The sequence below is a fragment of the Bacillus sp. KH172YL63 genome (genome assembly GCF_011398925.1).
Classification (GTDB): domain Bacteria; phylum Bacillota; class Bacilli; order Bacillales; family Bacillaceae_B; genus Rossellomorea.
On sequence record NZ_AP022842.1, the window covers coordinates 2428708 to 2484826 of the forward strand.

Below are 56119 nucleotides of genomic sequence, written 5' to 3' on the forward strand. Positions count from 1 at the left end.
AAGCTCCATTTGCCATGACCACGCCTGCCAGTGGCAGAATGCATTCCCGATTGATGAGCAAACTGATGAATTGAGTGACGTCCATGGATGCCTTCATCCACTCAAGTGTGTTCGTCATGATGGTGAAATAATTGGTGGATAAAATTGAGAGAATCATAAATAGGATGGAATTACAAACAAAGTACAATTTTTTGTCCATAAAGATGACGACATATACCATTAAGATGAATATGGTTAAAAAGAATGGAAGCGACATAACTTTCTCCTTAAACGTTTCCCCTATTATTCCCCACGTCCGCTCAATGCATAACCGCGAAACACACACATTTAAATGTTTGAAGAAAATTACAGGGGGAATAAAAAGAAGAAAGATTAAAGGAGGAATATGGATGAAACAAGAACATATCAACCCAACTTACGGCCAGGAAGAAATCAAGGAAATCTTCGTTGACGGCCTCCAGAGGGATCTCACCCCCGAAGAAGAAACGCTGATATCGGGCTGGACAGAATCACTTGATAAAAGCGGACGGTCTACAATTATCAATCTTTTAAAAGAATTACTAAATAAACATAAAAGACACGACTAGAGACAATCTGTGAGCGTCTATATAAAAAGGCAAGCCCTTTAATCAGGCTTGCCTTTTGTGCTTCTATATGGATGCTTAAAGTTCACTCGTAATATCGAGAAGTTTATCAATGTCTACACGGTAAATCGGCCTTTTGAAGTCTTCTTGTCCCAGTTCGACGGTATCTTCTAGTACTTCATCAATATTCATACTTTTAAATACCTCCCCATGTTGAAGTTACATACCATATTGTTCGCAGACATTTTGATTTTAATGGGGGTCGTTTCAAAGTGGAAGAAATTTGTATCCTCTCTTCTCCTGTGTTACGGTTAACGAACGATTGATTCTGTATCATCGTATGAATAGCTCTCTGCTAAAGGAGGCATTAAGATGAAGAGATATTCCATGCTTCATGTACCAAAGGACAATAGATATAGAGAGCGTCCCGCTGTCACTGTCCATGTACTGCCGATCCATCAGGAATACATGGCAATCGGGAAATCGCTGCAGAGCAACGGAAAAGCTTCCAACAACAATGAAAAACTAGCCGCATATTATGCGTACCTGGATACATTGAAATAAAAGTAAGGGATGGGACCCAAGCGGAAGGCGCTCTGCCTTCACTTGGATCAATCCATTTTTAAAACACAAAAATCCGAATGTATTCGATTTTCCAAAAAGAATCTCGAATAACCGTTCGGATTTTCTTTTATCTCCAGAGCCGTTGTCAGGGAATCACAAACTTTGATTCTATCAATAGCTATGAGTGTAATGTTTCTAAATGAAAAGACGTCAACTCCCTCAAATCCAGTTCTTTCTTGTCAAGAAACATCTTGAACCGCTGATATTCATTGATTGCAAGGAGATAGTCTGTCTTATCGATAACCCCCTTCTGATAAGCTTCCTCCAGTTCCTCTTCATCTTTTTCAATCCATGTTCCATCCGGCAAAACAATGAGATCAAGAAATAAATCATCCATCCACGGTCCTTTTTCTTCACAATAACCATTTTCCTTTGTGATATCGATATACCATTGAATGATCGAGCTGTCACCGTCCATCATCGTGGTGATCGAATAATGCTGATCAGCAGGGAAAAATTGAAGCCAAGAATAGCCTTTATCCGCGATACAAATGGAGGTACCATCATAATTTACTGAAAGGGGCTCTGTCACTTCATCAAATGTGATCAGCGACAGATATCCTTCCAACTCCTTATCGGGTGTGTACCCGGTGACGCCATGTTGTTTAAGGATCCTGCTCCACCCCTCCCGGAGACCGTATTTCCTTTTTAACATGGGGGTTTCCCATCTCTCTGTTTCATGTAATCAGATAGCATCGCCCGATGACTTCCCACCATCTTTTCCGGCCATTCTCCTAAAGGGAAAAACGCAAGCTCTATGGATTCTGATTCATCTGCCTTCCATTCACCGAAATAGTCAAATGTGTAATAAGCTGTTGTGACAACGTAAAATTCGTCACCATTTTCTGCCTTAATATATTGATCAGCTCCTGAATAAACATTTAGCAGATGAAGCTGTCCCAATTCAAGACTTGTCTCCTCCTTCACTTCTCTCCTTGCCGTCTCTTCCGTCGACTCAGCAAGCTCCATTAATCCTCCCGGAAGCCCCCAGGTTCCAAGGGGGGACCTTCTCTGCTGCAGAAGTACTTCATTCTTTTCATTGATGATCATAACGACAGCACCGACCAGGATGAGTGGACGGTGCCCCACTGCTTTCCTCAATTCTTCTATGTATCCCATCTATCCCCATCCTCTTCAACAGAAATATAATCAATCATTCATATAATGACAAACCTCAAACCCGTTCCCATCCGGATCCCAAAACTCAAAGTAAGTCACTTCACCTTCCATTTTCACTTCACTGGCCTCTACACCCTTTTTTACAAGTTTCAGCCTCGTTTCCTCTAATGCATCAGAAAACAGAATTGGCTTGACGGAGGAAGGCCGGACTTCCCCCTCTTGAAGGGTAAGGGTCGTTTCCCCAGTCCCTAACTTGAACACTTTGTACGTCCCGGAGTCGAACACTTGCTTGAGTTCGAGCTTTTCTTCATACCAATGACGGGAACGTTCCAGGGAAGTCACCGTCATGTGGACAGTATCTATTTTCCCAAACATGTAACCCCTCCCTTAATTTTTTAAAAGTGTCAGATGCCCCACTCTCTCCTTCGCTTCAGACTTCTCCATCGGCGGAAGGGCAACGACAGTCAGGGATCCTTCCTTGATTTCAGTCAATCCACTGTCGTGAATACTAAAATAGCCTTCTCTTTCTAATTTCATTAACTCTTCCGTTTTCCCCTTCAAAACAATTTTTTTCATCCCGGTTTGAACCCACTCTATGAAATCTGGCTGCCTTTCTTGAAATGGAGAATCTTTTGACATCATTGTCAACGTACTGAGTGTTGCCGCGTGTGCGACTTGGGCAGCAGTTTTCCCCTTTGACATCGGTAAATCTTTATTGACGATAAAATACTGAACGAGATCTTTTTTATTCATGTTTGACCTTCCTTTCTTTTGCAGTGAGAATACTCTTTCTTTTATCCTATCACGGATAGATTGGATTGCCCGTTATTTTCTTCTCAACTTAACCGTTTTGTTATCCAAGTATATAATTTTCACTTTTTCCCCCATGTTGAAATCAAGATACTCCTCACAATCCATCATAAAGGTGCGGCCATTATCAAAAGTCATGGCACACGAAGCTTCCCTGTTCCGAGGGTCGATCACCCGGCCGGTGCCAATCCCTTCTGCTCCCCGTTTACCAGGATAATATTTCTCTTCGATCTTGACCCATTCTTCTTTTGGGCTCCTTAGTACATGAAAGCAAATGAGCAGGATTAACGTCAAAATCAATACACAAAGGATCAAGATTTTCACCCCTACTTTTTCCATTCTCTTCCCCTTCCCTAAATTTTCTGCAACAGAACATGATATGCTGCCACCATCCAAGACATGACTTGCAATTCGACCAGAAAGGTCCTACAATAGAAACTAACGACCGTTAGTTAGTGAAGGGGTGGGGATCAAAAGATGAAATCAAATAAAAAGCAGTTGATAAAAGAAGTTGCAATGGATTTATTTGGCCAAAAAGGATATGAAGATACTTCACTTTCCGACATAGCATCAAGTGTAGGTATGAAAAAGCCCTCCCTTTACAATCATTTTGAAAGTAAAGATGAGTTATTCATAGAAGTACTCGCGGAGTTAGTGGAAAGCGAAGTAAGAGCTTATCAGAGAGCAGCAGAAGAAATGAATCCTGAAGAACCACTTCTGAACGTCAAAAAACTGTTTGACCTCTTTTGTCTGCGCCTCATGACAACGAAAGAAGCACTCCTCTGGAAAAGGGTCACATTTTTTCCACCTCCACAGTTCAAGGAACAGATACAGGAGAAATTCATGCACTTTGAAAAGGTCACTTCCTCCCTGTTATCCTCCATGTACAAAGAAGGATTGAAGCAGCATTACTTTAACGGAATAGATGAGAATGAATTTATTGCATCTTTTTTATGTTTGGTAGACGGTGTGTTTTTGGAGCATCATTATTACAGTGAAGAGATTTTCCAACAACGGATTGGATCTGCTTGGAAAGTTTATGAATTAGGGATCACTAGTCACAAAGGAGAGTAGGCAACATGGGTTGGATTTATGTAATAGCAGGCGGGGTCCTCGAGATCGGCTGGGCGACAGGATTATCTTTGTCTGAAGGATTTACGAAGCCTGTGCCAAGCGTGATCACGGCTTTTCTTATTATCATCAGTTTTTATTTCTTCTCTCAGTCTATGAGATTATTGCCAATCGGGACTGCTTATGCCGTTTTCACCGGAATAGGCGCTGCAGGTACGGCGGTTGCCGGAATGTTCTTTATGGATGAAGGAATCAGTTCATTGAAGATTGCCTTCATATCTTTACTTCTGTTCAGTGTGATCGGATTAAAGATGGGCGATAAAGAAGAACAAGAAGATGGGGGTGGAAATTGATGGCGTGGTTATTCCTTATCTTTGCCGGGTTCTCTGAAGTGATCATGGTCACGTTCATGAAACTTTCAGAAGGTTACAAGAAGCTCCTCCCTTCTGCCCTCAGCTTTGGGGCAGGTGCACTCAGTTTCTATTTCCTATCACTTTCTTTGCTCGATATCCCGATCAGTACCGGATATGGCATCTGGACGGGCATTGGATCCAGCGGAGCAGTACTGATGGGGATGATATTTTTCAAGGAAAGAAAGGATCCGAAAAGGCTTTTCTTCATTTCTTGCATTGTTGTCAGTATTATAGGATTGAAGTTGGTATCATAACGAGGCATGCATTGAATAAAAAGATTCGAACCCCTTCGATTCTAACAAATCGAAGGGGTTCGAATCCTTTCTTGTCCACGTTAGTTGATGATTCCGTTTCCGACGATTTCAAGTTCGACTTTCGGCGTGATGGTGATGGTTGGGTACTCTTTTTCCCAATCCATGCTTTCCCATTCTTTCGGATGGAACGCGATGAATTCTCTTCCAATGCCGAATATATCGGAATTCGCTTCTTGTATTTTTTTGATCATTTTGACAGCGTCTGCTTTGAGATGCTTGGCAATTTTTTCTTCAAGCTTTTTCACTTTTCCTTTATCTGCAAGTTCATCTTGAGGAAACTCCACAACAGATATCCCCGTTTTTAAATGCAGTTCTACTTCAATATCTCCTGGTGTTGAAGAAATTACCGTCATTTTAGTCTTTGGGTCTACCATATTATAAGTAATGTAATTTTCAATTTTCACCTTTTTATTATGATCCACTTTGGTGACATACCTTGCTATTTTAGCCTTTTGATTCATTAAGATCAGTAACAGTGTAGAATCTGGGATCGAAAGAGTGCCGGTCATAGATCGTTTGTGGAATAATGCCGTACCACTGAGAATAAGCTCTTCATCCCTTATTTTAAATAGCGGAACGAAGAAATCCCTTCCTTCATCAAACATCAACGTGCAGACTGATTGAAGGTTTACCTTTGGGATACCTGTAAAAGATTCGGCAGATCCAATGATTTCAATCAGGTATTCTGAAATTAAAATATTCTTCTGTGAGATTAACTTAAGGGCGTTTCCTGCTTCTCCTTCAGTAACCGCTAATTTAGAGGAAATGGAACTGTTTGGATCACGGTAGAAAATATCAAGGAAATCGTATACATCTTTTTTTGCCAGCTCTTCTCCCAGAAGGAAAATCCGGTTTTTTGATGGTTCAAAAGTGCCTGAAATTTTTCTGTCCATGTGCATTCGCACGTCACGAACCGTTCTTCCATCCGCTTCGACCATTGTATTGGTTGGTGTTCCGTCTTTGAAATCCCGTATGATGGCCGTTCCGTGAATATTCTCGTCAGGTGAAAAATCAAAAGCAGCCGAAAACACTAGCCGGCCGTTTTTCAGCAATCTTTGATCCCAGCACCCGGTCAATAAAATTAGAATGAACAACATGATGATGAACCTCTTAATTTGTTTCATGACTGCTTCTCTCTTTCATGTTTTCTAAATAGTAAAGATATCCCAAGTAACATGACTGGTATGATTAATACAAACACGTAGGACATAAATATGACCATTTTATTATAGATTTCCAATTGGTCGTTTTTCACAATCAATGCAATCACCAGTGCAATAACGCCGAAAATGAATGGCAGAACGGTGCGTTTGATTTTCTTATACTTCCGTAAAAAGAATGAGCTGCCTTCTGTAGATAGAAACAAATAACTTGTCAACGACGTGATGACATTCACGATCCAAAGGGACAAAAAGACGAGATCAATCCGTTCAACAATTTGTAAGTACAATGATTTCACAAAATATAAAACTGGCTGTGGGACAATTTCAATTTCGACAGGACTAAACGTTACGATACTTACAATTGTCATAAATACATAAACCATTGTCACACAAAAATTAGCAATCGTTACATGGATGAGGATCGATTTCCCTCCTATTTGTTGAAAATGAGGGTACAATATGAGCAATAGTTCGAACCCAAGCATCGAGAAGTAAGCTTCTTTAGCCCCCTCGAGTATGTTCACTCCTCCTGATTGCGCCATCGGAAAGAGGTATCTATAATCTACAGGATAGGTTACCAGGACAACAACCGATATAATTAACAGCAAGAAGATCAAACTAGTTACAACCACGTAAATATTACTTATCCCCAGTACATCTTCTTTTGCCAAATACACGGCAGTCGCAACCAATAAAAACATGAGAATCCATTTCGGTGTGAATATTAACACCCACACCTTAATTATTTTTGTTGAATACATCAGAACCAAAGCTGTAACGAGTAACCCATAGAAAATATACCCGACATTCAGAAAAGATCCGAAAATCCTACCTGTCAATATTTGATTATATTCAAATATTGACTTTGTAGGGAAACGTCTAGCCAATATCCAAAGAATGATAATGACACCCTGCACCACTAGGCCAGCAACCAGGACGGAAATCCAGGCATCCTGCTTCGATTTTAGGTAAACATTAAATGGCAACCCCAAGATGCCTACACCAATTTGAGTTTGTATGATAAAAAATGTTAACTGAACCCCACTAAGTTTAGTTTGATTAATCATTCTTTTTCCATCCCCGCGGATTGGTCGTCTTCCAATTATAGAGTGCTTTTAAATCCTTCGGGCGCTGCTTCATGAACCAAATTGGTACCCTAATCACAGTATCTTTCAATGCCTTCACATCCAATGGTGCAATCGGATATAAATAATAGTGACCGAGGGATTTCAATTTGGACATATGAATAAGCGTCAACATCAAACCGATTACGATCCCAAAGAATCCGAATAATGATGCCATTACCATCAATGGGAAACCTAATATACGCAACGTGGTGCTCAATTCATTCGACGGAATGACGAAGGAGGAAATGGCTGTAATCGCTACGACAATTACCATCGTATTTGATACGAAGTTCGCTTCAACTACTGCACTTCCAATTACCAGACCTCCCACCACACCAATGGTTTGAGCGACAGGATTAGGCAATCTTATCGCTGCCTCACGCAATAATTCCAGGGTGAATTGCATGATGACCGCTTCAATCAGGGGAGGAAATGGCAAGTACTCAAGTGAACTCTTGATGGAAAAGATGATTTCAACAGGGATCACCTCATAGTTGTAGCTGATCACGGCTATATAAAAAGCCGGAAGACACAATGTGGTAATAAAGCTTACCAGCCGGACCATCCTTAGGAATGAAGAAATAAAAAACCTGGAATTATAATCTTCCGAAGTTTGAAAGAAACTGAAAAACGAAACCGGTAGAATCAAGGCAGTTGGACTCCCTTCCATCAACAAAGCTATCCTGCCCTCCATAAGATTTGCCACTACTCTATCTGGACGTTCGGTGTTCAAAAATTGGGGAAATGGTGAAAAAGAATTGTCTTCAAGGAATTCTTCAAAATAGCCTGGAGACTGGATAGTGTCAGCCTTTATTGTTTTGATCCTGTCTTCAATCGTTTTCAACAGGGCAGGATCGGTCAGCGTAGATATGCTGACAAGGGCATATTTCGTCTTGGTCATTTCACCAACGTGTGAATATTTCACCGTAACCTTCCGATTGATAATTCTTTCCCTGATAAATTGCACATTCTCCTTAATATTCTCACTGAACCCCTGATGAGATCCTCTAATAACCTTTTCATTCATCGGTTCAATCCGATGATTAGACTGGTCTTTAGGGGCAGCAATCAAATACATACGTTCGTCTTTTTCTTGTATTAACAGACATTTACCGTCTACCAGTGAATCCAGGGCTAATGTAAGGTCATCAGTTTCAGTCACTTTCGCACCGATGACCACGTCCCAGATTTCCCCATACGGTTGTTCTTGTATCGGTTTGATGACATTCGATTGAATGCTGGTTACATCAACTGTGGAATCAATGAAAACAAGATTCATTACTTGCTGATTGAAGACCATTTCACGGATGGACAGGTCATCAGTCAAAAAAAGCCCTTCTCGGATAAATGCAACCTTCTCCTCTATATCCATCGGAGCAGTATCCAGTTTGCCGGCTCCTTCTTCTTTTGTTTGAAGTAATTTACGTGCTGTCCGCTTCTTAAATGACCTTCTCATCAAAACACCTTCTGATAAAGTTTCTTACCATGTATCGTGTCCACTAATGGAAGAGTTATACAGAAACGCCGCCCTCTCCCTTAACCAGCGAGAGAAAGAAATGATTCAACTCCCCTATAGCCGTCCTTTTACGGGCAGGAAGGGATGTCAAATGAACTTCCCTCAATGATAGGGTGGTTTCAATATATTCATTCAGCCGCAGAAATCGATGCATCGACCTTTTCTTATTCAATACCTCGACCAGTTGGAATAATTCAATTTTTGATGCATCATCTTTCAAAACCTCACTCCCTACCGTCAGCACATTGTTTGGAGGAAACACCTCTTTTTGTAAGATCCACTCATACGCCAAAAGCGGTCGAAGAGTCATGATCATCCTTTTCACATCCTTTTCTCTGCTTTCAGAAAAGGCAGCATCATTCCTTTTAGCCATGGAAGCATAGTGATGTGCACATGTGAATTGTGAGTAATAGTTGGGGATCAGTTTTCTTAATTCATCCATTTCCCGCTTCTCCAGGTACACATTTTCAGGCGTCAACCATTCCATGAGCGAAGGATTGGAACGGTGAAACAGCTTTAAAGCCTTTTGAATGTCCCAACCGACCATGTCGATCTGATCAAAGGGCTTTACCTCTATCACATCATGGTCCGATTCTAGTGACAGGTAGTGATCCATTTCCCGAATATAGATGAACCGGACATCATAATCACTTTCTGGATTATCATATCCCCACGCCCGGCTTCCCGCTTCAACGGCATATAATATCGTGATTCCATATTCCCTTTCCATTCCCTTTAGTGCTTCCATTATGATATTCTTCACAAATTTATCTCCCTTTGGTTTATATATTAGTAGGGTAATCCTTCCTTTTTTTGATATACTTATTCACGTAGATTAGTCGAAAAACAGAGGTGAACAGATTGTCCAGACAAAAAATGTATTCATTGAGCTTACAAATTTTAATTCTTCTTACCATCATTTATGTTTCAACGAAGATTTCATTCTTATTTGAACCGATTGTCGTTTTTGCATCAACGTTATTCTTTCCGATAATCATTTCAGGATTTCTTTATTTTCTATTAAATCCGATCGTCAACCTCCTCGAGAAGGCAAGGCTTCCGAGAACCGTTGCCATCATTGTACTTTACGGGGCGATTGTCGGTGTGATGGTGTTGTTGATCGGTAATATTGCGCCGATCATTACCCGACAGGTAACAGCATTATTTAATGCATTGCCAGAATATGCACGGCAAACGAGGAACTTTATTGAGTATCTTTCAGAAACACAGCAGTTCAAATGGATGATGAACCAGGATTACGTGGCGATGAAAGATATTGAAAAGCAGCTGGTCGATTTCGCCAATACGCTGCCAGATAATATCACCGGCGCCTTAAAAGGGTTATTGAGTCTCCTGACCAGTCTCACCATCCTGATTGTAACCGTTCCTTTCCTGCTTTTCTTCATGTTCAAGGATGGTCATAAACTCCCGAGGGCGATTTCAAAGTTCCTGCCACCAGCGTACCGGGAAGAAGGCATCAATACACTGAAAGATACAAGCGGGACACTTGCAGCATACATACAGGGTCAGTTGACCGTAGCCTCATTCGTCGGTACCCTTACCTTTATCGGATATTTGATCATCGGTCTCCCTTATGCACTTGTCATGGCACTGATAGGGGCAGTCACCAATATCATACCCTTTATCGGACCATTTATCGGAGCAGCCCCTGCGATCATCGTTGCATTGTTCGATTCTCCTACCAAGGCCATACTGGTTGTAGTCGTCGTGACCATCGCTCAGCAAATCGAAGGGAATCTCCTTTCTCCCCTCATCCTTGGGAAACGGTTGGACACACATCCTGCAACGATCATCATTCTATTGCTTGTAGCAGGGAATCTGGCAGGGATACTCGGCATGATCCTCGCCGTGCCTTTCTATGCCGTAACAAAAACAGTTGTCTTGAATGCAGTGAAATTCATCAAGTTACGCAGATCAAAAATTCAAGAATAAACAATAAGACAACCGGGAAATCCCGGTTGTCTTATTTGCAGAATGAAAAATCCTTTTCTTTACATTTCTTTAAACATAATAACATGGGGTCCGATCGGTTCAATGACAAAAACCTCACCTGACTGGATCAAGCCCAGTTTCTCATAATACGGACGGGCAGAAGTCCTTGCATTACACCACCATAACCTGCATCCCCGTTCTTTCAGCACCTTTTCACTTTTCTCAATGAGCTGCTGACCGATCCCCTTCCCCCTGTAGGCAGGGAGTGTAGCCATTCCCCTTAACCGGTAGGGATTCTCCTCATCTCGGCCCTTCATGACTTCCTTATAAAATGAAGCGATAGACACCAGTATTTCCCCATCGTAAGCACCGATATGAAAGGTTTCCTCACCATGGTCCCCCTCATATTCACATGCTTCCAACGCTTGATTCGGTCTTAATATTTGTTGTCTGATTGAATAGGTATCCCTTGCTGAAATCATCGAGTATTGAATCATTCTCCCACTCCCCCTATGTATTCCCCTTCATCATACCATTTCCCCGAAAAAAAGAAGCAAATCTTCTGTGAGATCTGCTTCCCTGATGAATCATTTCTTTTTAAATAGTTTGTCGGATGCACTCTTGACCGCTTTACTGGCGGTATCAACCGTTTTCCCCACAACTTTGTGACCTGTCTCGCTCACATTTTTGACAAATTCCGCTGACGTATCAGACACTTTACCGACGAGTCCACCTTTACCGCTGACACTTTTGACCACTTCGTTTGCAGTGTCCGCCGTTTTATTCAACAGCTCACTTGCCTGCTTTGAAGTCTTCTTTACAAGATCCCCTGCTCCATTCTTCTTGTCTTCACTCATGGTGCAATACCCTCCTCAAAAGAGATTCACCACTATCCTTATGAGACCGAATGAGAAAGTATGCCCACAGGGATGTTTCTTCTTATTTCTTTAAATAGTATGAGACCAAAGGCGTTTCCTGAATTTCACCCTCTACTTTTTCTACCGAATACGCTCGGGCATGTTCCCTGGAACTTACAACTCTGCTGAGTTTATCATCGATAAAATGCAAAGCGGCTCCATCGTCTGCAGCATAACCTCCGCATAAATCCCCCTTCATGATAAAGGATTGATATTGAGGCCTGCGATCTTCCTCACCGTCATAATGTGGAGAGTGGCTCCCCTTTATAAAACCAAGCCCTTTAATCGTTTCCAATCCTTCACCATATGAATCAGTGGTCCCTTCTTCGAACCAGCAAAGCGACCCTGCACTTAATCCTGCAAGAACGATGCCTGACTCCCAGGCTTTCTTTAAAATGCCATCTATCCCCCATTCCTTCCAAAGGGCTAGCATATTCTTCGTGTTGCCGCCCCCGACGTAGATAATGTCCTGACCAAGGAGAAACCCTTCATACTCTTTTGTGTGCGGCTTGAACACAGAAAAATGGGAAGGCTCACAAGCTAGTGTCGAAAATGCTTTATAGAATCGGTCGATATAGCTTTCGGCATCTCCGCTTGCGGTTGCGAGAAAGCATATTTTCGGGTTTGAGACCTGTACCTGCTCAAGGATGTATTCGTCCAGTAACAGATTGTCAGGCTCCATCGAGAAGCCTCCCCCACCCATTGCAATGATTTGTTTCATAGAATACCCCCTGCAATAATCAGAAAATAGCGATATCTTCTATCCTACCAAATCATTCATGAAAGTGGTCGGTTTTTTACCATTTATTTTTAAATGCTGGATGTTGATAAATAGAGCGAGTCAACAAAACACCCATTCATCTCCTAAATAGTTCTGGTCAAAGGAGGACAGTTAGACTAATTTCATTGCAAAATACCCCACAGCAATAGACAGTGTTAAGGGACTTTACAGTGTTGATATATAAAAAAGGTGGGAATGAGCATGCTCATTCCCACCTCCACGCGCTTTGAAACCGTAGGGCCAATGATTTTAAAGGGTGTTAATCGTTAAATGTTCGAATCTGATTCCTTCTTATCCTTCCTCCGCGTTTCACGTTGGAATGACAAAATCATGCCATAAGTCATGACAATGAGTATGACGCCGAGTGGCAAAGCAGTGATGATGGTCGCTGCCTGCAGACCGCTCACCCCGCCAGTTCCCATCAGGATGGCTGCGATTGCTGCCAGGACGATCCCCCAGCTGAATTTCACGAAGAACGGAGGATTCAGGCTGCCATTTGACGTTTGCATTCCAAGTACAAATGTTGCAGAGTCTGCGGATGTAACAAAGAATGTAATGATCAGGAACAGTGAAATGACCGAGAGCACACCGCTCAGCGGCATTTGATCATATACATAAAATAGAGCCGTTTCCAGGCTTTGTCCTGCTACATCAATTCCCTGTACAAAGTCAAAATACAATCCAGTCCCGCCGAACACGCCAAACCATAGGGAACAGACGATGGTAGGGACGATGATGACCGCTATGATGAATTCCCGGACGGTACGACCTTTTGACACCCTTGCAATGAACGTTCCGACAAACGGTGTCCAAGAGATCCACCATGCCCAATAGAAGATCGTCCAGTCCTTCACCCATTGATTATCTTCCACGTTAAATGGGGAGAACCGCAGTCCCATGCTTGGAAGATTCTGCACATAGCTGCCGAACGTTGTTAAAAACAGTTCCAGCACAAATTGTGAAGGTCCGACGATGATGAATGTGATGAAAAGTAAGACTGCAAGGATCATATTGGCGTTACTTAAATATTTAATCCCCTTCGACAACCCGGTGGAAGCAGAAGTTATGTAAAGGACCGTGGCAATTCCCATGATGATGAGCTGTACTTTGAAATCAATCGGGATATCCAACAGATAGTTCAGTCCGCTATTGATTTGCTGTGCACCGATTCCAAGGGAAATGGCTACTCCAAAGATTGTCGCAAACACTGCAATGATGTCGACAAAATATCCGATAGGACCATTGGAACGCTCACCGAGGACAGGATATAAAGTGGCACTCATCAGGCCAGGCATACCCTTCCTGAATTTATAGTAAGCAAGAGCGAGCGCAACAACTGCATAAATCGCCCATGCATGGAAACCCCAGTGTAGATATGTATAACGCAAACCTATTTTGGCAGAATCGATCGTGTTCCCTTCACCAAATGGAGGTGACGCATAGTGGGATACAGGTTCAGATACGCCGTAGAATAATAAACCGATCCCCATCCCTGCACTGAAGAGCATCGCAAACCATGTGAGCGTGGAATATTCAGGTCGATCGGTATCCTTCCCTAAACGGATTTTTCCGTATTTACTAAATGCAAAGAAAATGGCGATGATGAAAAAGAATGTTGCTGAAAACTGATAGAACCATCCAAACTTATCCAGAAGCAATCCTTGGGTACTGGACATGACTTCCATCATGCCCTCCGGGAACATGACTCCCCATAAAACAAAGATCACTCCGATAGAAATTGAAATCCAAAACATCGGTGTAAAATTCTTCAAATAATTTCCTCCTTATTTAATTGTGTCGGTTTAATGTGAAAGAAGTAATGAGGTAGTGAATAAATGCATGAATTATTATTACCCTCTTTTGCAACGCTTTAAACTGGTAAGTTAGTGGAAAGAAAAAGGGACAGGTTTTTGGCCTGTCCCCCTACATATCATTCAATTGCCCCAAAGCAAAATCATCAGCAGAAACACTTACCCAACTATCAAACATAAGCAAATTGATTCAATTTCACGAAAAAACCTCCACAACCATTCTAGCTTATTGTAGGCTAGTAAAAAAGGGTTAAGGGGAAGTTCTATGAAATTCACGAAAAAGCACACCACAATCATACTGCTCCTGGCAATGCTTATTAGCGGCTGCAGTATGCCTGCATCACAAGAATCGAAACCAGACAAACAATTAGATACAACCGCTTCTATGCTTTCAGTAAAAGAAGCCATCCAACAGCAGGACAATAGGATTCAATCTGTATCCGGGTATATTGTGGGGCAGCCGGTTTCAGAATCAAATGTCTTAACAAAGAACTTTTCTGCAGATTACTCGATCGCCATTGCCGATCATCCGAAGGAACATGATCCACAGCATATGCTGTATGTTCAGATACCCGCCGACTTTCGATATCGTTTCGGCTTAAAAAGCTCCCCTGAAAGATTAGGCGAAAAAATATCCATTTCAGGGAATTTGACTGACTATTACGCCCATCCAGGAATGAAAGGGCTCACCGACATGTCCAGCAGCACACCAAAGGCATCCACCATAAAGGAAGACCCCAAGGAAGTGCAGGCATATTATCAGTCAGCCACGGGGAAAGATGGACAGGAATTGAAAAAGGCACTTCACATGATCATTGACGAACACACCGAGCTTTCCTACAAAGATGTGTGGGATGCCCTTCGCACCACTGACGAAGATCCATCCAACCCCGATCATGTCATCCTCTTCTACTCACGCCGTTCTCAGTTCAAATATGCCAACGGCGGAGAAGTGGATGACTGGAACCGGGAGCATATCTGGGCAAAATCCCACGGAGACTTCGGAGCACGTCAAGGAGCAGGGACCGACCTCCATCACATTCGCCCTGCCGACGTAACCATCAATTCTTCAAGGAGCAATCTGGACTTTGACATTGGTGGTTCCACACACCCTGAAGCACCTGGTACCCGCTATGATAAAGACTCATGGGAAGCACCGGATGAAGTGAAAGGGGATATTGCGAGGATGCTTTTTTATATGAGCGTAAGGTACGAAGGTGACGACGGAGAAGTTGATCTTGAATTGAACGAACGGGTCGAAAATAACAGCCTGCCTTTCCACGGAAAGAAGAGTATCCTCCTTCAGTGGCATCAGGAGGACCCTGTTGATGCATCAGAAAAAAGAAGAAACAATATTATTTTTGAACAGTATCAAGGTAATCGGAATCCGTTTATCGATCATCCCGAATGGGTCACGCTTATCTGGAAATAGTGGAGATGACTCCTTCAGAAAAAAATATAATATGAACGTATGATATTTTCATTTCCGGGCACATTATAGTAGACGGAGGTGATAAATCATGACAAACAATAACAACAAAAAACCACAACAGCAAAAAAATGAAGCAGAATTCGCTCAAGAGCAAAGTGCTGCAGAAAGAGCCAAAAAAGCTTCTGCCAGACAACAAAACCAACAAAACAAGTAATCAAACATAGTCATGTAAAAGAATACTTACAAAAAAGACTAGTCGCTCGACTAGTCTTTTTCTATGAGGTCCGTCCCTCACGTGAAAACCTCCCCGGAATACTCCAAAGAGGTTAGTACATATGATATTCTGTTTGCCACAGTTTGTGATTAATATGATGCCCTTGTCTGTTGACTAAGGTCAGGATTTTATTTTCTTCTTGAAAGGTTTGTATGCAATCAGGATAGCAAGTACTGCGGATACCACGCTTACAAAGGTACCGATGAGTGGCGATCCCTTGTATCCAGTGCTTTCATAGAAATATGTCAATAGAAAGCCGATGATAAGACTCAACAGCAGGCTGATTCCCAAGAACACGCCGATAAAAATAAAAAATTTCTTTCCGTTTTTCCACAAAATGCACGCACTCCAATATATCAGGTATAGTATTCATACTTTACCATAATTCAACCGGCAAGGCGATCAATCTCACTCTATCCGCTGCACTTCGAATGATCCCGGCCGTTATACCCCATCGTCCAACACATCCCAGAAATAAAAAAACCGGGTACGTCAGCTGACGCACCCGGTTTGAAATTATACGGTTGAATTACTTTTGAACGTTTGCCGCTTGTGGTCCACGAGCGCCTTCAACGATTTCAAATGTAACGTCTTGACCTTCTTCTAATGATTTGTAACCTTCACCTTGGATAGCAGAGAAGTGTACGAATACATCGTCTTGACCTTCTACTTCGATGAAACCGAAACCTTTTTCAGCGTTGAACCATTTAACTTTACCTTGTAACATAAAACATGTACCTCCTAGTGCAGTTGCACATTAAAAATTTATATTCCTGCTCTGTTAACATTCAGGTTGAAGGACATTCAATCTTGCGTATTAACCGAACAAAAATAACTATCTTTACTATAACAGATGGGATGGCAAAACTCAAGAAATGAATGGGTCTATTTGTAAATTATGAGTCCAAAGATTCAGTCGTTTCCTTACGGTTTTCTTTTGCGTAAAGTTTTTTTATCATGCGGATCTGGCCCCTGTGATTGATTTCATCTTCGAACACATGGAACCATTTAAAGTAATTATTTCCCTTATGACCATACCACCAGTCGCACTCTTCAAATAACCATGATTCATCCAGCTGTTTGAATTGGGCAATTGTCTGCTCTCTGGTGGATTGTAACTGATCCAAATAAAACTGCACGCCATTCCCGTGAATGACCTCTGCCGCTTTACTCCCGAGACTTAATGCAGGCTCAAGGGTCATTGCATACTCTTCTATTTCCATTTCACTTAAGTTCTCGAATGTCAGCACTTGATAAATCTTTTCTACAGCGTCAGCATGGGCAAGCAGCATCCCGATTGAATTCGCTTCATCGTGACACCGGTAATCAAGCATGTCGACCGACAGATTCTCTACTTCCTGAATGGTGGTGAATCTTGCATATTCCATCATGGACAGCAAGATGGAGAAATCCTTTTGCATGCCATTTTTCTCTTTGATTAAAAAAAGTGTGTCCATTTCCAATTTTCATCTCCCTTTTCACATGTCTCTCACTATATTAGATAAAAATTGGAAAATACCTTTATTCAATACATGAAATAATCACCTATCTACCCGCAGATTCTTTAACAGGTCTCTGATTTCTTTCAGCAGTTCTTCCTTCGGATCTGGCTTTGCCGGTTCTTTTACTTCTTCTTTACGCTCTATTTTTTTGTATGCCCGGACGATGAAGAAGATGACGATTGCAATCAGGAAAAAGTCCACTACATTTTGGATGAATACCCCATACGTAATGACCGCTTCCCCTACAGAGAATGACAATTCTTTGAAATCCACTCCACCAAGCATGATACCGATAAGCGGCATGACGATATCATCTACAAGTGATTTCACTATTTTCCCGAAGGCTGCGCCAATGATGACCGCGACTGCAAGATCAATGACATTGCCTTTCACGGCGAATTTTTTGAATTCATTCCACATATCCATACTCCTTTGAAAGATGTTTTGTTTTTCGCTATTACACTTCCCACTTTTATACAAATTTATCTAGTCGTTTCCTTCCCCTTCTGCTACACTTATTCCATTAATGGAAGTACAAAAGGGGAGATTACATGCTTTATCCAATCAGAATACGTGCCGGAGCAGTCATTGTAGAAAACGGAAAATTATTATTGGCAGAATTCAATGATGAAAATGGTCTTCATTACAACCTTCCCGCGGGTGGAGTGGAGGAAGGGGAATCAATCCGTGAAGCAGTGGTCAGGGAAGTGCTTGAAGAAACAGGTGCTGATGTCAGTGTGGGTGAACTTGCGTTTTCATATGAATATGCCCCCCATTTAAATGCGAAAATGTATGGCGACACCCATACTCTTTCATTATTTTTCTCTTGTGAGCGCAGAAGTCACGAACTTCTTACACCGAGCTCTCCCGATCCAACCCAGACCGGCATTAAATGGGTGGCTTTATCCGATCTTCATACCATAGTCCTTTACCCTAAGATCCAAGACAGGATCATCAGATATGTGAACGAAGGTTTCAGAGAAGACTTTATAGAAGAAGCAGATCTTGCAAAGAGCTAAGCACTGCTTTCAGAACAAGCATACGATTGTGAACCGTCTTGTGTTACGATTGGAGAAAAGACACAGGAGGTATATCTACGATGTTTACTAAGATTCCTAAAGAACAGAAAGACGAAATGATAGGAATGATCCAAAGCTTCTATTATGAACAAACCGGGGATGAAATCGGGGATCTTGGAGCCGAGAACTGGTATGATTTCTTCATGAAGAAAATCGGTCCTTTTATATATAATAAAGGTGTCTCAGATTCTAAAGATGTGCTGATGGATAAGATGCTTCTTTTGGAAGATGATCTTTATGCGTTAAAAAGACCCATTAACAGACGGTAAACGAAAAAGGAGCAGGGCGAATCCGTCCTACTCCTTTTTCACTTTATGAAGGACTTTATCATCGATACGACCGTTATCATTCACGATTTCAACCGTAACGGCTTCTTTGTCCTTATTTTTTATCGCTGAAACCAGCTCATCCAGCCGGTCCGTTTTTTTGATCTCTACTCTTTTCTCTGCCTTGTGTTCCTCAGGTTGTTCTGAAGCCTTTCGACTCTTCATCTCTTCATCGACAAAAATCAAATCAGTACCCAACGCTTCTCTCATCTCTTTACCCTGTATGAAAAAGCGTACCTGGAATGGTGTGTCCGGCTCTAGTGCTTCATCTGTCAACCGGGCGGAAAACGTCATCGTTTCTGCTTCCTCATTGATGATGATTCCACCGTCTACAATCATATCCGCGGCATTTCGATTGCATCCGCTGAGTAGAGCAGCTAAGATGGCAGCGATCACAATGGTTTTTAACCCTTTCACCTGATGTGCCTCCCTTGATAGTATGTGCTCTATTATCTTACCAAATGATGTTCATAGAAAGCCAGAAACAAGTATGAAGAAGTTTATTGCATTGGGCTGGAGGCAAATTCGTAGTTAGGCGGAGGCATTCTTTTTTGGGGGACAACATGCTCTGGAAAATCATATTTAAGAAGAACAAGGAGGTGGCTGGATCTTCCATGCAATGGAGTACATTACATAGTCTATATATCACTACTTTACTCTATACGAGCGTGTGATCTTACCACCTGTAGATGCATTGTAGATTAACGGGATCGACTCATTTATCATTCTTAGTACTACGACTTCTTGAGATGTTTGTTACATACAGCTTTCAGGATGAACAATTTTTCCTGGACACTTAACATTCTCCAACATTTAGCACGAATGATCATGATTTTTCCCCTCTCCTTTTTCACATCATCTTTCATTACCTCTCTTTACCTCCATTTAATCGTTTGCAAACCATTCAATATGTTACAAATTGACAGATGATCATGCTTGCTCCGACAGATTCTCTTAGCGAATCGAGGGGGGAATGAGAACATTTGTCAATTTGTATGGTGATTTGTAGAATTTCTTTTTCATTTTTTTATCATTTGTTTGTTTAGATTTTCAGAAAGGGAGCATTTAAGCCGATACTACAGTGTTTAGAAAATAGATAACAAGGTAAATTGGCAAACCAGAATGCTTAGATTTTCCAGTGGGTTGGTGTCATTAACTAGTTTGATCAAACAATCGAGATGTGGTTGATTGCAGCGAGGGGTGCTCGCTTTCCGCGGGGCTGGCGGTGAGCATCTTCCGCTCCAGTCAACTTGTCTAAAATTAACGTTAAACAAATGGTGAATAAAAAACAGCACGCTCAACCTACATCGACAATATCTATTGTCAGCGTCGGCTGTAGGTGCTATATTGTGGCTCAACGCAAATCACTGTTCCTGGCTACCTGCACTTTGAATGTACGTAGACAGGGTCTTGTAGTTCTGCTGAGGTCAACCTCATGTTGTCCTCTACATTTTTGATGATTTCATGATATATAAAATCATGAAATGAGTTTCACAAAATGATGAAGGACGCGTGCGGTCAATCCCCAGATGACTTTGTCTCCATAGTAGAAGAAGTGTTCCTTCATATTTCTCGCCTGCCAATTATAGTTCTCCCCTCCAGGGATATGGTTATAAGGGAAACTTTCTTCAGGTTCCATCTTGAATTGGATATTGTACAGGTCAGGCTCCCTTTCCTTGAAAAAGGCGAGGGGCACAGTAAATATCTCTTCCACTTCTTCTTCATTGGGTAGTAAAGCTTCCAGCCTGGTATGCAGTGTTCCGACAAACGGATAGATGATGGTCCCGAATGGAGAGACAATATAATCTAAAGGATGCAGATCACTGATGGTGCTCCGATCTATCCCCAGTTCTTCAGACGTTTCCCGGACCGCGGCTGCCCTTTCATCTGCATCCCCCGGGTCAAGCCTGCCACCTGGGAAACAGATTTCCCCCGGCTGTCTCCGCATGTTAAGTGAGCGGACCTCGAAGAGTACATGAACTTCATCTTTCACCTGGATGAGAGGGAGTAGAATAGCATATTCGGAAAATGCTTCACTTCCCAACACTTTAGGTGACCTGTCCTGAAGCGGACGCAATAATTCGTTCAAATCCATTCCATTTCCCCCTTCCTATTATGCTAGTCTATGATTTTCTTTATTATAGTATGAACCGGAAACAGGACCAAGCGTTAAGTTTCAACCTCTACATGATCACGCTATGATATACTGATCGTGTCTTCAGCATTTGGAAGACCGATCACTTTAATATGGAAGGGATGATTTCATGTTTGGAAAAGTGGCTTCAGATGTTTTAGGTTTAAGCGATATTGGCAGCGTAATAAAGCCCGTCGATTATGAAAAGGCGGATTCTGATGATTATATTATGCATGAAGATGGTGAGAGAATTTATTTCTTGATCAAATCCAAATCCGATGAATACTGCTTTACGAATAAAGCGCTCATCCATCTGGATGGAACGAGTGCCGCAAGTAAGAAGCGGGTGCTCCGCCGCATGGAATTTCACAAATACCAGATCTCGAATGTCCTTCTAGAAACCGCCGGTACTGTGGATCTTGATGTTGAGATAAAGTTTAAAATCAATTCAGAAATCTATTCTATAGACGTTCATAAGAAGCATTTATCAGAAGTAAAGGATTTATATAAATCGCTTCTCAAAATTGGAGAAATCACTGCAGACAATCTGATCTATTCAGGGTATGCCACTGAAAGCCTTCAACTTGCTTCCTCGACGCTGGGTCAAGTAAAGGCAGATGATATAGACGTGGTGAAACAGTTTAAAGAAGTCAACCAGTATGCTTTTGACTGGCTGTCTGAGAAGAAAAAAGAGTTCTCACCAAAAGATTTCGGTTTCGTGTTTGAAACATTCATCCAACAATAATATATTAGGAGACATACCTGTCCCCAATACGTAAAATAAGTGGTTTTCGATATCATGAAGGTCAACACAGTGGTGCACGGCTTTCCCTGTAGAAAACATTAAAAATCCGAATGAATGGGTTCTTCACAAAGGAAGGCGACTCATCATTCGGAGTTTTGCTTATTTACATTGCTTTCTGCTATTCAGCACCTTCCCATTCCTTCTTTCCATCATCTTCTAGAATCCCAAGCGTCACATCGGCAATATCCGGATCTGCCATTAATTTATCCTGAATGTGAAGCTTGATATCATCCGCTTCAGACAGTGGCAGCCCTTTCTCCAATTCAAGATAAGATTCAACATGATAATAGCGTCCCTCCTGAAGGATCCTCAGTCTATTAATATCAACGACCGCCTTATGCCCGAAGATGATCTGGGCAACCCGATCCTCCACTTCTTTCGGGGCGGCGACGCCAATCAAGCCGACCATATTATCATATCCGACCCTGAAGGCAACCCCCACCATCAGGATCCCAATAATGATTGTGACGATTCCATCAAGGAGCTGAACATCTGAGAAATAAGACACCAATACAGCGATCAGTGCCAGGAGCGCTCCTGTTACTGCAACAATATCTTCATAAAAGACAAGTCTGGTCGGGGGAGCGGCCCTTTTCACATTTTTAAAAGCACCTGTAAAAATGCCCCATCCCCTGCTTTCTTCCCGGGCCTCTTCCCCGATTTCTTTCATCACTTTAAAGAGGATCACGCCATCGATCAGGATATTCAATACAAGCACCGATACATTCAGCCAGATCCCTTTGACTTCAGCTGGATGCTTCAGTAAATGGATCCCTTCCCTGATCGTTTCATATGCCATGATCGACACGACGATGACTGCGATCATACAGAAAAGGTTGATCACCCGCCCGAATCCAGTCGGGAATTTTTCTGTCGGTTTCTTTTCGGAAAGGACGCTGCCAATAAAGACAAAACCTTGATTGACTGCATCCGCCAACGAATGCATGCTAGATGCAAACATCGCGCCGCTTCCGCTGATAAAGTAGGCGCCCCCTTTTGCGATCGCCAATATGCCATTTCCGACCATGGCAAAGAATGAAGACTTATTCCCTTTTTTCAGCAAAGAAAAAAATGATTCATCGCTCATTTCACATCCCCCTAACATCGAATTTACCCCATAGGCTTTAGTATTCCTTTTGAGTGAACTTTCATAAGTCAATTGACGAACCTTTTAAGCTTTTCTATACTTGTAAAATGTATAGATGATTGATTGAGAATCTACAAAGGTCAGGAGAAATGATATGGACTTTACCATACAGCACCTTTCCTTTTATCTGATTCAGGTAGAAGGAAAAGGAGAAGAAGCCGACAAGCGGCACAAACACTTTCAGACATTGACAGGCTCCGAATATGAAGAGAGTCCCCTCAAAAGCTTTTTGGACGGAGAGTTGACGAAAATCGTGAAACGGAAAGTCGACCGTCATTCAAAGTCAGAGTCTGCGCCTACGAAAATCGGACGATTCGTAGTGGAACCAGGTCACGAACTGACATCCAACCCGAATTATAATTTATTCCACCGCACCCGATATGCCGAGGGAAAGGAAGATTTCCGCGAGGCATGCGACCAGATCGTTCAAATGTATTTAGAGACGAGCGCCATCCGTGGCGGAGCATTTCTTGTGGCAACGGCCAAACTGACAAAATTCTTCGATGACCCGTTCGTATTCATCATGAAATGTGACTTCGAACAAAAGGTTGCCACTATCACAGACGAAGCGACACTCATACATAATGTTGAAATGGCGATTACCACAAAGAACATGAAATCCATCCAATACCCATACATGCCAGAAGAAGGAATGATGGACTCAGCAGAAATCAAAATACATCAGGCTTCACATGCAAGATACTTTGAAGATTTTCTTAAATGGGTGGAATATGAGAAGTCCATGCCGGAAATCGTCAAAACCCAAGTGTATGGCATGGTCAAGGAACATATTTCAGAAACATATGCTGAAGAAAGTGATGAACGTGTCGAGTTCGAAGAAGCCGTTGAAGAATGGGCGATCAGTCCGAAACGGGAACTTCAGGAACGCTTCACCACAGAACAGGTTGTCGAAGCCACCTCTCAAATCGTCGAGCAGTCCCCTGAGGTGGAACTGAAGGTAAAGCTTGACCACGTCTCGGTCAAAGCCCTCCTTTCAGACTTCGGTGACAGCATTCATCTTGCCAAGGTCAATGGCCGCTACGTCCTGATGATTGAGAGTGAATCGGTCATGTTTGAAAAAGGATTTTCCCCATTGGAATTCCTGAAGCCTGATGAACTGCATGATGTGATACAGCGGATACAGGGGAAGGAATAGAGCAAGAATCACTGTAACAGGTGAAGGATGACAAGCTGTTTCGGATAACCATCAAATAGGATTCGCTGTTGACCAATGCACAGACCAATCAGGTTCGTGGGCTTGGTCAGCAGCTTTATTGTATAATACCGCAGAATGTGTTGTGAAACAGCCATCACTCTATTCGTAAAAAACATGCTCACATCTCCAACCATCCGTTATCGTCAGGATGCCGTGTGAATAATACGGGAGCTTTCGTTTGTCGGTAGGGGATCCGGGATTGAACAAGAATACACCCTTTGTATACCGTGAATAAGGGATGTGTGAATGACCAAAAATGATTACATTTACGTCTTCGTCATCAAATGCTTCAAGAGCCCTTCCTTCGGTCGTTTTTCCTTTTCCGTCTCCATGAACGAGACCAATCTTCACACCATTGACCTCGATGATTCTTTTTTGTGGCAAAAGGGATTGAAGGTCCTGACTATCCACATTTCCTGCCACTGCCACAAGTTCCCCGTAGGATTGAAACGCTTCATAAATGTCTACCGTATTAAAATCACCTCCATGTATGATGAGATCACATGTTTTCAGGTCGTTCACTAATGGCTCCGGCAGGCCCTTTCCTTTTTTCGGCATATGGGTGTCTGACACAACGACGATTTTCATTGCAATCTCCTTTCCTATTTGATGATACTTTCATTCAGCTTTGCTCTCTCCAACTCGATGACATCCACGTCAACCCGCTTGAAGAGGGGTCCCGTATGCTCGATGTTCACTTTCAACGGAAGGGCTATTTCAGACCAGGCAGGTTTTTCAGAAATGTTCAGCTGTGTTGTCAAAGCGTTTGCAGTGAAAGGCAAAAACGGTGTCAGGACATTTCTGAGATTGCAGATGATATACAAAAACTCTTTCAGAATGTCTTTTGCTTCCTCCCTGTTCTCTTTGATTACATTCCACGGTTCCTTCTTATCGAAACGCTTATTTGACCAGCGAATGAAAGAAAATATTTCTTCAAGCCCCTGTCTAGAATTTCCGTCTTCAATTAATTGTCCTGTCACTTTATATAATGCGGTCAGCCGATCCATTACATCCTCTTCAACCTGTGGGACAGTCACAGCGGGACCGAATTCTTTCACATAGAATTTCAATGAGCGTTGAACGAGGTTCCCGAGTGCACCCAGCAGTTCACTGTTGTGACTGTAGATGAATTCTCTCCATGAAAAATCCCCATCCCTTTTCTCCGGGGCATTCATTGTAAGGAAATAACGGACAGAATCCGGCTGGTATGAGGACAATAAATCTTTCACCCACACAGCCCAATTTGCGCTCGTTGAAATTTTCCGTTTTTCCAAGGTCATATATTCACTTGAAATGATATGATCAGGCAGCTTCTTTTGATTGATCCCTATGAGGACGGCGGGCCATATGAGTGTGTGGAACGGAATATTGTCCTTTCCATGCACATAATAGGATGTTGCATTTTCATCCCAGTATCCCCTCCAGTCCTTCCTTTGTTGTTCTGCCCATTTCTTCGACCCGCTGAGATAACCGCATACCGCTTCTAACCATACATACACTTTCTTATTACCGAAACCTTCGATCGGGACTTCTACTCCATGATCCAGATCCCTCGTAACCGCCCGGTCTTGAAGACCTTCCGACAGATAACGCTTCGTGAGCTGCTGTGCATTTTCTCTCCAAGTGTTTGACTGTTCTTGTAGGTACGTTTCCAACCGGTCCTGTAATCGAGACAGGGCAAAATACAAATGCGTAGTGGTCTTCAACACCGGTTCTTGACCGCAGAGTTTGCATGTTTTCTCCAACAGCTCTGCAGGCTCCAGCACCTTTGAACATTGATCACACTGATCTCCCCTTGCCCTCGCACCGCACCCGGGACAAATTCCTTCAACTAAACGATCAGGGAGAAATCGACTGTCCCTTTCACAATAGGTTTGCTCCACTTCTTTTTCATATAACCAGCCCTGTTGATAAAGCTCCTGTAAGATGTGCTGGACCACTGCGTGATGGAATTCCCCGTCTGTACGACCGTATTCATCAAAACTGAAACCCAATGCGAGGAAGGAGTCATGAAATTCCTGATGATACCGGTCTGCCACTTCCTTCACCGTGATGCCTTCCTGCCTTGCCCTGATCCCGATCGGTGTGCCGTTGCAATCACTTCCTGATACATAAAGCACATCCTCACCCTTCAAACGATAATATCGTGCGATAATATCCCCCGGCAATAACGATGCGATATGCCCTACATGCAGCGATCCGTTCGCATAGGGCCATGCCCCGCCAATAAAAATTTTCATCCCATACTCCTCCTTTACATAATAAAAAGCCCCCGTCCTAAAGATATCCATCGATATCTAAGGACGAGGACTTGACCTCGTGTTACCACCTTAATTCGCCGCCTGCTCACACAGGTTTGCCTCAACAAGTACGTGGCTGTGTCGCCATTATACCGTGGCAATGATAACGGATGCCCATACCCGTCCTACCCTACACCCTAACGGTTCGAATAGAATGCTCCGAGACCATATTCCATATCGGTTTTCCCTGCTTCTTTTCAGCTGCCGAAGCTCTCTGTTAAGGGCCGTCCTCAATGTACTCTTCTCATCAACGCAAATAGTTTTTTCTTATATTATTCTATTTTCCAAAAAAATGCAACCGCTATTTTCAGGTTTCATTTCAGCTTAATAGTGGAAGAGTGAAAACATGGCATGCGTGTTCACTTTAAGTGGATACATGGGGATGATCCCACTATGTATACTCCCCTGGTCACGTATGTACGGACGAAATTACAATCATTCCTTATTCTATAAAGAGGTGACTTCCTAATGTTTTCCCTTCAGAAACAATTCAAACGGCCAGATGGTATATTAGGCTGGGTGATCGGTAAAGTAATGGAGATTGATAATCGAAAAATCAACAACTGGTCCCTCAGGCAGTTGGGGATCAAAAATGGCGAACGGGTATTGGAGATAGGATATGGACCTGGTTATTGCATCCACAGGATCACCAGCACATTCCCTGACACAAAAGTGGACGGAGTCGATATATCTGAAACGATGAAAGAAAGTGCCGAGAGTAAGAACCAGCACGCCATTGACCATGGAAGAGTCAGACTGTTCATACATGATATCAGTAAATTCCAATTGGACGATGTCGAGTATGACCGGATCTTTTCCGTCAACAATTATCCTCTTTGGAGTGACAAGAATAAAGCGCTCGCCCATTTGCACAATATGTTGAAACCAGGCGGCACCCTCATCATTACTGTCCAGCCAAGAGGGGATGAAGAAAGGGACAGCCGGGCAAAAGGCTATGGTGAAGAAATATTAAAAGCACTACAGGAATCCGGTTTCAAGAACATCACGATTTCCTATAAAGATGTCCGCCCTGCGCTGACCGTGTGTGTGAAGTGCACCAAATAATGAAGAACCTTCCTGAACGCTCGTTAGATCAGCAGGAAGGTTCTTTTTGCAGGGCAAACCATCATCTCAATTCACCGGCTTTTCTAGCAACCGGAAATCTATTTCACTCCTGGAAACATGAAGTCTTGCTCTTATCCCATTGGGAAGGATGAACATCGGATCGGTATGACCGAAATCCATGTCTGTAACGATCGGAATGTCATATCCTTCTGTCACTCTTTTCAGCATCTCTCCCAGCTGGTTGTCCTGAAAGCCTACATTCTCATGAAAACGGCCAATTACCAGGCCGTTGATTTTGCCGTAAATACCCATATGCCGAAGCTGGGTCAGGTACCGATCAATGGATGACGGCGTTTCGTCGGGGTCATCCTCAATACACAGGATCGCTCCCTCCAAATCAGGAAAATACGGTGTGGCTGAAAGAAGCAGCATCGTCCCTACATTGGCCGCAACGATGTTTCCTTCACCCATCCCTGCTCTCACTGCCTGAGGGCCTTTATTATCCAGCTGCTCCCTTGCACGATTGTCTTCTTCATCCCACCACAAGTGTTCCATGACATGGGATGCAGACGGCATATAAACCACCTTTTCCCCTTCCATGAGTGTTCGAATGATATGCTCCTTTGTATAAGGGATAAGCCCGCCCCATTCACCGTATTGGGGAAGGACGGCCGGGCCCAGATAGGTCGTCATGCCGGTCATGCGGTGTATGGCCAGATGAAGGGCAGTGATGTCACTGTACCCGAGGAGAATCTTAGGATGATTCCTGATGAAATTGTAGTCGAGATGTTCAAGAAGCTGATGGGAACATGTTCCACCAATCGTCGTGATGATTGCCTTCACTTCTTCGTCCGCAAAAAGTCCATGAAGATCATCCACCCTTTCCTCCACAGTACCCGCCATATACTCATTGATTTTCAACGTATTTGGTGCTGTCTTCACCTTAAATCCAAGGCTTTTCAGTTCTTCTATTCCTCTATTCAGTCTCTTCGGACAATGACCGGCGACCGGGGAAGAAGGAGAACAGATGCCGATGATGTCACCTTCTTGTAATCTTGCAGGTATGATCATATCTAATGCCTCTCTGTCATTATGTATTATATTGTCAGATTAATAGAAAAAGTTGTAAATTTCAACCTGAAATACACATAAAAAGCCGGCCCCATTGGACCGGCTCTGTTTTTCACTCTTCCGTATCGCTTTCTTCGGTGTTGCTTTCTTCATCCATGTTTTCTTCCGTACCCGTATCCTCTTCCGTGTCACTGCTGCATCCGGCTGCAAATGTTACTACTGATAGAGCTGTCATCAACATTAATAACCACTTTTTCATGTTTTTCATTTTGATAGCCTCCTGTTATGATGCTTTTGTTCAACTACATCTCTATCATACTGATTATTCATTGAAAAAGAAGGCTATTTACCTGTATTTTACATACTCTTATCATTCGTTCATGATTCCCCGCATCTCTTTACAAGTGATACTCACTTTGACCATTAAGGCTACGATCCGTTGGCTTTATGAGTTCATCGTACTGGCTTTTGATGCGGAGATCAATTCCTTGATTTCCTCTACAGCTTCATTCTGGATCAGGTCGATGATTTTACTCCCGACGACTACCCCGTCACAGCTTTTGGCCATATTGCGCACGTGCTCTGGAGTCGAGATGCCAAACCCTGCAAGGACAGGAACCTGACAGTTATTTTTCAATTTGAGGAGATGATCCGATATATTCTCCCCGAAGCCTTCTCTCGTTCCGGTCGTACCATTAATCGTCACCGCATAGAGGAACCCTTCAGTCACTGATGCCAACTCTCTGATCCTGTCTTCCGGACTGGTCAGGGTGGCCAGCTGTACGACTGCAATGCCATTGGCGTTGGACGGTTCCTTGATTAAATCATGGTGCTCGAGCGGAAGATCAGGAATGATCACACCATCCACACCGGCTTTACTGCATTGTTCAAAGAACCGTTTTATGCCAAATTTGTACACTGGATTCATATAGGTCATGAACACCAGAGGAATCCCGATTTCACTTCTTATTTCCTTCAGGGTTTCAAACACCTTCTGCAAGGTTGTGCCTGATTTCAGAGCACGTTTTCCCGCTTCCTGAATGGTGGGACCGTCTGCAACGGGATCTGAAAATGGAATGCCGACTTCGATTGCAGTCGCACCACTGTCTTCAAGCATTTTCAACGTTGGCAGTAACGCATCCATCCCTCCGTCACCTGCCATGACATAAGGAATGAATAATTTATTCCCCTGGTTTAGTTCTGCCTGGAATGTTTGATCGAGGAATTGCTTACCCATGCTGATTACCTCCCAATCGTTCTTTTACTTGCTCGACGTCTTTATCTCCCCTGCCGGACAGACAAATCACCACTGACTCATCCTTGTCCATGTCTGATGCTAATTTCACAGCATAGGCGACAGCATGGGAACTTTCGAGTGCTGGGATGATTCCTTCAGTTCGGGACAATAACTTGAAAGCTTCCAGGGCTTCCTCATCTGTTATTGAGGTATACCGGACTCTGTCGATTTCTTTCAGATAGCTGTGCTCCGGCCCAACGCCCGGATAGTCGAGTCCGGCAGAGATTGAATGGGCTTCCTGGATCTGACCTTCATCATTTTGGAGCAGATACATCATACTCCCATGAAGGACACCAACCGATCCTTTTGTTAAAGTGGCTGCATGTTTGTCAGTATCTACGCCGCTCCCCGCTGCTTCTACACCATACAGTTCAACTGTCTCATCCTCGATGAACGGATGGAACATCCCTATGGCATTGCTTCCTCCGCCTATGCAAGCAACGATTGCTTGAGGCAGACGCTGTTCTTTTTCCATGAATTGTTCTTTCGTTTCCTTTCCTATCACGCTTTGAAAATCCCGGACCATTTTCGGGAAAGGGTGCGGCCCCAATACGGATCCGATGATATAATGGGTATCCTCTACATTGGCAACCCAGTAACGCAGCGCCTCATTGACGGCATCCTTCAGTGTCGCACTTCCCTGTTTAACACCGACAACCTTGGCACCGAGCAATTCCATACGGAACACGTTGAGTTTCTGCCTCCTGATATCCTCTTCCCCCATAAAGATTACACATTCGAGATTCAACAGTGCACAGACGGTTGCCGTTGCCACCCCGTGCTGACCGGCCCCTGTTTCGGCCACGATTTTTCTTTTACCCATCCGTTCAGCAAGAAGTGCCTGGCCGATTGTATTATTGATTTTATGGGCTCCCGTATGATTAAGATCTTCTCGCTTTAAATAAATTTTGGCCCCGCCTACCTGTTTGCTTAAATTCTCCGCGAAATAGAGTGGATTTTCCCTGCCGACATAATCTTTCAAATAGCTTTGAAGCTTAGCCTGAAATGCTTCATCCTTTGAAGCTTCATCGTATGCAGCTTCTAATTCCTGAACGGCTTTCATTAAAGATTCAGGAACAAACCTTCCTCCAAATTCACCGAATAATCCTTTTTGATCTGGCTGTGCATATACCATCATAACTCCTCCATTCTCACATTTTTCATTTAACTGCCTTCACTTCTGAGATGAACGATCCTATCTTTAAAATATCCTTTTTCCCATCCGTCTCTACGCCGCTTGATACGTCCACCATATAGGGACGGACCTTCAGGATGGCTTCCCTGACATTGGCAGGATTCAATCCCCCTGCAAGGATCAATTGTTGCGGAAGGCGGGTGCCTTCCATGTAGTCCCAGTTAAACGTGGTTCCATTGCCCCCACGGTAGGGTCCCTTCCCACTGTCGACCAGGACCATTTCACTTTGATACTTTTCAATCCCGAAAAGATCCTGCTTTTCCTTTATGGAAACCGCCTTGAAATAAGGGATATCCAGACTTTCACAAAATGAGGGAGACTCGTCACCATGAAGCTGGACATAATCGAGATTCACTCGCTGAAATATCTCTTTCAAATTCTCCCGGGACTCATTCACAAAGACGCCGATTTTGATTAAGTGGGAGGGAAGTGCAGCACAAATCTCTGCAGCCTTTTCCACCTCGATCTTCCGTTTGCTAGGCGCAAACACAAACCCCAGGGCATCCGCCCCCGCATCCACTGCAAAGTGCGCTTCTGCCTCCCTTGTGATGCCACAAATCTTGACCTTCGTCATCGTGTCACGTCTTTTCTTACCTGCAGGGATGCAAGGGTTTCTGCAGTGTTTTCACTTCTCATCAATGTCTCCCCTACAAGCACGCCGCTTGCTCCTGCATTGATTGCCTGCTGGCAGTCTTCCGGATTTTTGATTCCACTTTCACTGATCAGGACAACGTCCCGCCCCTGGATCATAGCTCCGAGTTTTTCAGTAATCCCAAGATCCACCTCAAAGGTTTTCAGGTTCCGGTTATTGATCCCGATGATCGACGCCCCGACGTTTAATGCTTCCTTCATTTCTTCTTCATCATGAACCTCCACCAGCACTTCGAGTCCCCGTGACGTCGCATATTGATATAATTCTTTCAATCTATGTGATGATAATGCCGCTACGATTAACAGGATGACATTCGCTCCTGCATCAGAGGCACGATCAATCTGGATTTCATCGATGATAAAGTCTTTACAAAGAATCGGTATCGATACCTCACGCCGTACGTATGCAAGATCCTCCATCTTCCCCTTGAAAAAAGGTGTATCGGTCAGGACAGAAACAGCGCATGCTCCTGCTTTCTCATACATACGAGCTTGTGCCACCGGGTCGACGTCTGTACGGATATCCCCTTTCGATGGTGACGCCCGTTTCATTTCAGCGATCACCTGCAGTGATGTAGCCGATCGTAAAGATTCATATAATGAACCGGATGCGTTTCCTTTCAAATGATAGGCTTCAAATCCGTGTTGTTTTAATGTGTTCACTTCTTCTTTCTTTTTTTCGATGATTGTATCTAATATCGTAGACAATCAGATCACCTGCTTTCGTCTTTGTTGGCTGTAATTCACAAGTGCATCCAGTGCAGCAGCAGCAGAGCCGCTCTTGATGCTTTCCCTGGCAAGCTTTACACCTTCTGCAATGGTGGATGCTTTTCCGTGTGCGAATAATGCAATGCCTGCATTGAACAGGACCGTATCGGTGTGGGCACCTTCCTTCCCCTTAAGCACATCTTTCAAAATGCCGGCGTTTTCCCGTGCCTCTCCACCCCGGATATCTTCCATCGGGTAAGCTGGCAGACCGACGTCCTCGCCTGATAAGGTGAAAGAAGAGATGTGTCCATTATCCAAGAGAACAAGATGATTTTCACCGGCGAGGGAAGCTTCATCCATGTAGTTGGCCCCGTTCAGCACGATTGCCCGCTTTCTTCCCAGTTCATGAAGCACTTGTGCCATCGTTTCTAATTTATCCCGTTTATAGACACCGACGAGCTGGGTTTCCAATTTCACAGGGTTCGTTAGTGGTCCGATCAGATTAAAGATGGTCGGGATCTTCAATTCCCTTCGAACTTTCATGATTTTCTTCAGACCCGCGTGAACGTGGGGTGCATATAAAAAGGCGATATTGGTTTCTTCGAGGAGATTTCCCACTTCCTCCGCCCCGAAATCCAGGGAAACGCCCAGATGCTCCAACACATCTGCACTACCAGTTTTACTGGAGATGCTTCTATTTCCATGCTTCGCGACTTTCACCCCTGCCCCGGCGAGGACGAATGCGCTTGTCGTACTGATGTTGAAGCTCTGAGAGCCGTCTCCGCCGGTCCCGCAGTTATCGAGTACACCAGCGACTGTGCTTTTGATCGGAAGTGCATTCTCCCTCAACACTTCTACAAGGGCCGTCATTTCCTCAACGGTTTCACCTTTTGTTTTTAATAACGTCAGGAAACAGGCGATCTGACTTTCTGTTGTTTCATCCAGGAATAATGCCTGAACGGCTCTTCTCATCTCTTCTCTCTCCAGCGAACGCCCTTCAGATAATGCTTGCAGATAGGTTTTCACGGATATTCCCCTTTCTCGTCTCGGCTAAAAAGTTTTGAATGATTTTCTTCCCTGTTACCGTCCCGATTGATTCAGGATGAAATTGGACCCCGAATAGGGGAAACTTCATATGTTTCAAAGCCATGATTTCTCCGTCATCCATTGAATGGGCAACTGCCTCTAAAGGCGGCGGCAGCGTTCCTTTCTTGATCACCAGTGAGTGATACCTCATCACTTCAAGGGGTTGGGAAAGGTATTGAAAGACTCCGTTGCCGTCGTGCTTAATGAGGGATGTTTTCCCGTGCATGACGTTCCCGGCAATTTCAATCGTTGCCCCAAAAGCTGCCCCGATCGCCTGATGACCCAAACATACGCCGAGAATCGGCACACTAGCGTGAAGATTCTGGATAATAGAAGTGCAAATACCCGCATTTTCCGGTTTACCTGGCCCCGGTGAAAGGATGATCGCTGAAGGATTCATTTCCTTCACTTCCTCCAGTGAAATCGCATCATTCCGACGGACGGTGACCTCTTCCCCGAGTTCTTCGATATATTGATACAAGTTATACGTAAAAGAATCATAGTTATCTATGAGTAAAATCATCCTCTTACCTCCAATAAAGATTTTGCTTTATTCAATGTTTCTTCATACTCACTTTCAGGGTTGGAATCATATACAATCCCTGCTCCTGCCTGGACATTGGCCACTCCGTCCTTTAAGACCATCGTCCTGATCGCCAGTGCGAAATCGAGATTGCCATTTACCCCGATATATCCTACAGCACCGGAATAAACGCCCCGCTTTACGCTCTCCAGCTCATTGATGATCTGCATCGCCCTGATCTTCGGCGCGCCGCTGACCGTCCCTGCCGGCAGACAGCTTGTTAATGCTTCAAGGGGGGTGACTTCTTCCTTCAGCTTTCCTTTTACCTCAGACACGATGTGCATGACGTATTTATACCTCTCGATGGTTAAGTACTTTGATAAATAAATGGAGCCGATCTCACAGATCCTGCCAAGGTCATTTCTCCCTAAGTCAACGAGCATCCGGTGTTCGGCGATCTCCTTCTCATCAGCGAGCAATTCATTCTCAAGCTCGCGATCTTCCGCTGCCGTTTTCCCCCTCGGTCTCGTTCCTGCAATCGGGTTCGTCGTAATCTCGTCGCCCTGGACTTTCAGCAAACTTTCCGGGGAAGCTCCCAAAACAATATAGTCTTCAAAATCGATGAAGAACATATAGGGAGATGGGTTGGATTTACGTAAGCTCCGATAAAAGGAAAACGGATCTCCTGTAAAGGACGCCTGCAATCTTTGAGAGAGAACCACTTGGAAGATTTCACCTTCTTTAATGGATTGCTTCGCCCTTTCCACCTTTTCCATGAACTGATGTTTCGTTGTCTGCTGGTCAAATGAAAGTTTCTCCAGCTTCTCTTTATGAGTGTGCAGATAGACATCTGTCAATTCTGCCTCGATTTCCAACACTCTTTCTTCAAGATCGCCGCAACCCTCACCGGTCCAATCGTCCATGACGACGATAAATACTTTATGTTCCAAATGATCGAAGACGATCACCTTTTCATAAAACATCAGATGAATATCCGGCATTTCCAATTCATCATGAGGCGTCCTGCCTATATCCTCATATTGCCTGATCACATCATATCCAAGATATCCGATTCCCCCTCCTGCAAATGGAAACGGGGCATCGTGCATTTGTTCTTTCGGGATCAGGTTTTGAATCATGTCGATCGGATTCCCCACCTGCTCTTCAACTTGGCCTGAAGAAGTCTTTTTGAACTGCACGGTATTTCCGTAAGCCCTGCATTCTAGAAAAGGATCGCTTCCTACAAAGGAATACCGGCCTGATTGTTCATGTTTCAGTGAGCTCTCAAGAAGGAATTTCTTCTTTCCCTTCAATGACTGATAAAGAGATATTGGCGTATACATATCCCCATTCATTTCTTTCACAATATAGTTCAATTTCATCTGTTTCATCTTGTGTTTGCCTCCAGTTCGCTAATAAAAAATCAATAAAAAAAGTCCCCTATGAACATAGAATGCTGTTCATAGAGGACGATGCTGACCGCGGTGCCACCTCTGGTTGGGATATGTCGATATATCCCCTCTTCAAGTACAGGGTTTGTCACCCGATACTCTATCCCTGTAACGTGGGAAATCCGTACAATCCTACTCTGTTTCAGATCATCTCTCATAAGTCCATTCCAGACAAGCTATCATGTTAAGGTCTCACTATCCTTAACTCCCTGTGATGCATCACTTGAATGTACTCCTCTTATTCAACGATTTATTTCTATGAAATTATGTTTCACACACATTTATTGTTTGATGAAATCCCCTGGGATAATCAATAAAAAAAGGGCATCCCGATCCATTTACATCATGTAAAGGACGAGATACCCGTGGTGCCACCTTTGTTGACTGCCGCTGCAGTCCACTCAATCGTATCGAAGCAAAAAGCTTGAATACGCGTCTTTTGTAACGATAAGACATTCGCCAAAGCCTACTCCATTTTGTTTCGGTTTGGAAGCTCGGAAGTCCATTCGCTGACATCGCCCAAACCAGTTCTCACCAACCACTGGCTCTCTAAAAGTGTCGATTTCAGTTACTACTCTTCGTCAAAGCTGTTCGCTCATTTAATTAATTGTTTATTATACTAATAGCTTTTCTTTAAAGTGTCAACCACTTTCCCATAAATTTTATCATTTTTCTTTCAAGGCAAGCATCATAGAATCACAAACCGGTTTATAGCCGATCTCCATGTAGATTTTATTCGATGTTGGGTTTTCAAGGTCGGTATAGAGCGTGCAGAAGGAATGCTCCTTCAACAAAAGACGGCTCAGATCAGCCACGACTGATGATGCATACCCTTTTTTCCTGTATTCAGGAGGGGTATAGACAAAATTAACTGTAATGCCGTTCTCGGTCTTCCTCGCTCCCCGTGCCATCGAAACAGGCCTGCCGTCCACTTCCCATAAACATACATACTTTTCATTCTCAATCATATCCCGTGCTCTATCAAGAGCCTCTTCCTGAGAAAGGGGCAAACCCCCCGTCCTGTCAACAAAATCCATGATCCAACGGGCAAGGAGGGCTTCGTGCCCTTTCCCGGCAGAGACCATCTTCCCGTCACTCATCGGGATATCATTTACTTCCTCGAGCTTATATACACGCTGATTCATTTTCACATCATAGCTGCTGCCGGTGAGTTTGCACCAGCAATCGGCAAGTTGAAGGGTCGTCTCCTTTTCACCGAGGAAGCCGGGAAAAACAATGCCTTCATTTTCACAAAATCGATGTAACTCTGTAATAATTTCCTGAATGTCCTCTTTTTTCACCTGAAGTGTACTCACAAGATAATGGGGAGGCGTCATGATGAACGTACCGACCACGTCGCCTCTCACATCCTGAACTGAAAGCAACAGTCTTTCCTTATATTTATCGCTTGTTAAGATTGTATTCAGCAAGCCCAATGGCAAATTATTTGCGGCTTCCTGTTCCATCAGTTTCCCATGTACTGCTGCATGAAATTCATGAACATCCCTATATTGTTTTAATATATACATTCCATCACCCCATCCCAGAATTCGACATTTATCCAGGAAAATCCTCCTTTTTACGAATGCACTCAGTTGGTGCTGTGCTTTTCAATTAGAATTTACTGAAAATGACCTGACAATCTTCAGGTGGCCCCTGTCCGGGAAATCAAAAAATCCGAATGGACCCGACCTTCACTCAAGAATGTCGAAACTTCATTCGGATTTTTCATTAACCGCGAGTATGCTTTTCACGGTGATCAGCTATATGCCCGTTCTCTTTTGGGTGAGCAGAGAGACAAAGATATACATAAAGAAAGAAATCATGATCGGGAACACGACCGTATGCATATCCAGGTAGTTCGGGGCGAAGCTGTGGAATAATATATAAGCGATCAATCCGGATAACATGGAGGATAGCGCCCCATATCTGTTCCCCTTTTCCCAATATAACCCCAATACGATCGGCCATATGAAGACAGCCTCAAGACCCCCGAAGGAAAATAAATTCAGCCAGATAATCAATTCAGGCGGACTCAACGCCATCAGAAAGACAAGGGCACCGGTTATGCTTGTCACCCAGAAACTGATGGTTTTGATTTGTTTTTCCTCTGCATCTTGATTGATGAAGTTCATATACACGTCTTTTACGATGGCAGATGATACGATCAGGAGCAGTGAATCCACTGTCGACATAATCGCTGCCATCGGTGCAGCAAGCACCAGGCCGGCAAGCCATGGTGGAAGCACCTCTAATGCAAGAAGCGGCATGACTTTGTCGGCGACTTCTATTCCAGGTACAACCACTCTTGCAAGCACGCCGATCAAATGCATGCCAAGCATGATTGAACCGACCACGATCGTGCCGATAATCAAAGCTCTGTGAAGCGACCTTGAGTTTTTATAGCTCATTGCCCGCACTGCCACCTGTGGAAGTCCAACGACCCCAACGCCAACCAATATCCAAAAAGATGAAATATATCTTGCGCTCAATTCACCGTTCGGACCATAGGGGCTGACCAAATTGGGATTTTCCGCCTGCAGTTCGATCATGATCTTCTCCATGCCGCCGCCTGCGATGATTGTGGCGATCAGGAGGATGATCGTCCCACCGAGCATCACTACCCCCTGAACCGCATCGGTAATCGCCACCGCGCGGAATCCACCTATCACAACATACACAAGGACCGATACGGCAAATAGGAACAGGGCCGTCTCATAGCTGAGGCCTGTCAAAGACTCAATCAGCCTCGCACCCCCTACCCACTGTGCGATCATCGCTGAAAACAGGAAAATGATGATGCTGACGGCAGACAAAATGGTGATTTTATTGCTGCGATATCGACCCTGTAGGTAGTCGATCAGTGTGACGGCTTTGTACTTTCTAGACATGATGGCAAACTTTTTACCGAGTATGAGCAGAACGAAGTACCCTGTAACCACCTGACTCATGGCTAAGAGCACCCAGGAAAGTCCATATGTATATGCAGCACCGGGACCTCCGATGAAGCTGCTCGCACTCCCGTACGTCGCAATCATCGTCATGGCCAGAATAAAGCCCCCCAATTGGCGGCTTCCCAAGAAATATTCCTGAACAAATGAATCTGATTTCCTTACATTTCTTGCTGTATATATCCCGACAATAAAAATAAAAATTAAGAAAAGAAATAATGGGATCAATGCCGTATTATTCACTTTCATCCTCCCCCTCATCAAACGGGATATCAGTAAGGAGGAACTTAACCACGAAGATCACCAACAATACCATCACAATAAACCCTATGATACAGCTGTAAAAAAACCATGCAGGCATCCCGAGGATCCAGTCGTAGTCTGAAACCGACCGCCCTCCCAATCCGAAGGCAAATCCATACCACCATAAAAAATTGATGAGAACGAGTGCAATTCCGATTAAAGCTTCATGATTGGCAATCCGAAACCGTCTATCGTCTTGATGATTCAATAGTCTGTACTCCTTCCGTATTTAAAACTCCTTAAACAATTTACGACAGAAGGAAGTGAAATGCAATAAAAACCGCCGGAAATGGTGGTGTTCTAGTGATGGTGAATAAGATGAGCACTAAGAATGGGTTTGATTTCCGTACAGAACTTCCCTTCCACCGAATGACGGTGGGTGCAAAAGCATCCCTTGTTTAATATTCAACAATGTTTTCATACACAGCTTACTTTGCAAAACAAAAAAATAGACCCCGGCTTTTGGCCAGGGTCTATCTTCTATTTCTAATAAAGGGGGTTTTTCATGAACCATTCTCTCTATTGAAAGAGGGGGAAACTCTTTTGTATCATTGAGAATGATTTTCAATATCATTGTAATATCCATTGAGTTGAATGTCAATATAAAAAATAAATTAAATAAAGGAAAAATATGGTGTTTCGTTCATGGAATTGTGGTAAAATTCTAAATTGTAACTCACAACAGACAGACATATACAAAGGGGGAAGAAAAGTGAGAGCAAAATTAAAAACATTCGGCGTGCCGCTTCTGTTCATTCTTGCATTTGTTGGTGCCCTGTTTTTCCAACAACTTCAACAGGTGAAAGAACAGCCGCACCCTGACTGGAGCAGATCCATCCCATTCGATTTCACATCGGAAGAACGGCCGCTTGCCTTTAACGGTGAAGAAGGACTCTTCCTTGCGAGCAAAGGATCGGTGACCGGGTTCACCTTCAACGAAGCAATGGAAGTGACCAACGAAAAGACCATTGATACGAGTGTCACAAGAGGGAAACCATTCTGGACAGATGGAAATAAAGTCATCCAAATGAAGGATGATCAACTTATTTCCACGGAAAATGGTAAAACGAACGTGTTGGCTGAACAAGTGACAGGGATCAGTACGGCCTCGGACAGTGTGTATTATTGGAACATGGATACATTATTTATGTTGAATCCCACAGATACAGCAGCAAAGGAAATCCATCGTTTCACGGAAGAAATACTGGATGTTTACATAGGAAAAGAAGGTCATGCCATTGTGCAAGTGAGGCAGGATGACACGCATGCACAACTGTACTATCTGGATGCTGCGGAAGGAATCACGGGGAATCCTTTAGCGGTCGTCGATACTGCAACGAACCATCATATGAAGGGCTTATCCTTCATGGTAAAAAACGATCAGTTGACGATCCTGTATAACGATGAGATGCGTACTCAAGGTACTCTCTCCTATAAAATCATGAAGCTTCAAACTGCGATGGATTCCATTGGAGACTCTTTGTTAAAACCTGAGCCCGTTGAATTCACAAACGAAGTATCGAGCTACAAGCTCCAAAGTCCAAGATCGGTTCAATTCACATCCCTTAATGGAGAAGACTACATTCTCTTTACGTCTGAAAGCCACAGGGTCGGAGACGACAATGCGGTCAGCTTGTATGCAGCTCCATTTGAGAATGCCAGCAACTTCAATGCTGCACCGATCGGTACGACAAAGCATTTTACTTATTCACCTGTTCAAATATCAGAGCAAAGCATTGCCTGGCTTGATTATGGCGGAGATTATTATGAGTTGTTCGGTGCATCACAAAATGAACAAGTGATCGCAAACAGTGTTGAATGGACGAAGCGGAGTGTCAAGGAAGCGGTCAATGATACGGTACTCATGTTGTTCAGCAGTCTGATCACCGTTCTCGTATCCTTCTACTGGGTTCTTCCTTCCCTCTTTGTTTTAATACTGCTTTACATGTTCAAGCCTAATGTGTTTGAAAAGGAAGGGATCATCTGGGTCGAATATGCATCGATCATCCTGTTTATGGCGATGCCATTTACGTTCATCGGTAAAGCAATGGGGGATTTCTTCTATTTTGCAGCGCCCGATTACCTTACTTTCTCAGGGAGTGAGTATGTATTACTGCTTCTCATCAGTGTGCTCGCTGCCCTTCTCTGGAAATGGGGAAGAGACCGTGACTGGGGATCGTTTGGAGGTGCCTTCTACTTCATGGGCATCTACATCCTCCTTTATGTGACCTTAATCGGACCATATGTATTTAATTTATTTTAAACCTACTAACTGTGTATAAATATATGCAAAAAAATCCGAACGAATCCATCTAGATATTGGAGTCGTTCGGATTTTCGTTTTTACTATTCTTCTTCCCTCCAGCGCTTCCGCTTGTAGAAATACATGTAAATGGTAATGCATAACGTGAGCCATGCCCCGCCTGCTGTAAAGCCGCCAAGAATATCACTCGGGTAGTGGACACCAAGGTACACACGGCTGAGGCCGATCAACAGGACCAGCAAGATGACCGCCACTACGCTCGCCCATTTATTTCGTTTTCTGTCAAACGCCCGGAACATGATGAATGCGAGTGAACCGTAAAAGATGAACGAGCTCATGGAGTGTCCGCTCGGAAAGCTGTATCCCCCTTGTTCAATCAACGCTTCAATGTCTGGTCGTTCCCGTTTGAAGATCCATTTTAACAGCCAATTAAAACCTGCACCTGTCAAAATGGTGACGCCCACAAAAAGTGCCAGGGGAAATTTCCTCATGAACAGCAGGATGATGACGACGATGCAAGCGAGCAGTGTAATCCCCTGAACCCCTCCAAGGAATGTGATCGAGGTCATGAATGAGGTGAGCTTCGGTGAAATCGTCCCTCTGACGACATCAAAGACCCCATTATCAAACTGAGCGATTTCATTTTCTTTCCATTCTTCTACTATCGTTACGAATCCCCATGTAAATACACTCAGGCATAACAGGGATATGGCTACAAATGCCCCTTGCTTGATATGTTTCTCCTCCAACACAGGTCACTCTCTCCTTATCCAGATTATTGCGCTTTTTTCTTTGAAGCCGTCTTCTTTTTTGTTTGTTTTTTTGCTTTCTTCGGCTTCGATGAATCGATTGAGGCTTGCAGTGCAGCCATTAAATCGGTCACATTTTCTTTCGGCTCTTTTTCTTTCGAGATGACGACCTTCTCACCGGTCTGCTTGGATTCAATCAATTGACTTAACCGCTCCCGGTAATGATCCTTATAGTTTTCAGGCTCGAATTCGGTCGTCAGCTGTTCAATGAGCATCTTGGCTGTATCCAGTTCCTTTTTACTGATATCATCTTCTTCAGGCACGTTTGGTACATCCCCGGTGCCTCTCACTTCATCGGGATAATGGATCGTTTCCATGACGAGCGTCTGCTCATACACACGCACGATCGACAGCTGCTCTTTGGACCGCATGGTGATTTTGGCAATCCCAACTTTTCCAGATTCCTGAAGAGCCTTCCTTAAAAGGGAATACGCCTTCTTTCCCCCATCGTTCGGAGAAATGAAGTAACTTCTATCATAGAAAATCGGATCGATTTCCTCCATTTTGATAAAGTCTACGATTTCGACCGCTTTTTCACCGTCGGCATCCTTGATTTCCTTCAGCTCTTCTTCATCCAATACGACGAACTTTCCTTTAGCCACTTCATATCCTTTTACGATATCTTCGAGAGCCAGCTCTTTTTCACAAGCCGGACAGACTTTCTCGTATTTAATCGGTGTATGACACTTCTTGTGAAGAGATCGAAGCTTAATGTCCCGATCTTCTGTGGCAGAGTGGAGCTTGATCGGAATGTTTACCAGTCCGAAACTGATCGAGCCTTTCCAAATTGTATGCATATCTACTAATACCCTCCTTTTCATAAACTAATCCTTTCATATTAGGATTCTGTTCCGAATCAGTGTTCATTCCCTCAAACATATGGAAATATTTCTAGCTCCTATGGTCACACTAAATGAAAAGATTCCAGGTGATCAAATGAAGCCCATGCTCCCTACTTTATATGACGAACTGCCGACTGAAGATGGCTGGTATTATGAGGTCAAATATGATGGATTCAGGGGAATACTTTCCGTGCTCTCACCTCAACATATCCGTTTGCAAAGCCGGAATGATAAAGAGCTATTGCCCCTCTTCCCGGAAATCGAACAGCAGGTCCTGTCACTGCTCGAAGAAAACAACATCTCCCTCCCTTTCATCCTTGATGGGGAAATCGTCATTTTACGCTCCCCCCACAGCAGTGAATTTTCCGAGCTGCAGGTGCGGGGTCGGATGAGGAATGAACAACGTATCAAAGAAGCATCTGAAAGAAGGCCCGCTGCATTTCTTGCCTTCGATTTACTGCAGTGGGGGGATACGGTCGTCAGCGGGTTGAATTATCAAAAAAGAAAAGAAAAATTAAAAGAACTGTTCACGCGTATGAAATGTCCTTTAGAACCTGCACCATGGCAGTCGGAAGTCCTCCAGATGGTCCCCGCCTTCAAGGACCATCGTCATTTATTTGAGGTTGTCCAAGCAGAAGAAGGAGAAGGCATCGTGGCGAAGAAAAACCAAAGCAAATGGGAAGAAGGAAAACGCAGCACGAATTGGATCAAGTATAAAAACTGGAAAACATGCCGTTGCTTCATTACTTCCTTCGATGAAAACAACAACTACTTTTTCATCGCCGTTTATGACAGGGACAACATTGTTTCAATTGGATCGTTCCATTTCGGGCTATCACCAGAAGAAAAGCGGATATTAAAAGAATCCATTCGTAAAAACAGCTCCAGTAAAAAGCACTCCCAATATTTCATTGAACCTTCGATCACTGTGGAATTGAAGTACTTGCATATGTATGAAGGGCAGCTCAGGGAGCCCCATTTCAATCAGTTCTTGTTCAACACTTCCCCTGATACGTGTACGATGGGGCAGTTTCAGCTGGATGAAGCGTCCCTCCCTCCGGGCGTTGACATCACCCATCCTGATAAGGACCTGTATCGGGACGTTTCTTTCACGAAGCTTGATTACATCCGATATTTAAGGAAGATGTCGGTGGTCATCCTTCCATTGATCAAAGAGCGGCCTTTGACTTGCATACGCTATCCCCATGGAGTTTTCGGGGAATCCTTTTACCAGAAAAACACGTCGGACTATGCCCCCTCATTTGTCACTACCAGCAATGTGGACGGCATTGATTATATATTGTGCAATAATCTTCAAACGCTGTTATGGCTCGGAAACCAGTTGGCTTTGGAACTCCATGTACCTTTTCAGAAATACAAAGAAGGGACCGTCAGCGAGATCGTCTTTGACCTGGATCCGCCAGACAGGAAGCAGTTTTCCCTCGCAGTAAAGGCAGCAAAGGTCCTGAAAGGTTTATTTGATCAGTTGAACCTGCACAGCTTTGTCAAAACGTCAGGTAACAAAGGGCTTCAAGTATATATTCCGATCCCTGCCGGTTACAGCTGGGACGATACGTCACGTTTCACTGAATTCATTGCCCGCTATCTTGTATCCAATTTCCCCGATGATTTCACGATTGAGCGGTTAAAGAAAAACAGAAAAGGAAGATTATATGTTGATTATATTCAACACGGAGAAGGAAAGACCATCATTGCCCCTTATTCCTTAAGGGGCAATGATGATGGACTGGTCGCCACTCCCCTTTTCTGGCATGAAGTGAACGATACACTTCACCCGGAGCGTTTCACACCAGAGGTTGTACTGCGCCGCTTCCAACAGTGGGGCTGTCCATTCCGGCATTTCGAATCGGTGAAAGGCCGGCAGCCATTTGATAAAGTGATGAAGTTTTTGAAAGAGGAAGGTTAAACAAACGGGGATCGCAAATAAAAAATCCGAACGAGTATTGGAATAAACTCGTTCGGATTTCTAGCATTGCCGTTTCATTCATCAGAAAATCAGAAACTGCCCGCTTTTTCGCCAATGAAAGGAACGGGACAAAGTGATGTGCCCTCCACTTTCACTTATTAAGCTGTCATGAACACTTTTTGATCCACGATTGATTTTGCATGGTTCTGCAGAAGTTCATATGCTGCTTCTTCGCTGAATTCCTGTCTCGAAACTTCCAGGTAGCTTTCAGGATGGGTGATGGACAGTTCGATTTCAGCTTGATACAGGTACGTCGCATTTCCGATCAATTCCATACTGTATGTCTCTTCGTTTGACCGGTTCACGACCACCCGGACCTTTCCTCCGTTATTATACACTTCGATTCCTTCACCGAAATCATTGTGCCCAAGGAGGCAGGTAACCAGACTTGAAGCTGACATCGCTGTTCCGCATGCGTTGGTGAAACCGACTCCCCGTTCGAACGTACGTACATAGATGGACCCCTTTTCCAAAGGATGAACAAAGCTTACATTCACTCCGTCCGGAAACAGATTATTCGGTCCGTTCACGGTCTCTGAGATTGTCTTTTGCTCATTAGACAGAATATGCTCTGTATTGACGATGCTGATCAGGTGTGGATTCGGTACGGCAAGTGCTGAAAATGTCAAAGCATCTGAAATTTCCGGGATGCTTTCATCGATCAGCTTCTCTTTGTCCATGTTCATTGGCAAAGCATTCAGATTAAATAAAACCGGAGAAATTTCCACATTATAAGTCGGGATGTTTTCAAAGATTGCTTCCTGTTGTGAAACCTTTAGATCAGCTTTCATCGTCTGGATAACAATCGACTCCTTTTCCAGGAGTTCACATACATAACGTCCGACACAGCGGAGGCCATTTCCGCACATGGATGCTTCTGATCCGTCTGCATTGAAAACCCTCATTTGCGCGTCGCAGCGCTCACTATTCAACACAAACAAAATTCCGTCGGCACCAAGTCCTGTTTTCCGGTCACAAAGCGCAAGAGCAAGGTTTTGTCTTGCTTCTTCTGTAAAGTCGTATCCATGGCTCATTTCATCAATCAATAAAAAGTCATTACCAGAGCCATGACATTTAATCAGATTCAAGTTCATCGTGAATCCCTCCACGCTAATTTACTAGTAAGCTATTCGTAATAGTCTAAGCTTGCCACAAACAAGCTCTTTTCGCAATCCCGCGCCCCCCCATTTTGTGAAGAATACCGGACAATTACATTGTGAGTCCAAATCATTTGAATTTCCCTCTGCGTTGCGCCACAATGATGGTGGTGATGAATATGAATGATCAATACCATTTCCGCTTTCAAGTGAAAAAGGTGGAAGTAACGAATGATGAACACCAATCAAGGGTAGTCACAGTACTGGCACAAATCCGCAACGAAAAAAAAGACCTCATCCACGAAGGTCTTTTTCGGGTTAGATTTAATTCAATCGGCATATATCCTTTCCCTGCAGATGTCGCGCGGCAAATTTCTGTAAAATCATTACAGCGTCTTTTGCTCGTTGAATTAAAAAGGTACATCAAACCACAAAGGAAGTTTCTGGATCCGGGTGAATATAGATCTGTGTGGTGAATGACGCTATCTCTTTTCGGATATTTCCTGGGTCAGAAGCTCTTCTGTCCATTTGCAGGCAATTTGATAACTTTCCATGACGTCCCATTTCCGCAGCTTCAATCGAGACATCTTCGTATCCATGGCCGTCCAATCCGCTTTCTCAATGGCCTTCACAAGATCAAGGATTTCTTTCAGCTCACCGGGCGCACCAGTCAATGCAGCACAGATGTCATCATACAAAGGCAATTCATTTAGAATTTTTTCTATCGGCATCGACAGTATGGTGTCCATCAGTGAGAACATGCCTGTCAGGAAATAACTTGACTTCATGGATGAAAGATTTCGTTTCTCCGCCAGTAACTCACACATTTTCGCACGCATCAAACATAACGTAATCACTTCATTTTCAAGCTGTTTTCTTTTTCCAACCTGTTCCCTGACCGCCAGAATGTAAATCCATCGCTTGATTTCCACCAGGCCAAGCAGGACAATCGCCTGACGGATCGAATGAATCTTATGTTTAGGACGATAGGCAGGTGAGTTGATCAGTTTCAGAAGTTTATATGATAGTGAAAGATCCTGTTCGATCATTTGACTGATCATCTCGATATTCGGTTCGGTCATTTCAAGACCCTGAATGATCGAGTAGTAGGAGTGAAAATAGGTTGGCACATCATGAGTGGCGATGATTTTAGGTTTACTGAAGAAGTAGCCTTGAAAGAAATGATATCCCTTGGCCTTAGCTTCTTCATATTGAGCAACGGTTTCCACCTTTTCTGCCAATAGTTTATATCCAAGTACATGGGATAGTACTTCTATCCCTCCCCGATCGTCCTCACATGTATTCATGAAATCCACTTTCACATAGTCTGCCACTTTCATTAATTCCCGGCAATGAGGATTGCTGTCATTGAAAACGAAATCGTCCAGCGCGATTTTATATCCAAGCTCTTTCAATTCCTGGCACACCTTCACCACTTCAGGATCGGGAATCACACTTTCAAGTATCTCGACAACAATCTCCCGGGGGTTGAAATAGGTGGGAACCCTGAGTTTCAAAAGATTTTCGGTGAAATTAATAAAGCATGGTCTTCCTGATGATAAGCTATCAAGACCGATGTTCAAATAACTATTAATAATCACATCCGCGGTTGCCTGATCACCGTCAATATTCGGAAACATATTCATATCATTGTTCCGATAAAGCAGTTCATACGCTATCGTGTCTCCATTACGATCAAATATCGGCTGCCTGGCTACAAATACTTCCATTTACCCCACCCCTGCTAATTCACATATCTATTCATTGTTTACTAGTATAATAGAATCAGATTTACCCTTATAGTAACAAGAAATATGTGGAAAGTCCACGGAATTTGACGGCTCCTCCCTCCGTTCAACAACAGGTATTAACTCCCATAACAATCAGTTAATCGTACGCCTGCTTCTTTGCCGGAAGCGTTTGGACGGATGTTGCCTCTTTAAAGAGTGTGGGATGCTCTCGCTTTCCTAAGACTTTGCCAAAGACTCATCTTTATCGATTATGCTGATTTCCGTGATGATCAATCAACGACAAAAAGACCCAGGCGCGTATGACCATCAACGAAAGATGGGCGAAAACTGCATCTGGGTCTATTTTCACGACATCAATGAATCGAATGAACGACAAAGTTCATTAGGAACAGAGCTGCAATGATATATAGAGGAATGGATACTTCCCTTGCCTTACCGGTAGCCAGTTTCAAAACCGGGTACAAAATAAAGCCGATGGCGATTCCGTCAGCAATGCTGTACGTGAACGGAATCATCGCGATGATGAAAATGGCCGGAAACGCCTCTGTCATATCACGAAGATCCATATGCCGGATGTTTTGGATCATCAAACCGCCGATGATGATAAGAATCGGTGCGATTGCATGGTCCGGAATCCACTTTAAATACGGGATGAACAACACAGAACCTAAAAATAACACGCCGGTAGTCAAGCTGGTCAAGCCGGTACGGCCCCCTGCTGTCATCGCTGCCGCACTTTCAACCGTTGAAACGGTAGGACTCGTTCCGAAGAACCCTGAAGTGAAAGCAGAAAACGCATTTGCTTGAAACGCTCTGGGATATTTATGAGGCTGGTCCACCATGTCCGTATGACCGTGAATGAGACCGATGTTTTCGAATACCAATACCATCGTGACTGAAAATACCGCAATCCAGAACGGGATTTCCAAAATGCCATTAAAGGATATTTGACCGAAAACCTGACTGTATTCACTCCAATGGAATGAGCCCGACTGAATGGACGGCTCGATCCCGAAGATGAATCCAAGCGCTGTACCGATGGCGATACTCCATAAAAATTGCCCTTTTACATTGCGGATAAAAAGGAAAATCGTCACAAGGAACGTCAGCACTGTGGCTAACACCTTTAATTCCCCGAAGTCACCAATCATGATGATGGCACTGTCCCCTCTTTGGATGAGACCGCCTTTTTCAAGACCGATGAACATCAAGAACATCCCTAAACCAACAGTGATTGCTTCTTTCAATGTTTTAGGAATGGCTTCCGATAATACTTTTGAAAGCTTTGTAAATGCAATGATCATAAAGAGTATCCCGGATATCACGATAACGGCTAAAGCTTCCTGCCATGATAAACCTGAAGACTTTACCAGGGTAAAGGTGAACATGGCATTAATACCCATTCCCGGAACCAGCAGAATTGGTGCATTCGCCCAAAGGGCCATCACCAAACACCCAACGAAAGAAGCAAGAATGGTCGCAAGGACCGCTCCTTCAAATGGGATACCAGCTTCAGAAAGAATTAATGCATTCACCGCAATGATGTATACAATCGTAAAGTAACCGACTGTCCCCGCCATTAGCTCCTGTTTCATCGTGGTACCGTGGTCTTTTAATTGAAAAATACTTCCACGTGATTTCATCTATAATCTTCCTATAAAACTGCCCTCTCCCTACCCGCTCCTCCAATGAAGGGGAGCCACAAGATATTATTTTAGCAAAAGGTCAGACGTTTAACAATAAGTATTTTTCTTTCATTCATATGTAATCCCGGTAAACGTTCAGGCAATCAAACACTTAAATTTGCAAAGGTGTATTACCAAAACGTTTTATCTCAGTACATAAAAATCCGGGCGGGTTCACCCGAACCGCCCGGATCGTTCATCCTGCTATTTTGATCATTTTTCGATTTCGCGGATGAGGTTGGCCATTTCTATTGCAGACACAGCCGCTTCCCAGCCTTTATTCCCCGCTTTAGTGCCTGCCCTTTCAATCGCCTGTTCGATGGTATCCGTTGTCAAGACTCCGAAGATGACAGGGATGTCTTCCTGCATCCCGAGGTTGGCTACGCCCTTGGCAACCTCACCGCTGACATATTCAAAGTGAGCTGTCGCACCACGGATGACCGTCCCCAGTGTGATCACTGCATCATATTTCCCGGAGCGGGCAAGCTTCTTGGCGATCATCGGAATTTCAAATGCACCAGGCACCCATGTGACCGACACGTCTCCTTCATCCACGCCGTGTCGCTTCAAAGCATCTTCCGCACCGCCGAGCAGCTTTGATGTGATGAATTCATTGAAGCGTGATACGACGATTGCTACCCGTAATCCTGAACCTACTAAATTGCCTTCATAAATTGTTTTCATTTTCTTCTCCTCCTAAAATTTAAGTATGTGACCCAATTTCGTGTGTTTTGTTCTTAAGTATTTTTCATTTTCAAATTTCGACGGAAGCTGGATCGGTACCCGGTCTACAATTTCTAAACCGTATCCGCTGATGCCCGCGATCTTCCTTGGATTGTTCGTAAGTAGACGCATCTTACTGACACCCAGATCGCTCAGTATCTGGGCCCCTATTCCGTACTCCCTTAAATCATCACCGAAGCCGAGCTTTTCATTCGCCTCCACTGTGTCATACCCCTGCTCCTGGAGCTTGTAGGCCTTCAGTTTGTTGATGAGACCGATCCCGCGGCCTTCCTGCCTCATATATAGCAGGATTCCTTTCCCTTCCTCTTCAATCTGGGCAAGAGCAGTGGCGAGCTGCGGTCCACAGTCACAGCGATTTGAGCCGAACACATCCCCAGTCAGACATTCGGAATGGACCCGGACAAGCACTTCTTCTCCCTCAGACAAGTCACCCTTCACAAGGGCGATATGCTCTTTGCCGGTTAAATCCTCTGTATATGCGACCGCTTTAAAGTGACCGAATTCAGTCGGAAGCTCAATCTCCACTTCCCTTGTGACGAGTTTCTCTTTCTTCCTTCTGTACCTGATAAGGTCTTCAATAGAAATGAGTTTCAAATCCCACTTTTCAGCAAGTTTCATCAGCTCAGGAACCCTTGCCATCGTGCCGTCCTCGTTCATGATTTCACAAATCACACCTGCAGGCTCTGCACCTGAGAGAACCGCCAAATCGATGGCAGCTTCTGTATGTCCTGCCCTTTTTAATACCCCGCCTTTTTTGGCCACAAGGGGAAATACATGCCCTGGCCGTTTGAAATCCTCTGGTATAGATGCGGGATTCAACAATTCCGTGATCGTGGCAGCACGCTCAAATGCACTGATCCCGGTCGTTGCCGATTTGTGGTCGACAGAAATGGTGAAGGCCGTCCCGTGTGGATCGGTATTTGACATGGTCATCGGGGAAAGTTTTAACCTTTGGGCGAGATCCTCTGTAATAGGCGCGCAAATCAATCCCCTTCCCTCTTTCGCCATGAAATTGATGACCTCCGGAGTCGCTCTGTCTGCAAGGGCGATAAAATCTCCCTCGTTTTCACGATTTTCATCATCCACGACGATAACAACTTTCCCGGCCTGTAAATCTTCCAGTGCTTCTTCGATTTTATTGAACATAGGGAAACCCCTCCTCTTAGTCAGCGAAACCGTTTTGAGATAAAAAATCATAGCTGATGCTGTTTGACGCACGTTTAGATTCCTCTTTCGCCTCGTAGAAACGATGAAAATATTTAGCCATGACGTCACATTCTATATTGACGGCATCACCTATTTTCTTCCGGCCGAGCACAGTGTCCCCCCTCGTTTGGGGGATCAGTGAAATCGTGATCCGGTCAGGTTTGACCCCAAATACGGTCAATGACGTTCCATCAATGGCGACAGATCCTTTCATGATAAACAGATGACTTTGATTTTCAGGTATTGAAATATCCATATACCATGCATTTTCAACTTCCTGTATACCCAGAATCGTACCGATTCCATCAACATGGCCATTGACAAAATGCCCACCAAAACGTCCGTCTGCAGCCATCGCCCGTTCAAGATTCACTTTTGAACCCCTCGCCAGGTTCCGGAGTGTTGTCCCCTCGAACGTTTCAGGCATCACGTCCACATTGAATTGAGTGTTAGTGAATGATGTAACGGTTAAACAAACCCCGTTCACACTGATACTATCGCCAATATGGACATCTTCGAGGATTTTACTGGCTGCAATCGTCAGCTGCATGGAGGAAGATGATTTCTTCATATGTTGGATCGAACCTATTTCTTCAATGATTCCTGTAAACATCCTTTTCATCCTCACTTAACTTTTTGGTATTGCGACAATTTTCATATCATCTCCTACTCGTTCAAAGGCTTTAATGTCCATTTCCAGTCCTTCTGCCATCGTAGGAAACCCTTTGCCTCCAAAGCTCGCAGGTGCAGATCTTCCTCCAACAAGTTTTGGTGACATGTACACAATCAATTCCTGAAAAGCCCTTGATTCCAAAAAGCTCGAATGAACGGTCGCTCCTCCCTCTACATAGAGAGACATGATCTTTCTGTCACCTAATTCTTTCAACAAATTAGGGATTTGGATCCTTTCGGTTGGAAGGGAGAGAATTTCACAGCCCCGTTCTGCATATGGCCGTTTCTCTTCTTCCTTCACAGAATTGCCGGTAATGATAAGGGTGGTGCTTTCTAAATCCTCCACGACATGAGAGTGGAGAGGTGTGCGTAAAAATGTGTCTAAAATGATTCGAATGGGGTTTTTTCCACCTTGGGGCAAACGGGTGGTAAGGTGTGGGTTATCTTGAATGACCGTATTGACTCCTACTAATATCGCGTCATGCCGGTGACGATCATAGTGGACATCTGTTCGTGACGTTTCTGAAGTGATCCATTTACTGTCTCCAGAAGAGGAAGCTGTTTTACCGTCTAAAGTGACTGCTGTCTTCAGCGTGACATAAGGTGTTCCTGATTGGATAAAATGAAAAAAATGTTTATTGAGGGCAAGCGCCTCTTCTTCCATTTCACCTACAATCACCTCGATGCCGGCTTCACGTAGCTGCCTGATCCCCTGGCCACTGACCAGTGGATTGGGATCGGTACTTGCTATATGGACCCGCTTCACTCCACTGGAAATCAGGAGCGATGAACATGGTGGCGTTTTCCCGTAATGGGAGCATGGTTCAAGCGTGACATACACGTCGCTTCCCTTCGCTTTTTCCCCTGCAGCTCTGATTGCATGAACTTCTGCGTGACCTTCACCAGCTTTGAGATGTGCGCCCATCCCGACAATTTCCCCATTTTTCACAACAACCGCTCCTACTGCGGGGTTTGGTGATGTTTGACCTATGGTAGACTCGGCCAAGGTGAGTGCAAGCTTCATATAGTGGGAATGATTCAATATTCGGACTCCTTTCCTCTTAATGAGTGGTTCAATATACGAAAAAACCCCAAGTAACGTTTCTACTTGGGGAAGTTGGCATGACTAAATAGAGTATTCTTGATGCGCGTTTTAAAAATACAGGATCTTCCACTAGAAAAAAATGGACTCCTAACGTGCCAAAAAGAATACTGCCGTTCCTTCTCCCATCCAGACTTTCACTGTCGGCTTTGGAGTTTCACCAAATCCACCGTCTAACGCATATTAGACGGGTCACGGACTAAGAGCATGCGCTCATCACCGCCGGTAGGGAATTTCACCCTGCCCCGAAGGAAACCTATTCGATTATTGTTATTCTATCATAGTTTTTTGAAAGATAGCATGTTCTTTGCTCCAAAATTTGCGATATTTTTTGATTTTTCCTACAAAAGGAGGAGTTTTCAGCTAATACCAACCAATATACGGTTTCCAATAGGGAAAAAGGATGCATCTAATTACGGAAGCACCCTTTTTTTCATTAAGATTATATAAAAATACATCATCCCCGTGAGGCAATGAGCTGCCTGCATTCTTCTGCACAGTCAAAGCAAGCACTGGCACAATCCATGCAGTGCTGATGATCATGGGTATTGCACTCTGCAGCGCATGCTTCGCAGATTTCAGCGCAAAGGGTGACCATCTGTTTCACAAATTTGCTGCTGCGCTGCATGGCGCTTAGCGTCATTGAACAAATTTCCCCGCATTCCCTGTCAAGCTCAATACAGGCCATCATCGGTTTTTCCTCTTTGAGACATGCATGAAAACAGACATTGCACGCTTCCATGCAGCGTTGCAGTGCAGCGATGCATGATTTGTATTCAGCGTTCATCCTTTCACCTCCATGAACTTCCTTCCTTATCTTGCCCAATAGAGGCAAAAAGATGAGTTATGTGGTCAGGAAATAATCGCTGTCTACATACCATAGGAAAATCAAGAGCCAGTCTATCCCCTCATCGTAGCACTCATAGTAGGTCACATAGCTGTGATGAGAATCAAACAGGCGCTGTACACTTTGAGGCAGAAACCCCTTTTGAAGAGATAAATAATTTTTCTGATTAAAATTCAATATCCACCTTTTATTCCCTTTATAAATCAGAATAGTATCTCCAGCCTCGCTCCGCCACTCAATCGCAGTAGAGCTTTGATATTTCAGGCGAAAGGTCACCTTCGATTCTTCCAGATCCACCTGTATGGCCCTGCTCCATTTGGCAAATGACAAGGTTCTCTTATTCTTCCTGTGAAGCACGTATTGCTTCGGGCTGTTCAGTAAGGAAATACGTTGAATATAGTATTCAGACCACCCGTCGGTCTTCATATAATGGAATCCTTCCTTTGTAGCCACCCCTACAAGGGCATGCTTCGACGGAGGAAATTCCTCATAATACATACGGTTGGCTTTTTTCAGTTCTTTCCTGATGGTATGACTGAGGTACAAATTTGAAATGGCCGGTATGAATATGAGCAGCGGGAAGTAATAAAGCTGCCGCATGACCAGAGTCATCCCTACACCGATGAGAAAGTACATGACGCTTCTGAAAAGCAGGGTATATTGTTCATTTTTATAAATGTGATAGAGGTTCATGAAACGCTCGTCCTTTCCAGGAATCACTATCATATGTATGTGATTCCCTGAAAAAAAGACCATTTTCATAAGAGACTGTATGCTTATCCGGGATATTGAAGGAGGTTCTCATGTCGTACCGTCACGTTTCAGCTATGGACCATCGACTTTTTACTCCAATTTAAAATTTCGTTCATTTTTGCTTCTGCATCACGATAGCCCTGCCAGTACAACTCATCCAATTTTTGAGGGTTTCTTTCAATCCTGCCCACCTTGAGGGGCGTTTGCGGCTGGATAATGATCACATCACCGTTTCTTTCTTTTTCTTCTAATTCATCGATCGTCTGATTGTATTTTATATACCGGTTCATCATCGTTTTTTGAAGTTCAGGAAATTGCGGATACTTCCTGTTCAGTAAAAAGGAAAATTTTGAAGGCTTTTTATAGTAACCTCTGTTTCTTGTAAGGATGACTACGTTCTTCCCATAACCGTCCTGCTCTGCTTTACCGACCGGGATCGGGTCGCTTATTCCGCCATCCAGGAGGTGACGGGAAGCAAACTCGACTACCGGTGCGACAAATGGCAGAGAGCTTGAAGCCCGGATGATCGTGAGTAAATCTTCACCGTAATCACTTCTTGCATAATATACAGGTTGTCCTGTCTCACAATCCGTTACCCCAACGACGAATTCAGTTGAATTGGTATGAAAAGCTTGGTAATCATAGGGAACGAGCTTATTGGGAATTTCATCAAACACATAATCCATCCCAAATAACTCTCCCGTTTTCCAATAATTACGCCAAGACAAGTATTTAGGATCCCTGATGAAATCGACATTCACCTTTTTATTGCGTCCGTGCTGCTTGGACAAATATGAAGCCGCATTGCACGCTCCTGCAGATACACCAATCACGTAAGGAAATTCAACCCCCTTTTCAAGGAAGTATTCAAGAGCACCAGCCGTGTAGATCCCTCTCATGCCTCCCCCTTCAAGGACAAGGCCTGTTTCTTCGATGATCATCGTCATCCTCCTTTTCTTCGTCAGGTAATGATTTGATTCTCTGACTCTTCCATTCCCGTCTGGTTGATATGTATCCCCGCGACCAGGGATTCCTCTTCAAACCCAGCCATTCTCTATATTTTCCCATAAACAAAAGCTTATGGATAACGATTTGCTTCTTATGTCATCCTAATTAATCGTTATTCAGACATTTCCTCTCACTTCAATCAGCCTCTAACGGAATCAACCTCGCTCCACAGATCCGTTCATAAAATTCGATCGGGCCCGCTTCTTTGATCACGGCATGATGTTGACCCGACATCTTCATCTCGTGGAGCGCAGCATACAGAAGGGCTTTTCCGATACCCCGATGACGGCCGGTCATCAAGACTCCCATAGGGCCTACACTCCCTTTTTGATCAAGATAAACATCATATGCACAGAAACCGATCCATTTCCCATCCTCCACTGCGACAAGGATGGGGAGCTGATTTCCCTCTTGTTTAAAGGCTTGCACCATCGTTAGGTACCAAGCACTCTTTCATCCATGATAGAAAGGGTCCCTGCTCGCTTTTTAGAACTCGGACGATCAGGACATCGCTTGCAGCTTCGACCGTCCAATCACATTTGTGTAAATCCACCGTTAAATCTCTTGGCATCGTGACAGACCTGAGAATCCTTTCATGAGGGATCCCTTTTAATTTCTCCCTTAATTGAACGGA

Annotated in this window: 66 protein-coding genes, 1 riboswitch and 2 other annotated features (2 of these 69 running past the window's edge); of the genes, 16 read left to right on the forward strand and 50 right to left on the reverse strand. The window is 43.8% G+C overall.

What is annotated here, in order from left to right:
* Nucleotides 1-256 carry the 5' portion of a hypothetical protein gene (locus KH172YL63_RS12320; RefSeq protein WP_173106380.1) on the reverse strand. Its footprint begins 230 nt before the window's first position, so 256 of the gene's 486 nt are visible here — the first part of the coding sequence; it begins with the start codon at nucleotides 254-256; its stop codon lies off the left edge, out of view.
* Between the two features lie 133 nt (nucleotides 257-389).
* Between KH172YL63_RS12320 and KH172YL63_RS12325 the strand changes: the two genes are divergently transcribed.
* Complete coding sequence (locus KH172YL63_RS12325) at nucleotides 390-587, forward strand: hypothetical protein (protein ID WP_173106381.1); 198 nt, start codon at nucleotides 390-392, stop codon at nucleotides 585-587.
* 369 nt (nucleotides 588-956) lie between these two features.
* The gene (locus KH172YL63_RS12330) at nucleotides 957-1148 is read left to right on the forward strand and encodes a hypothetical protein (RefSeq protein ID WP_173106382.1); all 192 of its coding nucleotides are present in this window, start codon (nucleotides 957-959) and stop codon (nucleotides 1146-1148) included.
* 178 nt (nucleotides 1149-1326) lie between these two features.
* Here the strand turns inward: KH172YL63_RS12330 and KH172YL63_RS12335 are convergent, their stop codons facing one another.
* The 5 genes from KH172YL63_RS12335 to KH172YL63_RS12355 form a co-directional block, all read right to left on the reverse strand.
* Complete coding sequence (locus tag KH172YL63_RS12335; RefSeq protein WP_173106383.1) at nucleotides 1327-1863, reverse strand: ribonuclease FAU-1 family protein; 537 nt, start codon at nucleotides 1861-1863, stop codon at nucleotides 1327-1329.
* Nucleotides 1857-2327 (reverse strand): NUDIX hydrolase, encoded by a 471-nt coding sequence (locus KH172YL63_RS12340; RefSeq protein WP_173106384.1) that lies wholly within the window; start codon nucleotides 2325-2327, stop codon nucleotides 1857-1859. Before KH172YL63_RS12340 ends, KH172YL63_RS12335 begins: the two co-directional genes overlap by 7 nt.
* Nucleotides 2328-2357: 30 nt before the next feature.
* Nucleotides 2358-2702 carry a VOC family protein gene (locus KH172YL63_RS12345; RefSeq protein ID WP_173106385.1) on the reverse strand — a complete coding sequence of 115 codons (345 nt, stop codon included), beginning with the start codon at nucleotides 2700-2702 and terminating at the stop codon, nucleotides 2358-2360.
* 12 nt (nucleotides 2703-2714) lie between these two features.
* On the reverse strand, nucleotides 2715-3080 hold the full coding sequence (locus KH172YL63_RS12350) for an aminoacyl-tRNA hydrolase (protein ID WP_173106386.1): 366 nt from the start codon (nucleotides 3078-3080) through the stop codon (nucleotides 2715-2717).
* 72 nt (nucleotides 3081-3152) lie between these two features.
* Nucleotides 3153-3476 (reverse strand): hypothetical protein, encoded by a 324-nt coding sequence (locus KH172YL63_RS12355; protein ID WP_173106387.1) that lies wholly within the window; start codon nucleotides 3474-3476, stop codon nucleotides 3153-3155.
* A 138-nt stretch (nucleotides 3477-3614) separates the two neighbouring features.
* Between KH172YL63_RS12355 and KH172YL63_RS12360 the strand changes: the two genes are divergently transcribed.
* From KH172YL63_RS12360 to KH172YL63_RS12370, 3 genes are read left to right on the forward strand one after another with little or no spacing between them, the layout of a single operon-like run.
* Nucleotides 3615-4211: a TetR/AcrR family transcriptional regulator gene (locus KH172YL63_RS12360; protein WP_173106388.1), complete on the forward strand. Its 597-nt coding sequence runs from the start codon at nucleotides 3615-3617 to the stop codon at nucleotides 4209-4211.
* Nucleotides 4212-4216: 5 nt separating this feature from the next.
* Nucleotides 4217-4561: a DMT family transporter gene (locus KH172YL63_RS12365; protein ID WP_173106389.1), complete on the forward strand. Its 345-nt coding sequence runs from the start codon at nucleotides 4217-4219 to the stop codon at nucleotides 4559-4561.
* Entirely contained in the window at nucleotides 4561-4875 is a 315-nt protein-coding gene (locus KH172YL63_RS12370) for a DMT family transporter (RefSeq protein WP_173106390.1), read from the forward strand. Before KH172YL63_RS12365 ends, KH172YL63_RS12370 begins: the two co-directional genes overlap by 1 nt.
* An 80-nt stretch (nucleotides 4876-4955) precedes the next feature.
* Here KH172YL63_RS12370 and KH172YL63_RS12375 read toward each other — a convergent pair whose 3' ends face one another.
* From KH172YL63_RS12375 to KH172YL63_RS12390, 4 genes are read right to left on the reverse strand one after another with little or no spacing between them, the layout of a single operon-like run.
* A complete protein-coding gene (locus KH172YL63_RS12375; protein ID WP_173106391.1) occupies nucleotides 4956-6059 on the reverse strand; it encodes a Ger(x)C family spore germination protein in 1104 nt (367 codons plus the stop codon).
* Nucleotides 6056-7165 carry a GerAB/ArcD/ProY family transporter gene (locus tag KH172YL63_RS12380; RefSeq protein WP_173106392.1) on the reverse strand — a complete coding sequence of 370 codons (1110 nt, stop codon included), beginning with the start codon at nucleotides 7163-7165 and terminating at the stop codon, nucleotides 6056-6058. The genes KH172YL63_RS12375 and KH172YL63_RS12380 overlap by 4 nt, the downstream gene beginning before the upstream one ends.
* Complete coding sequence (locus KH172YL63_RS12385; RefSeq protein WP_173106393.1) at nucleotides 7158-8681, reverse strand: spore germination protein; 1524 nt, start codon at nucleotides 8679-8681, stop codon at nucleotides 7158-7160. Before KH172YL63_RS12385 ends, KH172YL63_RS12380 begins: the two co-directional genes overlap by 8 nt.
* Nucleotides 8682-8736: 55 nt before the next feature.
* Nucleotides 8737-9504 (reverse strand): nucleotidyltransferase domain-containing protein, encoded by a 768-nt coding sequence (locus KH172YL63_RS12390; protein WP_173106394.1) that lies wholly within the window; start codon nucleotides 9502-9504, stop codon nucleotides 8737-8739.
* 98 nt (nucleotides 9505-9602) lie between these two features.
* On the opposite strand from KH172YL63_RS12390, the gene KH172YL63_RS12395 reads away from it, so the two are divergent.
* The gene (locus tag KH172YL63_RS12395; protein WP_173106395.1) at nucleotides 9603-10694 is read left to right on the forward strand and encodes an AI-2E family transporter; all 1092 of its coding nucleotides are present in this window, start codon (nucleotides 9603-9605) and stop codon (nucleotides 10692-10694) included.
* A gap of 59 nt (nucleotides 10695-10753) precedes the next feature.
* On the opposite strand, the gene KH172YL63_RS12400 is transcribed toward KH172YL63_RS12395, so the two are convergent.
* The 4 genes from KH172YL63_RS12400 to KH172YL63_RS12415 all read right to left on the reverse strand — a co-directional run bounded on the left by KH172YL63_RS12400 (nucleotide 10754) and on the right by KH172YL63_RS12415 (nucleotide 14164).
* Nucleotides 10754-11191 carry a GNAT family N-acetyltransferase gene (locus KH172YL63_RS12400; RefSeq protein WP_173106396.1) on the reverse strand — a complete coding sequence of 146 codons (438 nt, stop codon included), beginning with the start codon at nucleotides 11189-11191 and terminating at the stop codon, nucleotides 10754-10756.
* Nucleotides 11192-11281: 90 nt separating this feature from the next.
* Nucleotides 11282-11551 (reverse strand): hypothetical protein, encoded by a 270-nt coding sequence (locus KH172YL63_RS12405; protein WP_173106397.1) that lies wholly within the window; start codon nucleotides 11549-11551, stop codon nucleotides 11282-11284.
* Nucleotides 11552-11633: 82 nt separating this feature from the next.
* Entirely contained in the window at nucleotides 11634-12332 is a 699-nt protein-coding gene (locus KH172YL63_RS12410) for a Type 1 glutamine amidotransferase-like domain-containing protein (protein WP_173106398.1), read from the reverse strand.
* A gap of 326 nt (nucleotides 12333-12658) precedes the next feature.
* A complete protein-coding gene (locus KH172YL63_RS12415) occupies nucleotides 12659-14164 on the reverse strand; it encodes a glycine betaine uptake BCCT transporter (RefSeq protein WP_269475149.1) in 1506 nt (501 codons plus the stop codon).
* Between the two features lie 304 nt (nucleotides 14165-14468).
* On the opposite strand from KH172YL63_RS12415, the gene KH172YL63_RS12420 reads away from it, so the two are divergent.
* The gene (locus tag KH172YL63_RS12420) at nucleotides 14469-15635 is read left to right on the forward strand and encodes an endonuclease (RefSeq protein ID WP_173106399.1); all 1167 of its coding nucleotides are present in this window, start codon (nucleotides 14469-14471) and stop codon (nucleotides 15633-15635) included.
* Between the two features lie 88 nt (nucleotides 15636-15723).
* Nucleotides 15724-15849 carry a hypothetical protein gene (locus KH172YL63_RS21745; RefSeq protein WP_269475150.1) on the forward strand — a complete coding sequence of 42 codons (126 nt, stop codon included), beginning with the start codon at nucleotides 15724-15726 and terminating at the stop codon, nucleotides 15847-15849.
* Between the two features lie 180 nt (nucleotides 15850-16029).
* Here the strand turns inward: KH172YL63_RS21745 and KH172YL63_RS12425 are convergent, their stop codons facing one another.
* From KH172YL63_RS12425 to mscL, 4 genes are all read right to left on the reverse strand, one after another.
* A complete protein-coding gene (locus KH172YL63_RS12425; RefSeq protein ID WP_173106400.1) occupies nucleotides 16030-16245 on the reverse strand; it encodes a hypothetical protein in 216 nt (71 codons plus the stop codon).
* Nucleotides 16246-16438: 193 nt separating this feature from the next.
* On the reverse strand, nucleotides 16439-16636 hold the full coding sequence (gene cspD, locus KH172YL63_RS12430; RefSeq protein WP_032088076.1) for a cold-shock protein CspD: 198 nt from the start codon (nucleotides 16634-16636) through the stop codon (nucleotides 16439-16441).
* 169 nt (nucleotides 16637-16805) lie between these two features.
* Nucleotides 16806-17366: a DinB family protein gene (locus tag KH172YL63_RS12435; RefSeq protein ID WP_232066012.1), complete on the reverse strand. Its 561-nt coding sequence runs from the start codon at nucleotides 17364-17366 to the stop codon at nucleotides 16806-16808.
* 84 nt (nucleotides 17367-17450) lie between these two features.
* The gene (gene mscL, locus KH172YL63_RS12440; RefSeq protein WP_173106401.1) at nucleotides 17451-17831 is read right to left on the reverse strand and encodes a large-conductance mechanosensitive channel protein MscL; all 381 of its coding nucleotides are present in this window, start codon (nucleotides 17829-17831) and stop codon (nucleotides 17451-17453) included.
* A 131-nt stretch (nucleotides 17832-17962) separates the two neighbouring features.
* Here mscL and KH172YL63_RS12445 point away from each other — a divergent pair, with 131 nt between their 5' ends.
* Nucleotides 17963-18430: an NUDIX domain-containing protein gene (locus tag KH172YL63_RS12445; protein ID WP_173106402.1), complete on the forward strand. Its 468-nt coding sequence runs from the start codon at nucleotides 17963-17965 to the stop codon at nucleotides 18428-18430.
* Nucleotides 18431-18510: 80 nt separating this feature from the next.
* Nucleotides 18511-18759 (forward strand): DUF2164 domain-containing protein, encoded by a 249-nt coding sequence (locus KH172YL63_RS12450; protein ID WP_173106403.1) that lies wholly within the window; start codon nucleotides 18511-18513, stop codon nucleotides 18757-18759.
* A gap of 27 nt (nucleotides 18760-18786) precedes the next feature.
* On the opposite strand, the gene KH172YL63_RS12455 is transcribed toward KH172YL63_RS12450, so the two are convergent.
* Complete coding sequence (locus KH172YL63_RS12455) at nucleotides 18787-19233, reverse strand: hypothetical protein (protein WP_173106404.1); 447 nt, start codon at nucleotides 19231-19233, stop codon at nucleotides 18787-18789.
* Nucleotides 19234-20293: 1060 nt separating this feature from the next.
* The gene (locus KH172YL63_RS12460; protein WP_173106405.1) at nucleotides 20294-20911 is read right to left on the reverse strand and encodes an NUDIX hydrolase; all 618 of its coding nucleotides are present in this window, start codon (nucleotides 20909-20911) and stop codon (nucleotides 20294-20296) included.
* Nucleotides 20912-21080: 169 nt separating this feature from the next.
* Here KH172YL63_RS12460 and KH172YL63_RS12465 point away from each other — a divergent pair, with 169 nt between their 5' ends.
* A complete protein-coding gene (locus tag KH172YL63_RS12465) occupies nucleotides 21081-21695 on the forward strand; it encodes a PH domain-containing protein (protein WP_173106406.1) in 615 nt (204 codons plus the stop codon).
* A 178-nt stretch (nucleotides 21696-21873) separates the two neighbouring features.
* Here the strand turns inward: KH172YL63_RS12465 and KH172YL63_RS12470 are convergent, their stop codons facing one another.
* Nucleotides 21874-22842: a cation diffusion facilitator family transporter gene (locus KH172YL63_RS12470; protein WP_173106407.1), complete on the reverse strand. Its 969-nt coding sequence runs from the start codon at nucleotides 22840-22842 to the stop codon at nucleotides 21874-21876.
* Between the two features lie 154 nt (nucleotides 22843-22996).
* On the opposite strand from KH172YL63_RS12470, the gene KH172YL63_RS12475 reads away from it, so the two are divergent.
* Complete coding sequence (locus tag KH172YL63_RS12475; RefSeq protein WP_173106408.1) at nucleotides 22997-24058, forward strand: DUF3900 domain-containing protein; 1062 nt, start codon at nucleotides 22997-22999, stop codon at nucleotides 24056-24058.
* Nucleotides 24059-24066: 8 nt separating this feature from the next.
* Here the strand turns inward: KH172YL63_RS12475 and KH172YL63_RS12480 are convergent, their stop codons facing one another.
* From KH172YL63_RS12480 to metG, 3 genes are read right to left on the reverse strand one after another with little or no spacing between them, the layout of a single operon-like run.
* Nucleotides 24067-24234, reverse strand: coding sequence for a hypothetical protein (locus KH172YL63_RS12480; protein WP_173106409.1), 168 nt, complete (start codon nucleotides 24232-24234; stop codon nucleotides 24067-24069).
* A complete protein-coding gene (locus tag KH172YL63_RS12485) occupies nucleotides 24218-24706 on the reverse strand; it encodes a metallophosphoesterase family protein (protein WP_173106410.1) in 489 nt (162 codons plus the stop codon). Before KH172YL63_RS12485 ends, KH172YL63_RS12480 begins: the two co-directional genes overlap by 17 nt.
* Before the next feature lie 14 nt (nucleotides 24707-24720).
* On the reverse strand, nucleotides 24721-26358 hold the full coding sequence (gene metG / locus KH172YL63_RS12490; protein ID WP_173106411.1) for a methionine--tRNA ligase: 1638 nt from the start codon (nucleotides 26356-26358) through the stop codon (nucleotides 24721-24723).
* A 528-nt stretch (nucleotides 26359-26886) separates the two neighbouring features.
* On the opposite strand from metG, the gene KH172YL63_RS12495 reads away from it, so the two are divergent.
* Complete coding sequence (locus tag KH172YL63_RS12495) at nucleotides 26887-27483, forward strand: class I SAM-dependent methyltransferase (RefSeq protein ID WP_173106412.1); 597 nt, start codon at nucleotides 26887-26889, stop codon at nucleotides 27481-27483.
* A gap of 66 nt (nucleotides 27484-27549) precedes the next feature.
* Here the strand turns inward: KH172YL63_RS12495 and KH172YL63_RS12500 are convergent, their stop codons facing one another.
* From KH172YL63_RS12500 to KH172YL63_RS12555, 12 genes are all read right to left on the reverse strand, one after another.
* Nucleotides 27550-28554, reverse strand: a complete 1005-nt coding sequence (locus KH172YL63_RS12500) for a S66 family peptidase (protein ID WP_173106413.1) — start codon at nucleotides 28552-28554, stop codon at nucleotides 27550-27552.
* A 112-nt stretch (nucleotides 28555-28666) separates the two neighbouring features.
* Complete coding sequence (locus KH172YL63_RS12505) at nucleotides 28667-28822, reverse strand: hypothetical protein (protein WP_173106414.1); 156 nt, start codon at nucleotides 28820-28822, stop codon at nucleotides 28667-28669.
* Nucleotides 28823-28999: 177 nt separating this feature from the next.
* Nucleotides 29000-29791, reverse strand: a complete 792-nt coding sequence (trpA, locus tag KH172YL63_RS12510; protein WP_173106415.1) for a tryptophan synthase subunit alpha — start codon at nucleotides 29789-29791, stop codon at nucleotides 29000-29002.
* Nucleotides 29784-30986 (reverse strand): tryptophan synthase subunit beta, encoded by a 1203-nt coding sequence (trpB, locus tag KH172YL63_RS12515; protein WP_173106416.1) that lies wholly within the window; start codon nucleotides 30984-30986, stop codon nucleotides 29784-29786. Before trpB ends, trpA begins: the two co-directional genes overlap by 8 nt.
* A gap of 25 nt (nucleotides 30987-31011) precedes the next feature.
* Nucleotides 31012-31620 carry a phosphoribosylanthranilate isomerase gene (locus KH172YL63_RS12520; protein ID WP_173106417.1) on the reverse strand — a complete coding sequence of 203 codons (609 nt, stop codon included), beginning with the start codon at nucleotides 31618-31620 and terminating at the stop codon, nucleotides 31012-31014.
* A complete protein-coding gene (gene trpC / locus KH172YL63_RS12525; RefSeq protein WP_173106418.1) occupies nucleotides 31617-32405 on the reverse strand; it encodes an indole-3-glycerol phosphate synthase TrpC in 789 nt (262 codons plus the stop codon). Before trpC ends, KH172YL63_RS12520 begins: the two co-directional genes overlap by 4 nt.
* Nucleotides 32406-33431 (reverse strand): anthranilate phosphoribosyltransferase, encoded by a 1026-nt coding sequence (gene trpD, locus KH172YL63_RS12530; protein WP_173106419.1) that lies wholly within the window; start codon nucleotides 33429-33431, stop codon nucleotides 32406-32408.
* On the reverse strand, nucleotides 33403-34014 hold the full coding sequence (locus KH172YL63_RS12535) for an anthranilate synthase component II (RefSeq protein WP_173106420.1): 612 nt from the start codon (nucleotides 34012-34014) through the stop codon (nucleotides 33403-33405). Before KH172YL63_RS12535 ends, trpD begins: the two co-directional genes overlap by 29 nt.
* Nucleotides 34011-35405, reverse strand: a complete 1395-nt coding sequence (gene trpE, locus KH172YL63_RS12540; protein ID WP_173106421.1) for an anthranilate synthase component I — start codon at nucleotides 35403-35405, stop codon at nucleotides 34011-34013. The genes KH172YL63_RS12535 and trpE overlap by 4 nt, the downstream gene beginning before the upstream one ends.
* A 71-nt stretch (nucleotides 35406-35476) precedes the next feature.
* Nucleotides 35477-35720, reverse strand: a binding site (T-box leader).
* A gap of 92 nt (nucleotides 35721-35812) precedes the next feature.
* Nucleotides 35813-36059, reverse strand: a binding site (T-box leader).
* 71 nt (nucleotides 36060-36130) lie between these two features.
* Nucleotides 36131-36994 carry a GNAT family N-acetyltransferase gene (locus tag KH172YL63_RS12545; protein WP_173106422.1) on the reverse strand — a complete coding sequence of 288 codons (864 nt, stop codon included), beginning with the start codon at nucleotides 36992-36994 and terminating at the stop codon, nucleotides 36131-36133.
* A gap of 234 nt (nucleotides 36995-37228) precedes the next feature.
* On the reverse strand, nucleotides 37229-38659 hold the full coding sequence (panF, locus tag KH172YL63_RS12550) for a sodium/pantothenate symporter (protein WP_173108163.1): 1431 nt from the start codon (nucleotides 38657-38659) through the stop codon (nucleotides 37229-37231).
* Entirely contained in the window at nucleotides 38652-38927 is a 276-nt protein-coding gene (locus KH172YL63_RS12555; RefSeq protein WP_442858730.1) for a YhdT family protein, read from the reverse strand. Before KH172YL63_RS12555 ends, panF begins: the two co-directional genes overlap by 8 nt.
* A 504-nt stretch (nucleotides 38928-39431) precedes the next feature.
* Here KH172YL63_RS12555 and KH172YL63_RS12560 point away from each other — a divergent pair.
* A complete protein-coding gene (locus tag KH172YL63_RS12560) occupies nucleotides 39432-40982 on the forward strand; it encodes a hypothetical protein (protein ID WP_173106423.1) in 1551 nt (516 codons plus the stop codon).
* An 83-nt stretch (nucleotides 40983-41065) separates the two neighbouring features.
* Here KH172YL63_RS12560 and KH172YL63_RS12565 read toward each other — a convergent pair whose 3' ends face one another.
* Together KH172YL63_RS12565 and ku are read right to left on the reverse strand one after the other, a co-directional pair.
* Nucleotides 41066-41734, reverse strand: coding sequence for a phosphatase PAP2 family protein (locus KH172YL63_RS12565; RefSeq protein ID WP_232066013.1), 669 nt, complete (start codon nucleotides 41732-41734; stop codon nucleotides 41066-41068).
* 23 nt (nucleotides 41735-41757) lie between these two features.
* Nucleotides 41758-42588, reverse strand: coding sequence for a non-homologous end joining protein Ku (ku, locus tag KH172YL63_RS12570; RefSeq protein WP_173106424.1), 831 nt, complete (start codon nucleotides 42586-42588; stop codon nucleotides 41758-41760).
* Between the two features lie 139 nt (nucleotides 42589-42727).
* Between ku and KH172YL63_RS12575 the strand changes: the two genes are divergently transcribed.
* Nucleotides 42728-44560: a DNA ligase D gene (locus KH172YL63_RS12575; RefSeq protein ID WP_173106425.1), complete on the forward strand. Its 1833-nt coding sequence runs from the start codon at nucleotides 42728-42730 to the stop codon at nucleotides 44558-44560.
* A 158-nt stretch (nucleotides 44561-44718) separates the two neighbouring features.
* Here KH172YL63_RS12575 and dapF read toward each other — a convergent pair whose 3' ends face one another.
* Nucleotides 44719-45714, reverse strand: coding sequence for a diaminopimelate epimerase (gene dapF / locus KH172YL63_RS12580; protein WP_173106426.1), 996 nt, complete (start codon nucleotides 45712-45714; stop codon nucleotides 44719-44721).
* Nucleotides 45715-45896: 182 nt separating this feature from the next.
* Here dapF and KH172YL63_RS12585 point away from each other — a divergent pair, with 182 nt between their 5' ends.
* Complete coding sequence (locus KH172YL63_RS12585) at nucleotides 45897-46193, forward strand: hypothetical protein (protein ID WP_173106427.1); 297 nt, start codon at nucleotides 45897-45899, stop codon at nucleotides 46191-46193.
* A 6-nt stretch (nucleotides 46194-46199) separates the two neighbouring features.
* Here KH172YL63_RS12585 and KH172YL63_RS12590 read toward each other — a convergent pair whose 3' ends face one another.
* From KH172YL63_RS12590 to KH172YL63_RS12640, 11 genes are all read right to left on the reverse strand, one after another.
* Nucleotides 46200-47447 (reverse strand): EAL and HDOD domain-containing protein, encoded by a 1248-nt coding sequence (locus KH172YL63_RS12590; protein WP_173106428.1) that lies wholly within the window; start codon nucleotides 47445-47447, stop codon nucleotides 46200-46202.
* A 374-nt stretch (nucleotides 47448-47821) separates the two neighbouring features.
* Complete coding sequence (locus KH172YL63_RS12595) at nucleotides 47822-49111, reverse strand: NCS2 family permease (protein WP_173106429.1); 1290 nt, start codon at nucleotides 49109-49111, stop codon at nucleotides 47822-47824.
* 255 nt (nucleotides 49112-49366) lie between these two features.
* Nucleotides 49367-49837 (reverse strand): 6,7-dimethyl-8-ribityllumazine synthase, encoded by a 471-nt coding sequence (gene ribH, locus KH172YL63_RS12600; protein ID WP_173106430.1) that lies wholly within the window; start codon nucleotides 49835-49837, stop codon nucleotides 49367-49369.
* Between the two features lie 12 nt (nucleotides 49838-49849).
* On the reverse strand, nucleotides 49850-51043 hold the full coding sequence (locus KH172YL63_RS12605; RefSeq protein WP_173106431.1) for a bifunctional 3,4-dihydroxy-2-butanone-4-phosphate synthase/GTP cyclohydrolase II: 1194 nt from the start codon (nucleotides 51041-51043) through the stop codon (nucleotides 49850-49852).
* 16 nt (nucleotides 51044-51059) lie between these two features.
* On the reverse strand, nucleotides 51060-51716 hold the full coding sequence (gene ribE, locus KH172YL63_RS12610; RefSeq protein ID WP_173106432.1) for a riboflavin synthase: 657 nt from the start codon (nucleotides 51714-51716) through the stop codon (nucleotides 51060-51062).
* A gap of 15 nt (nucleotides 51717-51731) precedes the next feature.
* Nucleotides 51732-52817, reverse strand: a complete 1086-nt coding sequence (gene ribD / locus KH172YL63_RS12615; protein ID WP_269475151.1) for a bifunctional diaminohydroxyphosphoribosylaminopyrimidine deaminase/5-amino-6-(5-phosphoribosylamino)uracil reductase RibD — start codon at nucleotides 52815-52817, stop codon at nucleotides 51732-51734.
* 173 nt (nucleotides 52818-52990) lie between these two features.
* Nucleotides 52991-53134: riboswitch (FMN riboswitch) on the reverse strand.
* 200 nt (nucleotides 53135-53334) lie between these two features.
* Entirely contained in the window at nucleotides 53335-53664 is a 330-nt protein-coding gene (locus KH172YL63_RS12620; RefSeq protein WP_173106433.1) for a four-helix bundle copper-binding protein, read from the reverse strand.
* Nucleotides 53665-53721: 57 nt separating this feature from the next.
* Nucleotides 53722-54417 (reverse strand): hypothetical protein, encoded by a 696-nt coding sequence (locus tag KH172YL63_RS12625; RefSeq protein ID WP_173106434.1) that lies wholly within the window; start codon nucleotides 54415-54417, stop codon nucleotides 53722-53724.
* Nucleotides 54418-54545: 128 nt separating this feature from the next.
* A complete protein-coding gene (locus KH172YL63_RS12630; protein WP_173106435.1) occupies nucleotides 54546-55418 on the reverse strand; it encodes a patatin-like phospholipase family protein in 873 nt (290 codons plus the stop codon).
* A gap of 202 nt (nucleotides 55419-55620) precedes the next feature.
* Nucleotides 55621-55917: a GNAT family N-acetyltransferase gene (locus KH172YL63_RS12635; protein ID WP_173106436.1), complete on the reverse strand. Its 297-nt coding sequence runs from the start codon at nucleotides 55915-55917 to the stop codon at nucleotides 55621-55623.
* Nucleotides 55901-56119, reverse strand: partial view of a hypothetical protein gene (locus KH172YL63_RS12640; protein ID WP_173106437.1) — the 3' end only. It continues 366 nt past the right edge of the window; the window shows 219 of its 585 coding nt (coding positions 367-585); its start codon lies beyond the right edge, outside the window; it ends in the stop codon at nucleotides 55901-55903. The genes KH172YL63_RS12635 and KH172YL63_RS12640 overlap by 17 nt, the downstream gene beginning before the upstream one ends.

Coding starts and splice junctions, on each gene's coding strand:
- KH172YL63_RS12325 (WP_173106381.1), top strand. CDS start 390: ATGAAACAAGAACATATCAACCCAACTTACGGCCAGGAAGAAATCAAG.
- KH172YL63_RS12330 (WP_173106382.1), top strand. CDS start 957: ATGAAGAGATATTCCATGCTTCATGTACCAAAGGACAATAGATATAGA.
- KH172YL63_RS12335 (WP_173106383.1), bottom strand. CDS start 1,863: ATGTTAAAAAGGAAATACGGTCTCCGGGAGGGGTGGAGCAGGATCCTT.
- KH172YL63_RS12340 (WP_173106384.1), bottom strand. CDS start 2,327: ATGGGATACATAGAAGAATTGAGGAAAGCAGTGGGGCACCGTCCACTC.
- KH172YL63_RS12345 (WP_173106385.1), bottom strand. CDS start 2,702: ATGTTTGGGAAAATAGATACTGTCCACATGACGGTGACTTCCCTGGAA.
- KH172YL63_RS12350 (WP_173106386.1), bottom strand. CDS start 3,080: ATGAATAAAAAAGATCTCGTTCAGTATTTTATCGTCAATAAAGATTTA.
- KH172YL63_RS12355 (WP_173106387.1), bottom strand. CDS start 3,476: ATGGAAAAAGTAGGGGTGAAAATCTTGATCCTTTGTGTATTGATTTTG.
- KH172YL63_RS12360 (WP_173106388.1), top strand. CDS start 3,615: ATGAAATCAAATAAAAAGCAGTTGATAAAAGAAGTTGCAATGGATTTA.
- KH172YL63_RS12365 (WP_173106389.1), top strand. CDS start 4,217: ATGGGTTGGATTTATGTAATAGCAGGCGGGGTCCTCGAGATCGGCTGG.
- KH172YL63_RS12370 (WP_173106390.1), top strand. CDS start 4,561: ATGGCGTGGTTATTCCTTATCTTTGCCGGGTTCTCTGAAGTGATCATG.
- KH172YL63_RS12375 (WP_173106391.1), bottom strand. CDS start 6,059: ATGAAACAAATTAAGAGGTTCATCATCATGTTGTTCATTCTAATTTTA.
- KH172YL63_RS12380 (WP_173106392.1), bottom strand. CDS start 7,165: ATGATTAATCAAACTAAACTTAGTGGGGTTCAGTTAACATTTTTTATC.
- KH172YL63_RS12385 (WP_173106393.1), bottom strand. CDS start 8,681: ATGAGAAGGTCATTTAAGAAGCGGACAGCACGTAAATTACTTCAAACA.
- KH172YL63_RS12400 (WP_173106396.1), bottom strand. CDS start 11,191: ATGATTCAATACTCGATGATTTCAGCAAGGGATACCTATTCAATCAGA.
- KH172YL63_RS12405 (WP_173106397.1), bottom strand. CDS start 11,551: ATGAGTGAAGACAAGAAGAATGGAGCAGGGGATCTTGTAAAGAAGACT.
- KH172YL63_RS12410 (WP_173106398.1), bottom strand. CDS start 12,332: ATGAAACAAATCATTGCAATGGGTGGGGGAGGCTTCTCGATGGAGCCT.
- KH172YL63_RS12420 (WP_173106399.1), top strand. CDS start 14,469: ATGAAATTCACGAAAAAGCACACCACAATCATACTGCTCCTGGCAATG.
- KH172YL63_RS21745 (WP_269475150.1), top strand. CDS start 15,724: ATGACAAACAATAACAACAAAAAACCACAACAGCAAAAAAATGAAGCA.
- cspD (WP_032088076.1), bottom strand. CDS start 16,636: ATGTTACAAGGTAAAGTTAAATGGTTCAACGCTGAAAAAGGTTTCGGT.
- KH172YL63_RS12435 (WP_232066012.1), bottom strand. CDS start 17,366: ATGGACACACTTTTTTTAATCAAAGAGAAAAATGGCATGCAAAAGGAT.
- mscL (WP_173106401.1), bottom strand. CDS start 17,831: ATGTGGAATGAATTCAAAAAATTCGCCGTGAAAGGCAATGTCATTGAT.
- KH172YL63_RS12445 (WP_173106402.1), top strand. CDS start 17,963: ATGCTTTATCCAATCAGAATACGTGCCGGAGCAGTCATTGTAGAAAAC.
- KH172YL63_RS12450 (WP_173106403.1), top strand. CDS start 18,511: ATGTTTACTAAGATTCCTAAAGAACAGAAAGACGAAATGATAGGAATG.
- KH172YL63_RS12460 (WP_173106405.1), bottom strand. CDS start 20,911: ATGGATTTGAACGAATTATTGCGTCCGCTTCAGGACAGGTCACCTAAA.
- KH172YL63_RS12465 (WP_173106406.1), top strand. CDS start 21,081: ATGTTTGGAAAAGTGGCTTCAGATGTTTTAGGTTTAAGCGATATTGGC.
- KH172YL63_RS12470 (WP_173106407.1), bottom strand. CDS start 22,842: ATGAGCGATGAATCATTTTTTTCTTTGCTGAAAAAAGGGAATAAGTCT.
- KH172YL63_RS12475 (WP_173106408.1), top strand. CDS start 22,997: ATGGACTTTACCATACAGCACCTTTCCTTTTATCTGATTCAGGTAGAA.
- KH172YL63_RS12480 (WP_173106409.1), bottom strand. CDS start 24,234: ATGTTTTTTACGAATAGAGTGATGGCTGTTTCACAACACATTCTGCGG.
- KH172YL63_RS12485 (WP_173106410.1), bottom strand. CDS start 24,706: ATGAAAATCGTCGTTGTGTCAGACACCCATATGCCGAAAAAAGGAAAG.
- metG (WP_173106411.1), bottom strand. CDS start 26,358: ATGAAAATTTTTATTGGCGGGGCATGGCCCTATGCGAACGGATCGCTG.
- KH172YL63_RS12495 (WP_173106412.1), top strand. CDS start 26,887: ATGTTTTCCCTTCAGAAACAATTCAAACGGCCAGATGGTATATTAGGC.
- KH172YL63_RS12500 (WP_173106413.1), bottom strand. CDS start 28,554: ATGATCATACCTGCAAGATTACAAGAAGGTGACATCATCGGCATCTGT.
- KH172YL63_RS12505 (WP_173106414.1), bottom strand. CDS start 28,822: ATGAAAAACATGAAAAAGTGGTTATTAATGTTGATGACAGCTCTATCA.
- trpA (WP_173106415.1), bottom strand. CDS start 29,791: ATGGGTAAGCAATTCCTCGATCAAACATTCCAGGCAGAACTAAACCAG.
- trpB (WP_173106416.1), bottom strand. CDS start 30,986: ATGGTATATGCACAGCCAGATCAAAAAGGATTATTCGGTGAATTTGGA.
- KH172YL63_RS12520 (WP_173106417.1), bottom strand. CDS start 31,620: ATGACGAAGGTCAAGATTTGTGGCATCACAAGGGAGGCAGAAGCGCAC.
- KH172YL63_RS12535 (WP_173106420.1), bottom strand. CDS start 34,014: ATGATTTTACTCATAGATAACTATGATTCTTTTACGTATAACTTGTAT.
- trpE (WP_173106421.1), bottom strand. CDS start 35,405: ATGAAACAGATGAAATTGAACTATATTGTGAAAGAAATGAATGGGGAT.
- KH172YL63_RS12545 (WP_173106422.1), bottom strand. CDS start 36,994: ATGTATATATTAAAACAATATAGGGATGTTCATGAATTTCATGCAGCA.
- ku (WP_173106424.1), bottom strand. CDS start 42,588: ATGCATACAATTTGGAAAGGCTCGATCAGTTTCGGACTGGTAAACATT.
- KH172YL63_RS12575 (WP_173106425.1), top strand. CDS start 42,728: ATGAAGCCCATGCTCCCTACTTTATATGACGAACTGCCGACTGAAGAT.
- dapF (WP_173106426.1), bottom strand. CDS start 45,714: ATGAACTTGAATCTGATTAAATGTCATGGCTCTGGTAATGACTTTTTA.
- KH172YL63_RS12585 (WP_173106427.1), top strand. CDS start 45,897: ATGAATGATCAATACCATTTCCGCTTTCAAGTGAAAAAGGTGGAAGTA.
- KH172YL63_RS12590 (WP_173106428.1), bottom strand. CDS start 47,447: ATGGAAGTATTTGTAGCCAGGCAGCCGATATTTGATCGTAATGGAGAC.
- KH172YL63_RS12595 (WP_173106429.1), bottom strand. CDS start 49,111: ATGAAATCACGTGGAAGTATTTTTCAATTAAAAGACCACGGTACCACG.
- ribH (WP_173106430.1), bottom strand. CDS start 49,837: ATGAAAACAATTTATGAAGGCAATTTAGTAGGTTCAGGATTACGGGTA.
- KH172YL63_RS12605 (WP_173106431.1), bottom strand. CDS start 51,043: ATGTTCAATAAAATCGAAGAAGCACTGGAAGATTTACAGGCCGGGAAA.
- ribE (WP_173106432.1), bottom strand. CDS start 51,716: ATGTTTACAGGAATCATTGAAGAAATAGGTTCGATCCAACATATGAAG.
- KH172YL63_RS12620 (WP_173106433.1), bottom strand. CDS start 53,664: ATGAACGCTGAATACAAATCATGCATCGCTGCACTGCAACGCTGCATG.
- KH172YL63_RS12625 (WP_173106434.1), bottom strand. CDS start 54,417: ATGAACCTCTATCACATTTATAAAAATGAACAATATACCCTGCTTTTC.
- KH172YL63_RS12630 (WP_173106435.1), bottom strand. CDS start 55,418: ATGATCATCGAAGAAACAGGCCTTGTCCTTGAAGGGGGAGGCATGAGA.
- KH172YL63_RS12635 (WP_173106436.1), bottom strand. CDS start 55,917: ATGGTGCAAGCCTTTAAACAAGAGGGAAATCAGCTCCCCATCCTTGTC.